A 57,671-nucleotide genomic window follows, 5' to 3' on the forward strand; every position below is an offset into this window, starting at 1 on the left:
GCCGGTCGGGTCGATCTGCGTGGCGTGGGCGATCAGGGCCCGGTCGCGGATGCCGAAGTACTCCCCGCACGGCACCCGGGTGGTCACCCGGTGGGAGATGTCCTTGGCCGGGTCCCACGTCTCGAGCATCTCGGCGTAGGGCGAGTCGAGGCCGGCGGCCAGCATCGCCTCGTGGATCGCCTTGGTGCGGGGCAGCGTGAAGCTCATGTTGTAGTACAGCTTGCTGACCTGCCACGGCTCCCCGAGGTCGGGGTAGCGGTCGGGGTCGGCGGCGGCCTCGAAGGCGTGCACCGAGATCTCGTGGGTCTTGATGTGGTCGGGGTGCGGGTAGCCGCCGCGCTCGTCGTAGGTGGTCATCACCTGCGGGCGGAACCGGCGGATCAGCGCGACCAGCGGCGCCGCGGCCTCCTCGGTGGGCACCAGCGCGAAGCAACCCCCGGGCAGCGGCGGCAGCGGGTCGCCCTCCGGCAGACCCGAGTCGACGAAGCCCAGCCACTCCTGGCCGACACCGAGGATCTCCCGGGCCGCGGCCATCTCCTGCGCGCGGATCTCCGGCAGCCGCTCGAGGACGTCGGGGCGGTCCATCGCGGGGTTGAGCACCGACCCGCGCTCGCCCCCGGTGCAGGTGGCCACCAGGACGTCGACGCCCTCGTGCACGTACTTGGCCATGGTGGCCGCACCCTTGCTGGACTCGTCGTCGGGGTGGGCGTGCACCGCGAGCAGGCGCAGCTGGTCGGCGTGGGTCACGCGGTCCATGGTCCCACCCGCGCGGGGGGCGCGGCGCCGCCCCCGGGTCCCGCTGCAGGTGCGCTGGGCCACAGCGGGGTGTTAGCTTGTCCGTTCGACCGCAGCCGCTCCCCGTCAGGGGGGCGGCTCTTGAGTTGTAGGAGCCGTGATCGTGTCCACGACCGACGAGCAGGACCAGGGCGTCTGGCTGACCCAGGAGGCCCACGACCGGTTGAAGGCCGAGCTCGACGAGCTGGTCGCCGGGCGGCCCGCCATGGCCGCGGAGATCAACGCCCGCCGCGAGGAGGGCGACCTCAAGGAGAACGGCGGCTACCACGCGGCCAAGGACGAGCAGGGCAAGCAGGAGGGCCGCATCCGCCAGCTCACCGACCTGCTGCGCAAGGCCCGGGTCGGCGAGCCGCCCAAGACCGCCACCGACGCCGCCCTCGGCACCGTCATCACGATCGCCTTCGACGGCGACGAGGACGACACCGAGAAGTTCCTGCTGGGCTCGCGCGAGATCGCCGGCACCACCGAGCTGTCGGTGTACTCCCCCGAGTCCGCGCTGGGCTCGGCCATCATGGGCGCCAAGCCCGGCAGCTCGGTCACCTACACCGCACCCAACGGCAAGGACATCACCGTCAAGGTGCTGGCCGTCGAGCCCTTCGTGCCCTGAAGCAGACGCTGAGCGAGCACGACACCGGCGGGCCCGGGGGCTTCGGCTCCCGGGCCCGTTCGCGTGCCCGGGAGAACACGACCTTCGCCTGCGTGCACTGCGCGCGCACCGTGCCCGCCAACACCGACGGGCACTACCGCAACCACTGCCCGTACTGCCTCTGGTCGCTGCACGTGGACGTCAAGCCCGGCGACCGCGCCTCGACCTGCCGGCAGGCCATGGAGCCGATCGGCCTGGTCGAGAAGTCGGGGAAGGGCTGGCAGGTGGTGCACCGCTGCACCGCCTGCGGCCACCGCCAGCCCAACCGCCTCGTCCGCGACGGCGAGTCCCCCGACGACCTGGACCTGGTGCTGTCGCTGCCCTGGCTCTAGGTCAGCCCAGACCGCGACGGGCCAGCAGCGGGGCCGGGTCGGGGTCGTGGCCGACGACGTCGCGGAAGGCGCCGATGGGGTCGACCGAGCCGCCGCGGGAGAGCAGCTTGTCGCGGAAGGCGTCGCCGTTGGCCCGGGTGAGCCCGCCGTTGGCCTTGAACCACTCCACCGTGTCGGCGTCGAGCACCTCGGACCAGATGTAGGAGTAGTAGCCCGCGGCGTACCCGCCGGAGAAGACGTGCTGGAAGTACGTCGTCCGGTACCGCGGCGGGACCAGCTCGGAGGCCACCCCGGCCGCCTCCAGCGCCGCCGCCTCGAACGCCTGCGGGTCCTCGACCACGGTGTCGGGGCCGATCCGGTGCCAGGCCTGGTCCAGCAGCGTCGCGGCCAGGTACTCCAGGGTGCCGTGCCCCTCGCCCCACAGCGCCGCGGCCTCGATGGCGGCCACCACCTCACGGGCCAGCGGCTCACCGCTGTCGGTGTGCCGGGCGTAGTGGTCGAGCACCTCGGGCCACAGCGCCCACATCTCGTTGACCTGGCTGGGGAACTCCACGAAGTCGCGCGGCACGCTGGTGCCGGAGAAGCGCGGGTAGGTCACCGACGAGGACAGCCCGTGCAGGGTGTGGCCGAACTCGTGGAAGAGCGTGGTGACCTCGTCCAGGGTCAGCAGGGTGGGCTGCCCGGCCGCCGCCCGGGTCACGTTCATGACGTTGAAGACCACCGGCGTGGTGCCCAGCAGCCGCGACTGGGAGACGAAGGAGCTCATCCACGCCCCGCCGCGCTTGCCGTCGCGGGCGAAGAAGTCGCCGAGGTAGAGGCCGACCGGGGCACCGGCGGCGTCGGACACCTCCCACACCCGGACGTCGGGGTGGTAGCCGGGCAGGTCCGGCCGCGGGGTGAAGGTGTAGCCGTAGAGCAGCCGGGCGGCGTGGAAGACGCCGTCGACCAGCACCCGGTCCAGCTCGAAGAAGGGCCGCAGCGCGGTGGTGTCGACGGCGTACCGGTCCCGCCGGACCTGCTCGCTGTAGTAGGCCCAGTCCCAGGCGGCCAGCTCGACCCCGTCGGCCGCGGCCAGCTCGGCGAGCACCTCGCCCTCCGCGCGGGCGTTGCGCACGGCGGGGGCGACCAGGGTGCCCAGCAGCTCGTCCACCGCCGCCGACGTGCGGGCGGTCTGGTCCGCGGCGACCAGGTCGGCGTGGGTGTCGAAGCCGAGCAGCCGGGCGCGGACGGCCCGCACGTGGGCGATCTCCGCGGCGACCGGGCCGTTGTCGTGCTCGCCGGCCGACGCGCGCGTCACCGACGCCTCGTGCAGCCGGCGCCGCAGCTCGCGGTCGTGCAGCTTGGCCAGGGCCGGCTGGCCGGAGGGCAGCACCAGGGTGAGCAGGTAGCCCTCGCGGCCGCGCTCGGTGGCCGCGACGCCGGCGGCCTCGACCTCGGCGGCGGAGAGGCCGGCCAGCTGCGCACGGTCGGTGACCAGGACCGCCGCGGCCTCGGTGGCGACCACCAGGTTCTGCCCGAACGTGGTCGACAACCGGGACAGCTGCTGGTTGAGCTCCTTGAGCTGGTCACGGCCGGCCTCGTCCAGGCGGGCACCGGAGAGCACGAAGTCCAGGTGGTAGCGCTCGACCAGCCGCACCGCCTCGGGGTCCAGGCCGTGGCCACCGGCCTGCACCTGGTCGTGCACCGCGTCGATGCGGGCGAACAGCTGCGGGTCCAGGCGCAGCGCGTCGGCGTGGGCCGCGGACAGCGGGGCTACCTCACGCTCGATCTCGCGCAGCCGGTCGGAGGAGTTCGACGAGGACAGTGCGTAGAACACCGCCTGGGCCCGGCGCAGCAGCGCCCCCGAACGCTCCAGGGCCACGACCGTGTTGTCGAAGGTCGCGGGCTCCGCGCTGCCGGCGATCGCCGCCACCTCGGCCCGCTGCTGCGCCATGCCGACCAGCAGCGCCTCGCGGCAGTGCTCCAGGGTGAGGTCGGTGAACGGCGGGAGCCGGTGCGGCAGCGCGGAGACCTCGGCCAGCGGGTTGTCGGCGGACAGGGCGGTGGGGGCGGGCTCGGCCGCGGGCGTGCTCATCGCCGTCCAGTCTCCGCCTGCCGCCCCGGGCCCCGCCCGGCGGGCGGGGCCCGGTCGCTCAGCGGGTGGCGGTGCGCAGGTAGGCCCGCACGGCCAGCGGCACGAAGACCGCGAGGATGACCGCGGCCCAGATGAGGGTGTAGAGCGCGGGGTGCTGCAGGGACCACGCGTCGGGCACCGGGGCGCTGGCCGGCTGGTTGCCGAAAAGCTCACGGGCAGCCTGCACGACCGACGACACCGGGTTCCACTCGGCGAAGGTGCGCAGCACCGACGGGAAGGTCTCCAGCGGCACGAACGTGTTGGCCACGAACGTCAACGGGAAGATCACGATGAAGCTGGCGTTGTTGACCACCTCTGGCGTGCGCACCAGCAGCCCCACCAGCGCCATCATCCAGCTGACGGCGAAGGCGAAGACCAGCAGGACGAGGAACCCGGCGGCCGCCTCGAGCGGGGAGCTGGTGATGCGCCAGCCCACGACCAGCCCGGTCAGCGCCATCACGAGGATGGAGATGGCGTTGAGGCCGAGGTCGGCCACCGTGCGGCCGATGAGCACCGCCGACCGCGACATCGGCAGCGACCGGAACCTGTCGACCAGCCCCTTCTGCAGGTCCTCGGCGATGCTCGCGCCCGTGGTGGTGGACCCGAACACCACCGTCTGCGCGAAGATCCCCGGCAGCAGGAACTCCGCGTAGCTGACGCCGTCGGGCAGGCCCGCGATCGCCCCGCCGAACACGTAGCGGAACAGCAGCACGAACATGATCGGCGACAGGGTCGCGAACACGATGAGGTCGGGCACCCGCTTGACCTTGATCAGGTTGCGGCGGGTGATGACCACGCTGTCGGACAGCGTGTGGGACAGCGCGCTCATCGGGCCTGCTCCTCGGTGGCGGGGTCGGCGTCGTCGGCCGAGTGGCCGGTGAGGGTGAGGAAGACGTCGTCGAGGTCGGGGCGGCGCAGGCCGACGTCGAGCAGCTCGACACCGCTGCCCTCGAGCAGCCGCAGCGCCTCGGCCAGGGTGGCCGCGCCACCCTTGACCGGGAGGGTGAGCCGGCGGGTCTGCTCGTCGCGCTGCGGGTCGTCCACGGCCAGCGGCCGCAGCAGCTCGACCGCCCGGCCCAGGCCCTCCACCGAGCCGACGGTGAGCTCGAGCCGCTCGCCGCCGACCTGGGCCTTCAGCTCGTCGGCGGTGCCGCGGGCGATGACGCTGCCGCGGTCGATGACGACCATCCGGTCGGCCAGCCGGTCGGCCTCCTCCAGGTACTGCGTGGTCAGCAGGATGGTGGTGCCGTCGCTGACCAGGTCGGCGATGAACTCCCACATGCCCAGCCGGCTGCGGGGGTCCAGGCCGGTGGTGGGCTCGTCGAGGAAGAGCACCTGCGGGCGCGCGATCAGCGAGGCGGCGATGTCCAGCCGCCGGCGCATGCCACCGGAGTAGGTCTTGGCCGGCCGCCGGGCGGCGTCGGTGAGGTCGAACCGCTCGAGGAGCTGGCCGGCGCGGGCGCGGGACTCCTTCTTCCCGAGCCGGTACAGGCGCCCCACCATCTCGAGGTTCTCCTCGCCGGTGAGGTACTCGTCGACCGCGGCGTACTGCCCGGTCAGCCCGATGACCGAGCGCACCTGGTCGGCCTGGGTGACGACGTCGAGGCCGGTGATCTCGGCCCGGCCGCCGTCGGGCCGCAGCAGCGTGGACAGGATGCGGACCACCGTGGTCTTCCCCGCGCCGTTGGGGCCCAGCAGCCCGAGCACCGTGCCGCGGGCGACGGTGAGGTCCACACCGCGCAGAGCGGTGAAGTCACCGAACTTCTTGACCAGCCCCTCGACCACCACGGCGTCGCTCATGGCCGGCACCGTAGGGCCACCCACCGACAGAACTGCTGCACGTCCGCTCCCACCTGTCCGGTCCCCGCTCGTCGGGGTCGGGGTGAGGACCGCCGGCGGCCGCAGAACTCATCGCGGGGTCGGGGGCTCAGCGGAGCAGCTGCTCGCTGAGCTCCCAGAGCCGGCGGGCGTCGTCGGGGTCGAGCATCGCCGAGCTCGCGTCCGACGGGATGCTGTCGGCGGTCAGCGGCACGTCGCGGTCGTCCACGACGGCGACGTCGCAGTCCTTCAGGTAGACCCCGCCCACACCCTCGAGCAACGGGCTGACCGCACCGAACACCGGCGTGGCGGCCCCCTGCGGCACCGTCTTCTTGCCGGCGGCCGGGTCGACCACGGTGACCCCGTCGGCGTCGACGAGGCCCTGCGCGCGGTAGTCGGCCAGCCGGCCGGGCGGGAAGGGACCGGGGCCGATGACCACACCCGGGTGGGCGGCGAGGGCGCGGATCCCGCGGTCGGCGCAGCGCCGGTCGAGCTCGACGGTGAACAGCACGTTCGCCCGCTTGGACTGGGCGTAGGCCGCCAGCGGGTCGTACCCGGTCGAGAAGTCCAGGTCGTCCCAGCGGATGCCGCCCAGCCGGGCGGCGCCCGAGGTCACCGTCACCACCCGGGCACCGCCGGCCGCGGTCAGCGCGGGCAGCAGCGCCCGGGTGAGCTGGAAGTGACCCAGGTGGGTGGTGGCGAACTGGACCTCGTGGCCCCGCGCGTCCCGCTGCAGCTGCCCGGACGCGAGGACCGCGGCGCAGTTCACGAGGGCGTGCAGCGGACGGCCCGAGGCGGTCCGCCGCTCGGCGAACCCGTCGACCGACACGGGGTCGACGAGGTCCAGCTGCTCCACGGCCACGCGCGGCAGGCCCCCCACCACCGCCGTCGCCCGCGCGGGGTCGCGCGCCGCCACCACCACGTCCGCGCCGGCGGCGGCCAGACCACGGGTGATCTCGCGCCCGAGCCGGCTGTGCCCGCCGGTGACCACCACCTGCCGGCCGGCGAGGTCCACGCCGCGCAGCACGTCCTCGACGGTGGAGGCAGCGGTGAACGGGGTCCCGATGGGCGCCTGCCGACTCGTCACGGGACCAGTGTCCGCCCGCCGTCGTCAGCTCGCGGTGACCGCGTACCCGACCCGCACCAGCGCCGCCTGCACCTCCTGGGCGTGGTCGGGACCCCGGGTCTCCAGCACCACGGCGATCTCCACCTCGCCCAGGTCCAGCTGCGCCGTCGTCCGCTCGTGCTCGACGGACAGCACGTTGGCCGACACCGCGGCCAGCTCCCGCAGCAACCCGGCCAGCGACCCCGGCCGGTCGGGCACCCGGACCCGCAGCGACAGGTAGCGGCCGGCGGCGGACATGCCGTGCTGGACCACCTTGAGCATCAGCACCGGGTCGATGTTGCCGCCGGACACCACGGCCACCACCGGGGCGGGGAAGGCCCCGGGGTCGGCGAGCACGGCGGCGACCGCGGCGACCCCGGCCGGCTCGACGACGAGCTTGGCGCGCTCCAGGCAGAACAGCAGCGCCCGGGACAGCTCGTCCTCGGAGACGGTGCGGACCTCGTCGACCAGCCCGGCCACGTGCGCCAGCGTCAGGTCACCGGGTGCCGCGACGGCGATGCCGTCGGCCATGGTCGCCATCATCGCCAGCGGCACCGGGACGCCGGCGGCCAGCGAGGCGGGGAACGCCGCCGCCATCTCCGCCTGCACGGCGACCACGCGGACGTCGGGCCGGCGCGCCTTGACCGCCGCGGCGATGCCGGCGACCAGCCCCCCGCCGCCGGTGCACACCACGACGGTGGCCACATCGGGGCACTGGTCGAGCACCTCGAGGCCGACCGTGCCCTGCCCGGCGATCACGTCCGGGTGGTCGAAGGGGTGGATGAAGACCGACCCGGTGCGGTCGGCGAACTCCCGGGCGGCCACCAGCGGCTCGGTGAGGGAGTCGCCGAGCTGGTGCACCGTCGCGCCGTAGCCGCGGGTGGCGGCGAGCTTGGGCAGCGGCGCGGTCTCGGGCATGAAGACGGTGGCCGCCGCGCCCAGCTCGCGGGCGGCCAGCGCGACGCCCTGCGCGTGGTTGCCCGCGCTGGCGGCCACGACCCCGCCGGCCCGCTCCCCGTCGGTCAGCCGGGCGATCCGGGTGTAGGCGCCGCGGATCTTGAACGACCCGGTGCGCTGCAGGTTCTCGCACTTGAGCCACACCGGGCCGCCCACCCGCTCGGCCAGCGCGCGGGAGTGCTCCAGCGGCGTGCGCCGCACGACCCCGGACAGCAGGGCGGCGGCGGCCTCGACCTCGGCGCCGGTGACGAGGGGGACGGCGGGTTCGCTCACCCCCCGATCCTGGCAGCCCGTCCCGTCGTCACCGTGCCCCCGGTCACGACGGCGGCCCCGGATGTCGCACCGCCGTCGTACCGTGAGTGGGGTGACGGAGACCCCCGCACCCACGACCCTCGGCGAGCTGCGCGACAGCGGCGCCACCCACGTCGGCGTCAAGGCCGAACTACGCAAGAACCTGCTGGCCCGCCTCGCGGCCGGCGAGACCACCCTGCCCGGCATCGTCGGCTTCGACGACACCGTGCTCCCCGAGGTGGAGCGGGCGCTGATCGCCGGCCACGACCTGGTCCTGCTCGGCGAGCGCGGCCAGGGCAAGACCCGCCTGATCCGCACCCTGGTCGGCCTGCTCGACGAGTGGACGCCGGTGCTGGTCGGCAGCGAGCTCAACGAGCACCCGCTGGCCCCGGTCAGCGTCTGGGCCCACCGGCAGATCGCCGAGCACGGCGACGCCACGCCGGTCGGCTGGCTGCACCGCAGCGACCGGTTCGGCGAGAAGCTGGCCACCCCCGACACCAGCGTCGGCGACCTGATCGGCGACGTCGACCCCATCAAGGTGGCCGAGGGCCGCACGCTGGGCGACCCCGAGACCGTGCACTACGGCCTGGTCCCCCGCACCAACCGCGGCATCTTCAGCATCAACGAGCTGCCCGACCTGGCCGAGCGCATCCAGGTCGCGCTGCTGAACGTGCTCGAGGAGCGCGACATCCAGATCCGCGGCTACCGGGTGCGGCTGCCGCTGGACCTGCTGCTGGTGGCCAGCGCCAACCCCGAGGACTACACCAACCGCGGCCGGATCATCACCCCGCTCAAGGACCGCTTCGGCACCGAGGTCCGCACGCACTACCCGATCGAGCTGGCCGACGAGATCCGGCTGCTGCACCAGGAGGCGCAGACCAGCTGGCTGGGCGGGGACGCCCTGGACACCCCGCTCGTCCCGGCCCACCTGGTCGAGATCATGGCCCGGTTCACCCGGCTGGTCCGCGAGTCCAGCCAGGTCGACCAGCGGTCGGGCGTCAGCGCCCGCTTCGCGATCGCCGGGCTGGAGACCATCGCCGCCTCCGCCGTCCGCCGGGCCGCCGTCGCCGGCGAGGAGCGCCCGGTCGCCCGGGTGGTCGACCTCCCGGCCGTCGTCCCCGCCAGCCGCGGCAAGGTGGAGTTCGCCGACGCCGGTTCCGACCCCGAGGACGAGCGCGAGCTCGAGGTGCTCGAGCACCTGCTGCGGCAGGCCACCGCGCAGACCTTCCGGGCCCGCTGCGGCGGGCTGGACCTGACCGGCCTGCAGGAGCACTTCGCCGGTGGTGAGGTCGTGGAGTCCGGCGACCTGGTCAGCGCGCCCGAGCTGATGGGCCAGGTCGGCACCGTCCCCAACCTGGCCCAGCTGCTGGGCCGGCTGGGTGTTCCGGAGGGCGAGGAGTCCGCCGAGCAGGCCGCGGCCGCCGTCGAGTTCGCCCTCGAGGGCCTGTGGCTGACCCGGCGGTTGGCCAAGGACACCGACGGCAACCGCACGGTCTACGGGAGCTGACCGTGCCCCGGGGACGACGCGGGTACCGCTACGGGCGCTGGCGGGGTGGGGCCGACCCGCTCGCGCCGCCCTACGACCTGGGCGACGCCGTCGACGCGATCGGTGACCAGGTGCTGGCCGGCAGCAGCGTCCGCGAGGCGCTGCGCGACCTGCTGCGCCGCGGCCTCGACGGCCGGCGCGGTCTGGACGACCTGCGCCGGTCGGTGCGCGACCGGCTGCGCGAGGCCCGCCGGGCCGGCGCGATGGACGGCACCCTGCAGGAGGTGCGCGAGCTGCTCGACAAGGCCCTCGAGGCCGAGCGGCGCGAGCTGTTCCCCGACCCCGACGACGCCGCCCGCCTCGCCGAGGCCGAGCTGGACGCACTGCCGCAGGACACCGCGGGTGCGGTGCGGGCACTGAAGGACAAGCAGTGGCGCTCGCCCGAGGCGGCCGAGGCCTACCGGCAGATCCAGGACCTGCTGCAGAAGGAGGTGCTGGACAGCCAGTTCCAGCACATGAAGCAGGCCCTGCAGCAGATGAACGCCGACGGCGAGGACGGCAACCAGGCGGTCAAGGACATGGTCGCCGACCTGTCCGCGCTGCTGGACGCGCACAACCGCGGCGAGGACACCGACCAGCAGTTCGCCGACTTCATGGACGAGCACGGGCAGTTCTTCCCGGACGACCCGCAGACCGTGGACGAGCTGGTCGACTCCCTCGCCCGCCGGGCCGCCGCCCAGGAACGCATGATGGCCGGGCTGTCGCCCGAGCAACGGGCCGAGCTCGGGCAGCTGATGGGACAGGCCATGCAGGACATGGGCCTGGCCAGCGAGATGGCGCACCTGAACGACGCACTGCGGCAGGCGCGTCCCGACCTGCCGTGGGGCCGGCCGGGCCCGGTGCCCGACGGCGCCGAGGGCCTCGGGCTGGGCGACGCGACGACCGCGGTGGCCGAGCTGGCCGACCTCGAGGCGCTGTCCAACCAGCTCTCCCAGGGCTACGCCGGGGCCAGCCTGGCCGACGTCGACGAGGAGCTGGTCGAGCGCGCGCTGGGCCGGTCCGGGCTCGACGACCTGGCCGCGCTGCGGCAGATGGAGCGCGAGCTCGAGCGGCAGGGCCACCTGACCCGCACCGAGGGCAAGCTCGAGCTCTCCCCCAAGGCGGTGCGCCGGCTGGGCGCCACCGCACTGCGCCGGGTGTTCGCCCAGCTCGACGCCACCGGTCGCGGCGAGCACGACGTCGCCGACGCCGGCGCGACGGGCGAGCTGACCGGGGCCAGCCGCGAGTGGCGGTTCGGCGACGAGCAGCCGCTGGACGTCGTCCGCACGGTGCGCAACGCCGTGCTGCGCACGGCCGGCGACCCGGGCACGGACGGCGACCGACGGGTGCGGATCGCGGTCGAGGACTTCGAGGTGGTGGAGACCGAGCGCCGCACGGGCGCCGCGGTCGCGCTGCTGGTCGACCTGTCGTACTCGATGGCGCTGCGCGGCACGTGGGGAGCGGCGAAGTCGACGGCGATGGCGCTGCACTCGCTGGTGACCACCCGGTTCCCGCAGGACGCCATCGAGATCATCGGCTTCGCCTCGACCGCGCAGGTGCTGCGGCCGGAGACCCTCGCCGAGCTCAGCGTCGACACCCTGCAGGGCACCAACCTGCAGCACGGCCTGATGCTGGCCCGGCGGTTCCTGGCCCGGCACCACGACGCCGAGCCGGTCGTGCTGGTGGTCACCGACGGCGAGCCGACCGCGCACCTGGAGGACGACGGCTCGCCGTACTTCTGCTGGCCGCCGATGCCGCAGACCATCGCCAAGACCGTCGCCGAGGTCGAGCGGGTGGCCCGGTCGGGGGCGACGATGAACGTCTTCGCGCTGGACCCCGAACCCGCACTGGTGCGGTTCGTGCACGACATCACCGCCCGTGCGGGCGGCCGGGTGTTCCTGCCCGACGGCGACCGCCTCGGCGAGTACGTGGTGGCCGACTACCTCCGGGCCCGCAGGGGGCGCCGGGCGCGCTGAGGGAGACTGCCCGGGTGAGCACGGTCAGGATCGAGCGAGTCGAGCCGGAGGCGACCTACGAGCTGCGATCCCGGGTGCTCCGCCAGGGCCGCGCCGTGCAGATCACCGGGGACCACGCGCCCTCGACCGTGCACCTGGCCGCGGTCACCGACGAGGGCCGGGTGGTCGGCGTCGTCCGGTTCCACCCGCAGGTCTGCCCGTGGCGGGACACCGAGTACGCCTGGCAGCTGCGCGGGATGGCGACCGACCCCGAGGTCCGCGGCCTCGGGGCCGGCCGCGCCCTGGTGGCCGAGGGCCTGGTGCAGATCTCCCGCGCGGGCGCCGACCTGGTGTGGTGCGACGCCCGCGAGGCGGCGGTGGGGTTCTACGAGCGGATCGGGTTCACCGTGGTCAGCCCGCCCTACGACATGCCGCCGGTGGGCATCCACCTGGGCATGGTGCTGGACCTGCCGATCAGGTGACCGGGTGCTCCCCCGAGGAGCTGATGCCCGGGATCTCCCCTGCCCGGAAGGCGTCCACGAACAGCCGGTGGTCGGTGCGCACCCGGGCGGCGTAGGTGTGCGCGAAGTCGACCATGTCGCTGATCAGCTCCTCGCGGCGGTCGCCGACCATCGCGGTGACCGCCTCCTCGACCTGGACGTCGACGGCCTCGTGCTCGGCGTCGGCGTCCCCGATGCAGTGGATCTTCGCCGTCGCCCGGCCGAGCTGGCCGACCACCTCGGTGATCTCCTCGGGCTCGATCAGCTCCTCCCAGTCCAGGTCGTTCTCGTAGGGCGAGAGCTCCGACACCAGGAAGCCCACGCCCCGGATGACGGTGTGGCCGAGGAACGGCGAGGCGTGGGCCTGCATGGCCCGCTGCGCGGAGACCGTGCGCTCGCCCTCGTGCCGGAACAGCGCCCGCACCTCGGGGTCGGTGACGACCCGCGAGGGCGCCGCCGTCCCGGCCTGCTTGAGCGACAGGACGACGTCGTTCTCCAGCGCCTGGTCGTACCCCTCCAGCAGCACCGTGTAGGCGGGGAGCCCGGCGCTGCCGATGCCGAACCCACCGGTGCCGACGACGTCCTTCACGTCGTAGGCGACCTCGCGGCGGCGGATGCCCTTCGGCACGGACTCCCGGTAGGCCTCGACCGCGGCCAGCACCTCGGCGTGCTCGGCGTCGTCCAGCCGCCGGTGACGGGGCACGTCGGCGAAGCGGCGCTCGTGCTCCTCGACGACGGTCAACCGCTCCAGCAGCGACACCCGGGTCTGCTCGGCGGTGGCCATCACCAGCTCCCGCACCGCACCGCTGGTCGAGTTCCGGTCCAGGGCGAAGGTGCGGTCGGCGTCGGTGCGGGTGAACTGCTCGACCTGGTCGAGGTAGGCCTCCAGGTAGACCCGCAGCACCGACGCGATGACGTCGTCGGACAGCGCCTTGCGCCAGGCCAGCAGCGCGAAGCTCGCGCAGAACCGGCGCAGGTCCCAGGACAGGTGCCCGAGGTAGGACTCGTCGAAGTCGTTGACGTCGAACACGATCCGGCCGGTGGCGTCCATGTAGGTGCCGAAGTTGGCGGCGTGCAGGTCACCGTGGATCCACGTCCGCGACGTCCGCTCGTCGGCCCAGCGGTCCTCGGCGTCCACCAGGTCGGCGTAGAACAGGCAGGCCGAGCCGCGGTAGAACGCGAACGGGTCGGCGGCCATCTTCCGGAACTTCACCCGGAAGGCATCGGCGTCGGCGGTCATCAGGTCGGAGAAGGCGTCGACCAGGACCTCGACGATGCGGGTCCGGCGGGCGTCCTCGTCCTCGGGCCCGGACGGGGCGGGGTGCTCGGTCACGGGGGTCACCGTAGGGGGGTTAGCCTCGCCGAGCAGGGCGTACGAGAACAGCAGGACGACGACACGACGAGGCGGTGGACGGTGACCCGGGCGAGCAGGGCACGACGACTCGCCACGGCTGCCGCCTACGGCGGGGGCGGTCTCGGCGTCGTCGGCGCCGGGCTGGCCACGCTGCTGCGCGAGGAGGCCCGCCGGGCCCGCAAGCGCGTGGCGTCCCGCACCGCCAAGGCCGACCCGCCCACCGGCGAGGGCCGCTACGGGCACTACCGCGGCAAGCCCGTCGTGCTGGCCGTGCTCGGCGACTCCAGCGCGGTCGGTCTCGGCGTCGACCGCGCGGAGCAGACCCCCGGGGTGCTGGTCGCCTCGGCGCTTGCCGAGCTCGCCGAGCGGCCGGTGCGGCTGGTCAAGGTGGCCGTCTCCGGCGCGCGTTCGGAGCACCTGGCCGAGCAGGTGGAGCGGGTGCTCCCGGCCGCGCCCGACGTCGCCATGGTCATGATCGGCGCGAACGACGTCACGGCCCGCGCCAAGCCCGCGCTCGCCGTCCGCGACCTGGCCGCGGCCGTGCGCCGGCTGCGCGAGGCCGGCTGCGAGGTCGTCGTCGGCACCTGCCCGGACCTGGGCACCATCCGTCCGGTCGCCCAGCCCCTGCGCACCCTCGGCCGGCGCTGGAGCCGCCAGCTGGCCGCGGCGCAGACCATCGCCGTGGTCGCCGAGGGCGGCCGCACCGTCTCCCTCGGCTCGCTGCTGGGGCCGCAGTTCGCCAGCGACCGGTCGATGTTCTCCAACGACGAGTTCCACCCCTCCGCCGCCGGTTACGCCGCGGCGGCGGCCTGCCTGGTGCCGTCGGTGGCCGACGCGCTGGGCGTGTGGCCGGCGACCGCGGACCGCGGGATCCGCGGTCTGCGCCGCGACAGCGTCCGCCCCATCGCCCGTGCGGCAGCCAGCGCGGCGGGCCGGCCCGGCACCGAGGTCCAGCCCGCCTCGGTCGACGGGGCGGACTCCGGGCCGCGCGGGCCGTGGGCCCTGCTGCGCCGGCGCCGCCCCGGGGACCTGCCCGAGGTGGCCGAGGGCGCGGCCACCCCGCCTACCGACCGGTAACCCCGGGGTACGTTCGGGGGCGGTCCCGACGCCACCACGCGGGTGGCGCCCTCACCGTGGAGGTCCCCGTGCCCGAAGCCGTCATCGTCGCCGCTGCCCGTTCCCCCATCGGCCGCGCCTTCAAGGGGTCGCTGAAGGACCTGCGGCCCGACGACCTGACCGCGACCATCGTCCGCGCCGCCCTGGACCAGGTGCCCTCGCTGGACCCGCGCGACATTTCCGACCTGATGCTGGGCTGCGGCCTGCCCGGTGGTGAGCAGGGCTTCAACATGGGCCGGGTCGTCTCGGTGCTCCTGGGCATGGACCACCTGCCCGGCACCACCATCACCCGCTACTGCTCGTCGTCGCTGCAGACCACCCGGATGGCCCTGCACGCCATCAAGGCCGGCGAGGGCGACGTGTTCATCTCCGCCGGTGTCGAGATGGTGTCCCGGTTCGCCAAGGGCAACTCCGACGGCCTGCCCGACACCGAGAACCCGGTGTTCGCCGACCGCAAGGCCGAGGTCGCGAAGGTCGCCGAGAGCGGCGCCGACTCCTGGACCGACCCGCGGGAGGACGGCGGCATCCCCGACGTCTACATCGCGATGGGCCAGACCGCGGAGAACCTGGCGCTGCTCAAGGACGTGAGCCGCCAGGAGATGGACGAGTTCGCCGTCCGGTCGCAGAACCTGGCCGAGAAGGCCATCGCCGACGGCTTCTGGGAGCGGGAGATCACCCCGGTCACCACCCCGGACGGCACGGTCGTGAGCCAGGACGACGGCCCGCGCGCCGGGACCACCCTGGAGGGCATCTCCGGGCTCAAGCCGGTCTTCCGGCCCGACGGCCGGGTCACCGCGGGCAACGCCTGCCCGCTCAACGACGGCGCCGCGGCGCTGGTCGTCATGAGCGACACCAAGGCCGCCGAGCTGGGCATCACCCCGCTGGCCCGGATCGTCTCCACCGGCGTCACCGGCCTGTCGCCGGAGATCATGGGCTACGGCCCGGTCGAGGCCTCGAAGCAGGCGTTGGCCCGCGCGGGGATGACCATCGACGACATGGACCTCGTGGAGATCAACGAGGCCTTCGCCGCGCAGGTCATCCCGAGCTACCGCGACCTGGGCATCGACATCGACAAGCTCAACGTGCACGGCGGGGCGATCGCCGTCGGCCACCCGTTCGGCATGACCGGTGCCCGGATCACCGGCACGCTGCTCAACGGCCTGCGTTCCACCGACGGCACCTTCGGTCTGGAGACCATGTGCGTGGGTGGCGGCATGGGCATGGCGATGGTGCTCGAGCGCCTGAGCTGACCTCCCCGCCGAACGGACCGAGGCCCGGCCCCCTGACGGGGACCGGGCCTCGGTGCGTGGTGCAGGTGCTGCGCTTACTCGCGGAAGTAGCTGAGCAGACGCAGGATCTCCAGGTACAGCCAGATGACGGTGACCAGCAGGCCGAAGGCGATGTACCAGGCGACCTTGGGGGCCACGCCGCGGCGGATGGCCTCGTCGGCCATGTCGAAGTCCAGCAGCAGCGAGAACGCCGCGACGCCGATGACGACCAGGCTGAAGATGATCGCGATCGGGCCACCGGAGCGCAGGCCCAGGCCGTCGCCGCCGCCGATGAGGGCCGCGACCAGGTTGACCAGCATCAGGGCCAGCACACCGAACATCGCGCCGACGATCCAGCGGGTCAGCTTCGGGGTGACGCGGATGGCGCCGGTCTTGTAGACCACCAGCATGCCGAAGAAGACACCGAAGGTGCCGATCACGGCCTGCATGACGATGCCGGGGTAGACGGAGTTGAACGCCTCGCTGATGGCGCCGACGCCGACACCCATGAGGGCGGCGTAGGCCAGCGTGGCGGCCGGGTTGGCGATCTGCTTGAACGAGATCACCAGGCCGACCACGAACGCGATCAGGACGGCCGGCAGGGCCAGCCCCATCGCGGCCTGGCCGGGGACGGCCCAGACGGCGGCGGCGGCCAGTACGGTGACCAGGAACGAGATCCCGGTCTTGCTGACGACGTCGTCCATCGTCATGTACTGCTGGCCGGTGGCCGCGTACGGGTTCTGCTGGTACGGCGACTGCTGGGGGGCCTGCTGGCCCCACTGCTGCGGGGCGCCGTACTGCTGCGGGCCCGGCTGGGCGTAGCCCTGGTTGCCGTACTGGGCACCCGGGCCGTTGGGGGCGCCGGGGAAGCCCCGGCTGAAGGCCGGGTTACTGCTGGGCATCGTCATCTCCTCGAGGTGACTCGGTCGGGTGCGTGGGCGGGCACGGAGCCTTCCCACTCACCTGTCCCAACGCCGGTGGTCGCGGATGAGTTCCTAGGAATTCCCTGGGCGTGACCCGACCGTGACAGGGACCGCCACGGGGCCCCGCGGACCGTGGTCCGCGGGGCCCCGTGCCGGGTGCCGCTGCAGGTCAGGCCGAGGTCGCCCCGTGCCCGTGCCCGTGCCCCGGGCCGCCGTGGCCGGGGCCGCCGTGACCCGGGCCGCCATGACCCGGGCCGCCGTGGCCGGGGCCGCCGTGACCCGGACCGCCGGGACCACCCGGGCCCTGGCCGGGACCGCCGCCGGCCTGCGCGGTGACCAGCACCGCGTAAGCGACCGCGTCGGAGTTCTGGTCCAGGGCGACGGTGCTGACGTTGGTGAGGTCGTCGCAGGCCTGGTGGTAGCAGGCGTCGTAGGGCTGGCCGGCCGTGCCGCCGTAGCGCGCCGCCTGGTCGGCGGTCTTGGTGCCCTCGGCGCCGGAGAACAGACCCCCGGAGGGGATGCCCGCGTCGGCGAAGGCCTGGTAGTCGCTGCGGCCGTCGAACTCGGTGTCCTCGTAGGCGATCCCGCGGGAGTCGTAGAACTCCCGGAAGGTGGCCTCGATCGCCGCCGACTCCGGCGTCACGTAGCCCTCGGGCGCGGGGAAGGTCGAGCCGTCGCTGTCGTAGACGAAGTTCGCGAAGTTCGGCGAGCCCAGCATGTCGAAGTTCAGGTAGGCACCGATGCCGCCGAGCTCGGCCTCGGTCAGGGAGTCGACGTAGGCCTGCGAGCCGAGCAGGCCCAGCTCCTCCGCGCCCCAGAACGCGAACCGGACCGGGTGCGCCAGCCGGGTGCTCGCCAGGTTCTGCGCGACCTCCAGGATCGTCGCCGAGCCCGAGCCGTTGTCGTTGATGCCCGGACCCTCCGGCACGGAGTCCAGGTGCCCGCCGACGACCACCACGCCGTCGTCGGACCGGCCGGGGAGCTCGGCGGTGACGTTCTGCGAGGTCCGGGTCTCGGTGATGACCTCGACGGCGAGGGTGGCGGTGGCGCCGTCGACGGCGAGGGCGGCGCCCACCTCCGGCGTGGCGAAGACGACCGGCACGGTGCTCGGCCCGCCCAGCGTCGGGTTCAGCAGGCCGGGGGCGTTGTTGGCGATCACCACGCCGGAGGCACCCGCGGCCACCGCGTTGGCCGCCTTGGCGCCGAAGGTGCACGTGCCGCGCTTGACCACCGCGATGCTGCCGGCCGAGAACCCGGCGAAGTCGGCGGCCTCGCAGCCGCTGGTCGTCGACGCGTAGTCGACGGCCACCACCGCGGCGGTGGTGGTGCCCGACGCCGTCCCGTCGACCGGCACGTAGTCGGTGTCCGGCGCGTAGGTCGCCGCGGTCGGGGTCAGCTGCGTCAGCTCGGACCCGTAGCTCACCTCGTCGTAGGTGAAGTCGCTGACCTCGACCTGGTAGCCCGAGGCCTCCAGGGTGTCGCGCACGTAGTCGACCGACGCCGCGTAGCCCGGCGTGGTCGATGCGCGGTTGCCCCCGTTGGCCTCGGCGATGCCCTGGAGGGCCTCGAGGTGCTCCACGACCCCCTCGACCGTGACGCAGCGCAGCAGCTTCTCCACGTCGGCGTTCACCCGCCGCTCGCACCCGGCCGGGGCCCCGCCCGGTCCGCCCGGCCCGCCCGGTGCGGCCGCCGCCGGGGTCGCAGCCAGCAGGCCCGCCCCGCCCAGCAGGACCGCCGTCCCGGCCGCCGTCCACCGTCCCCGGCGTGACCGCCGGGGGTGCTCGAGTGCGTCCACGTGCTCGCCCTTCCGCCGCGGCCCACCGAACCTGTGGGCCTCCTGTGCACGACCGTGGTCGACGACGGGGAGGAGAACAAGCCTTGTGTTCTCGGCGCACAACGGTTAGTGAGCGGAAGGAACGTGGTGCCCTCGGTGGGTCTCGAACCCACACTGGGACCCTTTTAAGGGGCCTGCCTCTGCCGATTGGGCTACGAGGGCCGACCTCATCCTGCCGCCAGCGCGACCGCCCGCTGCAGCACGGCGTCCAGCATCGGTTCGGTGAGCCGTCCGGTGAAGGTGTTCTGCTGGCTGACGTGGTAGCTGCCCAGCAGGGTCAGCGGCCCGCCCGGCCCGTGCAGCGTCACCTCCACGCCGTGCCCGAACCGGGGCCGCGGGCGCGGCAGCGGGTACCCGGCGGCGGCGAGCACCGGCAGCAGCGCCGACCAGCCGAACCCGCCCAGCACGACCGCCACCCGCAGCGCCGGCAGCAGCGCGAGCTCCCGGGCCAGCCACGGCGAGCAGGTGTCCCGCTCGGCCGGGGTGGGCGCGTTGTCCGGCGGGGCGCAGCGCACCGCGGACACCACCCGGCACCCGGTGAGCTCCAGGCCGTCGTCGGCGGCCACCGAGGTCGGCTGGTTGGCCAGCCCCGCCCGCCACAGCGCCGCGAAGATCCAGTCACCGGACCGGTCACCGGTGAAGATGCGGCCGGTCCGGTTCCCGCCGTGCGCGGCCGGCGCCAGCCCGACGACGGCGATCCGGGCGTCCGCCGGGCCCAGCCCGGGGATCGGCCGGCCCCAGTAGACCTGGTCGCGGAAGGCGGCCCGCTTGGTGACGGCGACCTCCTCGCGCCAGCGCACCAGCCGGGGGCACGCCCGGCAGCCGCAGACCCGCTCGTCGACCGCGGCGAGGTCGGGCGCCGACCGCGCCGACCGGAGGACGCCGGCAGGGGTGCGGGTGACGGGGTAGCCGTCGGCGTCGCGTGCCACCCACCCAGCAGAGCACAGGCGGCCGGGTGATGATCCCCCGGTGGCGAAGAAGCAGAAGGTGAAGACCCCGGCGCTGTACAAGCTGCTGGGCCCGGCGATGGCCATCCCGACCGGCATCGTGGTCAAGAAGGTCGCCGACCAGGCCTGGATCGCCGTCAAGGGGACCCCGCCCCCCAAGAACCCGGACGTCCCCGGGGTCAGCTGGGGCGACGCGATCGCCTGGGCCGCGGTCTCCGGCGTGCTCGTCGCGGTCGGCCGGCTGCTCGCCGCCCAGGGTGCGGCGAAGACCTACACCGCGCTGACCGGCAAGTTCCCCACGAACGCGAACGCCGACAGCGCGGCCTGACTCACCGCAGCGAGAGCGCGATCCCGTCCAGGATGTCGTGCTCGCTGACGACCACCTCGTCGATGGCCAGGGCGTCCATCACCACCCGCAGCACCAGCGACCCCCCGCCGATGACGTCGACCCGACCGGGGTGCATGACCGGGAGCGCGGCGCGGCGCGCCCGCGTGGCGGTCAGCAGACCGGCGGTGACCGACCGGACGGCGCCGACCGGGATGCGGGAGCCGTGGATGGCCGCGGCGTCGTAGGCGGGCAGGTCCATCGCCAGGGCGGCGACGGTGGTGACCGAGCCGGCGAGCCCGACCAGGGTGGCGGCCTCGTGCACCGGCACCTCGGCGACCACCTCGGCGAGCGCGGCGCGGATGTCGGACTCCGCGCGCTGGATCTCGTCGGCGGTCGGCGGGTCGCCGTGCAGGTGGCGCTCGGTCAGCCGGACGCAGCCGATGTCCACCGACCGGGCCGCGCGCACGCCGTCGGCGTCCCCGAGCACGAACTCGGTCGACCCACCGCCGATGTCGACGACCAGGTAGGGGGCCGCGGGCACGGGGATGCCGTGCGCGGCGGCGGCCGCGGCGAGCGAGCCGGTGGCCCCGGCGAAGGACAGCGCGGCCTCCTCCAGGCCGGGCACGACGTCGGGGAGCTGACCCAGCACCGCCTGGACCATGCCCTCGAAGTCGGCCCGGTTCGAGGCATCGCGGCTGGCGCTGGTGGCCACCATCCGGGTCCGCTCGACCCCGAGCTCGCGGGCCTGCGCGGCGTACTCGCCGAGCACGACCCGGGCCCGCTCGACCGCCTCGGGGGCCAGCCGGCCGGTGGCGTCCACGCCCTGCCCGAGGCGCACGACCTCCATCCGGCGCAGCACCTCGACCGGTCCGCCGGTCTCGCCGACGTCGGCGACGAGCAGGCGCAGCGAGTTGGTGCCGCAGTCGATGGCCGCCACCCGGGTCACGGGGTGCCCTCCTGCTCGGTCGGCAGGGCGCAGGGGCCGCGGTCCCACCACTCCCCCATGCCGTCGAGCGCGCGGTCCCCGACGGGGTTCACGCCGCGGCCGGCGGCCAGCGAGTGCGCGGCCAGTGCGTGCAGGCACTTGACGCGGTCGGGCATCCCCCCGGCACTGGCGCGGGTGGGCAGCACGTCGACGGCGTCGCGGGTGGCCAGGAACGCCTCGTGCGCGCGGGTGTAGGCGGCGGCGAGCTCGGGGTCGGTGCCCAGGTCGGCCTGCCACTCCTTCATCGCTCCGGCGGACTCCAGCCGGCTGGCCGCGGCCGAGGCGCGCGGGCAGGTCAGGTAGTACAGCGTCGGGAACGGGGTGCCGTCCTCCAGCCGCGGTGCGGTCTGCACGACGTCGGGCTGGCCGCACGGGCACCGGTGGGCGACACCCACCAGGGCGCGCGGGGGTCGGCCGAGCTGGCGGGCCACGACCTCGCGGTCGTGCTCGCTGACGGGTTCGCTCACCCGGCGGATTGTTCCAGCCGCGGTGCGCGGCTCAGCCGTCGGCGGTGTCGACGGACTCCAGCAGGCCCTCGTACCAGGGCGGCTGGTCGGTGTCCTGGGCGGCGTCGGGGGTCTGCGCCGGCTGCTCACCCTCGGTGACGGTGCCGTCGGCGACCACCACCACCCGGTCGCCGGGCAGCACGAAGTTCAGCCGCTCGCGGGCCTGCTGCACCACGTAGGCCGGGTCGGACTGCCGGTCGAGCTGGGCCTGCAGCTGCTGCTCGCGCAGGGAGAGCGCCTGGTTCTCCGCGGCCAGCTCGGCCAGGGCCTGCCGGCCGGCGACGAAGCTGCGCACCGGCCCGGCCAGGGTGAGCAGCAGCACCAGCACGAGGACACCGAGCAGCACCGCCCGCCCGGTGACCAGCGGGGTGCGCCCGGCCGTGGTGGCGCTGCGGGCCGGACGGCGGGTGCGCCGCCGGCCCTGCCGGGCGTCGGCGGCACCGCGGCCGCCCGCGGCGGCCGGGCGCGGGGCGCTGCGGCGCCGGCCCGGGGCGCGCCCGCCCCCGCCGGGGGACGTGCCCCGGCGGGGACGGGCGTCGGCCACGGGTCGCGCCCCGCTCAGGGAGCGGGGGTCAGCCGCGGGAAGGCCGCCGCACCGGCGTAGCGGGCGGCGTCGTCCAGCTCCTCCTCGATGCGCAGCAGCTGGTTGTACTTCGCGACGCGCTCGGAGCGGGCCGGCGCCCCGGTCTTGATCTGCCCGCAGTCGGTGGCGACGGCGAGGTCGGCGATCGTGGTGTCCTCGGTCTCCCCCGACCGGTGGCTCATCATGCAGCGGTAGCCCGAGCGGTGGGCGAGGTTGACCGCGTCCAGGGTCTCGGTCAGCGTGCCGATCTGGTTGACCTTGACCAGCAGCGCGTTGGCCGCGCCCTGGGCGATGCCGTCGGCCAGGCGGGCGGGGTTGGTGACGAAGAGGTCGTCGCCGACCAGCTGCACCTTGTCGCCGATCGCCGCGGTCAGGTCGACCCAGCCCTCCCAGTCCTCCTCGGACAGCGCGTCCTCGATGGAGACGATCGGGTAGGCCTCGAGCAGGCCGGCGTAGTACTCGGTCAGGTCGCCGGCGGTCAGGCTCTTGCCCTCGAAGGTGTACCCGCCGTCGCCGTGCAGCTCGGTGGCCGCCACGTCGAGGGCGAAGGCGATGTCGGTGCCGACGGAGTAGCCGGCCTTCTCCACGGCCTCGGCGATGAGGTCCAGGGCGTCGCGGTTGCTCGGCAGGTCGGGGGCGAAGCCGCCTTCGTCGCCCAGGCCGGTCGACAGGCCGCGCTTCTTCAGCACCGACTTCAGCGCGTGGTAGACCTCCGCGCCGGTGGCCAGGGCCTCGGCGAAGGTGGCCGCCCCGATCGGGGCGATCATGAACTCCTGGACGTCGACGTTGGAGTCGGCGTGGGCGCCGCCGTTGACGATGTTCATCATCGGCACGGGCAGGACGTGCGCCGAGGGCCCGCCCACGTAGCGGAACAGCGGCAGGCCGCTGGACTCGGCCGCGGCCTTGGCGACGGCCAGGCTGACGCCGAGGATGGCGTTGGCGCCCAGCCGGGACTTGTCGGGGGTGCCGTCGAGGTCGATGAGGGCCTGGTCGACCAGCCGCTGCTCGGTCGCCTCGAAGCCGACGAGCTCGGGGCCGATGACGTCCAGGACGCCGTCGACGGCCTTGGTGACGCCCTTGCCGAGGTAGCGGTCACCGCCGTCGCGGAGCTCCACCGCCTCGAAGGCGCCGGTGGAGGCGCCGCTGGGCACCGCCGCCCGGGTGATCGTGCCGTCGTCGAGGGCGACCTCGACCTCGACGGTGGGGTTTCCGCGCGAGTCGAGGATCTCCCGCGCGCCTACTGCCTCGATGCTGGCCACGGGGCGCAGCCTAGCGATCGGCCCCGCGTCGTCCCAGTGCGGGACCATGGCCGGGATGACCACCCCGCCCCCGTCCCGCCCGCACACCCGCGCCCGCACCCAGCTGCTGGCCGGGCTCGTCCCCGTGCTCCTGGTGGGGGTGGCGCTGCTGGTCGTCCTCGCCGTCCGGCTGGGTGCCGCGCAGGAGCCGCTGGCCCGGGCCACCGCCACCGCGACGGCGACCGTGCAGTCGGTGCAGGACCGGCAGGTCGTGGTCACCTGGGACGACGCCGACGGCCGGGCGCAGCGGGGCACGCTGCAGCTGCGCGAGGCGGTCGACGTCCCGGCCGGCACCGAGGTGCCCGTGCAGTACGACCCCGCCGACCCCGGCGCCGTATACGCCGACGGGGACGCCGCCCACACCGCGGTGCGCGACGTCGTGTTCGGCCTGGTGGTGGTCGCCCTGGCCGTGGTGGTGGTCGCCGCGCTGACGCTGCGCCGGCTGCTCGGCCGGCCGCGGCTGGCCCGGCTGCCGGTCACCGCGGCGACGGCCACCCACGTCGTCGTGCGGCAGGGCCTGCTGGTGCGCAGCTGGCTGGAGCTGACCACCGGGCGCGGGGTGCGCTGGGTGCCGGTGCACTGGGCGCCCGAGCTGGACCGGATGCGGGCCGACGCCCCGGTGCAGGTGCACGGCGACCCGGCGACGGCGTCCCGGGTGCTGCCGGTGGTCGACGGCCAGCAGGTGTGGCCGTCGGGCCGGGTCCGCCGGTCGGCACCGCGCGGCGACGTCCGGCAGGCCCCGGTCGACCCGGACGCCCCGGACCAGCCGCTGGGCCGGCAGCTGCGCGGGGACGCCGTCGCGGTGGTGCTCGCCCCGGTGCTCGGCCTGCTGTGGGCCTACGTCGACGGCAGCGGCCCGGCCGGCTTCGTCGTGGCGTCGGTGCTGCTGGCCGGGGTGCTGTTCTGGCTGCCGCAGGTGCTGGGCTCCTCCCCTGCGCCGGCCAGCACCCGCGGTCAGGGCTGAGGGGCGGCGTCCAGCTCGTCGGCGTAGCGGCGGACGGCGGTGCGCAGCGCGTCCTCGACGTCCCAGCCCCGCTCCGCCGCGGCCGCGACCACGCCCAGCAGCTGCTCGCCCAGGGCGGCCTGGTCGGCCGCGGCGAGCTCCGCGGGCGCCGGGGTGGGCAGCCCGGCCCGGCGGGCGCGGGACACCAGCGCGGCGCCCCACGCGGCGGCCGACTGCGAGGTCGAGACGCCCTCGGTCGGGGACCGGCGCTGCTTCTCCTTCTTCTTGATCTCCTCCCAGCCGGCCTCGACGCCGGCGACATCCTTGGGGCCGGCGTCGCCGAACACGTGCGGGTGCCGGCGCACCAGCTTGTCCACCAGCTCCCCGGCCACGTCGTCGACGTCGAACCCGGTGGGCGACTCGGCGGCCACCCGGGCGTGGAAGACCACCTGCAGCAGCACGTCGCCGAGCTCCTCCCGCATGGCCACCGGGTCCTCGTCGGTGATGGCGTCGTAGGCCTCGTGCGCCTCCTCCAGCAGGTAGCGGCGGAGGGAGGCGTGGGTCTGCTCGGCGTCCCAGGGGCAGCCGCCGGGTGAGCGCAGCCGGTCCATCACCGCCACCACGTCCAGCAGCCGGGCGCCGGGCGGTTCGGGGGCGGCGGTGCGCACCGGGGCGTCGCCGGCCTCCTCGGCGGTCAGCAGCACGACGTCGTCCGGCCCGGCGGCAGCGGCGTCGGGGACGTCGGTGACCGCCACCCCGGCCTCCCGCAGCGCCGCCGCGGTGGCCGCCGCGCCGGGCAGGGCGAGGACGGCGGGCGCGGCGGTGACGGCCCGCCAGGCGGCGGGGCCGAGCAGGGCGGGGAGACGGGGGCTGACGGCGAGGAGGGTGGCCACCTGCGTCAGTCTCCCGCCGAGCCCCCGGACAGGATCCGCACGACCCCGCCGTCGCCCTCGACGACCTGGCCGTCCTGCAGCGATCCGTACCTCGGGTTGACCACGACGTCGAGCCCGGCGCGCAGCTCGTCGACCAGCGGCTGGGCGGCGTCGGAGGCGTCCTGCCGGGCCTGGTCGGCGAGGCCGGCCTCCAGGTCCTCGAACGGCGGGAAGCTGACCTGGCCCACCACGACGCCGCCGGTCTCGGCGACCGGGAGGGTGAACACGCCCTCGGGCAGGGTCTCCTGCACCGGCTGCGCCAGCACCGACGGCAGCTGGTCCAGCGTGCGCTGCTGCGGGGCGGCCAGGGTGTAGGTGCCGGCGTACTGCGTGGCCAGCGCGCCGTAGCTGGACGGGTCGGCGCGCAGCTGGGCGGCCACGGCGTCGGCGGTGGCCTGGTCGGGCACGGTGATGTAGCCGAGCTCGAACTGCTGGCCGGCCTGCCGGGCGTCCTCGTAGGCCGACTGCAGCCCGGCGTCGGACAGGTCGGCCAGCCCCTGGGCCTGCGCCACCTGCTCGCGGACCAGCAGCTCCCGGATGATCTCCCGGGCGTCGTCCCGGGTCAGGCCCTGCTGCTGGGCGAGCTGGGTGAACAGGGTGCCCTCGTCCTCACCGGCCAGCAGGTCGCCGATGCGGTCGCTGACCTGGGCCTCGGTGACGTCGACGTCGTAGCGCTGCTCGACCGCGTCGTAGACCCGCTCCCCGATCATGAGGCTGAGCACCTGCCGGGTGAAGTCGCCGGCGTCGCGCCCGGCGGCGTAGGCGGCGACGTCGGGGTCGGCCAGCCGCTCGTCGACCGCGGACCGCAGCTGCCCCGTGGTGACCTGCCCGTCGCCGACGTAGGCCGCGACGTCGGGCGACGTCCGGCACCCGGCCAGGCCTCCCACGGCGAGCCCGAGCACCAGCAGGGACACGATCGGACGTCGGCGCACGGGGTGCACCATCTCACGCCCGACGTGACCTGCGACTCACCCCGGCGCCGGCACCCGGCCCCCGCGCAGCAGCGCCACGGCCGCACCGAGCGCCACCGCGCAGCCGACGACGGCCGCCACCGCCCACCCGGGCCGCACCTGCTCGTCGAGCAACCAGTGCCCGATCGCGGCCGGGACGACGGTGCTCACCACGTACATGACCGCCAGCACGGGGACGGCGGGGGCCCCGGCGAGGCCGCGGGTCAGGTGCAGCTGCCCCAGCAGCAGCCCGCCGACCGTGACCACCCCGGCCAGCCAGACGGTCCCGGGGAACGCCCAGAACGCCCACCACCGGTCGGGGAGCTCGGAGACCAGCACGCGCGCGCCGACCGCACCGACCGAGAAGCCGACCCCGGCGAGGGCACCGGAGACCCAGGTACCGGCCGGCAGCAGCACGCCGACCACGGCGAGGACCAGGCCCGCGGCCAGCCAGCCGAGCACGGGCCCCTCGACGACGGCGGGCCCGGGGACGGTGGCCGCCGACAGCAGGGCCAGGCCCAGCACCGTGCCGAGGACGGCGACCGCCTCCCCGCGGCGCAGCCGGCGCACACCGGTGACCTGCTGCAGCACGGCGGTCACCGCCAGCGCGGCCACGATCGCGGACTGCACGACCAGCAGCGGCAGGTCGTGCCGGGCGACCAGGGCCAGCAGGAAGGCGCCGGCCTGCAGCCCCGTGCCCGTCCACCAGGTGCGGGAGCGCAGCGGCGACCCGCCGGCCCGCGCGCCGGTGCTGAGCCGGTCACCGGCCACGCCGTAGCAGAGGACGGCGCCGGCCAGCGCCGCGACGGCGAGGATCACGCGGCGACCGGCTGCTCCAGCACCGACGTCAGCAGTGCGTGCAGCTTCTCCAGCAGCGCGACGTCCCGCAGCGGGGTGCGCCGGTCGGGGCCGACCGGCACCTTGATCGAGACGGTGTCGACCTGCGACTTGTAGGTCGCCCCCTCGGCCAGCCGGGCGAGCTTCATCTGCTGGGACTCCCGCAGCTGCACCGGCGAGATGCGCACGTTGCGCCCCGCCATCGACACCTCGGTGACGCCGAGCTTGCGCACCGCGGCGCGGAACCGGGCGACGGCCAGCAGGTTGAGCACCGGTGCGGGCGCGGGGCCGTAGCGGTCGGTGAGCTCGTCGAGCACGGCCTGCGCCTGGGTGTCGTCCTGCACGGAGGCGACCTTGCGGTAGGCCTCCATCCGCAGCCGCTCGCCGGGCACGTAGTCGTGCGGCAGGTGCGCGTCGACGGGCAGGTCCACCCGCACGTCGACCGGCTCGGCCGGGGCCTCCTCGCCGCTGACCTGGGCGCGGTAGTCGGTGACCGCCTCGCCGACCAGCCGGACGTAGAGGTCGAAGCCGACGCCGGCGATGTGCCCGGACTGCTCGCCGCCGAGCAGGTTGCCCGAGCCGCGGATCTCCAGGTCCTTCATCGCCACGGCCATGCCGGCACCGAGGTCGGTGTTGTTCGCGATCGTGGTCAGCCGGTCGACCGAGGTCTCGGTCAGCGGGCGGGTGGGGTCGTAGGTGAAGTAGGCGTAGGCCCGCTCCCGGCCACGACCCACGCGGCCGCGGATCTGGTGCAGCTGGGACAGGCCGAAGGTGTCGGCGCGGTCGACGATGAGGGTGTTGGCGTTGGGGATGTCCAGCCCGGACTCCACGATGGTCGTGGCGACCAGGACGTCGTACTCCTTCTCCCAGAACCCGACCATGATCCGCTCGAGCTCGTGCTCCTTCATCTGGCCGTGGCCCACCGCGACCCGGGCCTCGGGCACCAGCCGGCGGATGGTGGCCGCGGCCTTGTCGATGGACTGCACCCGGTTGTGGATGACGAAGACCTGCCCGTCGCGCAGCAGCTCCCGGCGGATCGCCGCGGCCATCTGCTTGTCCTCCCAGGCGCCGACGTAGGTCAGCACCGGGTGGCGCTCCTCGGGCGGGGTGAGGATCGTCGACATCTCCCGGATGCCGGTCAGGCTCATCTCCAGGGTGCGCGGGATCGGCGTGGCGGACATCGACAGCACGTCGACCGCCGTCCGCATGGTCTTCAGGTACTCCTTGTGCTCGACGCCGAAGCGCTGCTCCTCGTCGACGATGACCAGGCCCAGGTCCTTGAACCGGGTGGTCGGCTGGAGCAGCCGGTGCGTGCCCACGAGCACGTCGACCTCGCCGTCGGCCAGCTTGCGCAGCGTCTCGTCGCTCTCGGCCTTGGACTGGAACCGCGACAGCGCCGCGACGGTGACCGGGAACTGGGCGAAGCGCTCGGAGAAGGTCTTGAAGTGCTGGTTGGCCAGCAGCGTCGTCGGCACCAGGACCGCGACCTGCTTGCCGTCCTGCACCGCCTTGAACGCCGCGCGGACGGCGATCTCGGTCTTGCCGTAGCCGACGTCGCCGCAGATGATCCGGTCCATCGGGACCGACTGGGCCATGTCGGCCTTGACCTCGTCGATGGCGGCGAGCTGGTCGGGGGTCTCCTGGAACGGGAAGGCGTCCTCGAGCTCGCGCTGCCAGACGGTGTCCGGGCCGAACGCGTGGCCCTGGGTGGCCATCCGGGCGGAGTAGAGCCGGATCAACTCGGCGGCGATCTGCTTGACCGCCTTGCGGGCCTGGCCCTTGGTCTTGGCCCAGTCCGCACCGCCCAGCTTGGACAGCGCGGGTGCCTCGCCGCCGACGTAGCGGGTCAGCTGGTCCAGCGCGTCGGTGGGCACGAAGAGCCGGTCCGGCGGCTGGTTCCGCTTGCCCGGCGCGTACTCCACGATCAGGTAGTCGCGCTGGCCGCCGTGCACGGTGCGGCTGACCATCTCGACGTAGCGGCCGATGCCGTGCTGCTCGTGCACCACCAGGTCGCCGGGCTGCAGCTGCACCAGGTCGACGGCGTTGCGCCGGCGGGCCGGCATCTTCTGCGCGTCGCGCATGCTGGTGCCGCGCTGCCCGGTCAGGTCGTGCTCGGTGACCAGGGCCAGCTTCACCCCGGGCAGGGTGAACCCGGACTCCAGGTTGCCCTGGGTGACGTAGGTCAGGCCCTCGTCCTGCGGGACGGCGACGTCGGGCACCAGCCGGACGCCGAGGTCGGCCTCGGTCAGCTGGTCGGCGGCACGCTGCGCGGGGCCCGGCCCGGCGAAGGTCAGCACCACCCGCCAGCCCTCGCGCGACCACTCCCGCAGCCGGGCGGTGGCGGCGTCGGCGTCGCCGTGGAACCGGTCGACGCCGGTCGCCTCGAGCGTGATGTGCTCGTCGTCGTCCTCGGCGGCCAGGGTGAAGGCACCGGTGGTCCACCAGGGCAGGCCGCGGCCGCGGGAGTCGTCGGCGACGTCCTCGAGGTCGCGGAAGCTGGACGCGCCCAGGTCGACCGGCGCCTGGCCGGCCTCGGCGGCGGTCTGCCAGGACGCGGCGAGGAACTCCTCGGCGGTGCGCACCAGGTCCGCGGCCCGGCTGCGCACCCGCTCGGGGTCGCAGACCAGCACGTGCGTGCCGCGGGGCACCAGGTCGGTGAGCAGCTCCATGTGCGCGGACCCGATCAGCGCCGGGATGAGCGCCTCCATGCCCTCGACCGCGATGCCCTCGGCGAGGGAGTCGGCGACCTCGGCCAGCTCGGGGTGCTCCACGGCCAGCGCCCGGGCCCGCTCGCGGACCTCGGGGGTGAGCAGCAGCTCGCGGCACGGCGGGGCCCACAGCCGCTCGGGCCGCTCGTCGAGCGAGCGCTGGTCGGCGGCCGAGAAGTAGCGCAGCTCGTCGACCTCGTCGCCCCAGAACTCCACCCGCACCGGGTGCGGCTCGGTGGGCGGGAAGACGTCGAGCAGACCACCGCGGACGGCGAACTCACCGCGCTTCTCCACCAGCTCCACGCGGGTGTAGGCGGCGTCGACCAGGCGCTGGGCGACGGCGTCCAGCTCGGCCTCGTCGCCGGGGCGCAGCTCGACCGGGACGAGGTCGCCCAGCCCGGGGGCCAGCGGCTGCAGCAGGCTGCGGACCGGGGCCACGAGCACGTCGATGCTCCCGGTGGCGGCCTCCGGGTGGGTCAGGTCGCGCAGCACGGCCAGCCGCCGGCCGACGGTGTCCGCGCGCGGGCTGAGCCGCTCGTGCGGCAGCGTCTCCCAGGCGGGGAACACCTCGACGCGGCGGTCGGGGACGAAGCAGCGCAGCAGGTCGGCGGTGGCGTCGGCGTCCCGCTCCCCCGCGGTGACCACCAGCACCGGGACCGACGCCCCCGGCGAGGGGGCGGCCAGCGCCGCGGCGACCAGCGGCTGCACCGGCGGCGGGGCGGTCACGGCCAGGTCGGCCGAACCGGCCCGGCCCACCACCCGGGCCATGCCGGGGTCGGTCAGGACGACGTCGAGCACGCCGCGCAGGCTCACGAGGGGGTACTCCATCGGGTCCGGCCGCACCGCTCACGCAGCCTGCGCAGGTCGCACGGGCGCGCGGGGGGCCGGTGCCCAGGTTAGTCCGCACCCGGCGGGGTGCGCCCGGGATCAGCCGGCCGCACCCCGGAAGACCAGGAAGGGCTCGCCGGGGGCGGGCTGCACCCGCACCGTGACGTCGCCGCGGGCGCCGTCGTCGACGCTGAACACGTACACGCCGGTCGCCGTCCCGCCCGCGGCCAGCCGGCCCTGCAGGGGGGCCACCGAGGGGTCGTCGACCGGTGACGCGGGGGCGAGGTCGGGCCCGGTGAGGAGCTCGACGTAGCTGCCGTCCAGCGACAGCTCGGGTCCGCCGCCGGTCAGCTCGACCGTGACCCGCAGGGCCGGGCCCGACACGTTGCCGACCCCGCTGCCGGTGGCCTGCACCGCCTCGACCGCGACCAGCCGACCCGACACCACGCCCGGCACCGTCGCCCCGGCGTCCAGGGGCACCGGGGACAGCTCGGCCGGCCGCTGGTCCGCCGCCCCGGCAGCGGTGGTCGTGGCAGCGGTGGTCGTGGCCGGGGTGGTCGGTCCCGCCGACGACGCGGCCGGTGCGCTGCTGGGCAGCACCGGACCCTGGGTGGCCGCGGTGGACGCCGCCGACGACCGCGTCGCACCCGCCGACGTGCCCGACCCGGCCGCGGCGGTGCCCGGCCGGTCCTCCCGCCCGGTCAGCACGACGGCGAGCACCACCGCGACCAGCAGCGCGGCCCCGCCGAGGGCCAGGAGGAGGCGTTGGCTCACCCGGCGGCCGGGCGGGTGCCCACCGGTCCGGCCCACAGGTCGTCGACGAGCACCTGGGTGCCGGCCGTGGCCGACCCGGACAGGTAGGCGGCCACCCCGACGGCCCCGGCCCGCTGGAGCTCGGCCTGGGTGTCGGTCGCGGTCAGCTGGGGGGCGGCCGGCGCCGTACCGCCCCGCGGCCACGCGGTCACCTGCAAGGACGTCGTCCCCGTGCCGCTGGCGTCCAGCCGGACGACCACCCCGCTCGTCGCGCCGGTCAGCGTCGTCCGGCCGAGCACGGTCTCGACCCCGGCGACCTGGCGGACCAGGGCGACCTCGACCGCGCCGGTCGTGGTGAACCGTGCACTGACCCGGTAGGCGGTGTTCCCCGACTGCCGGGCGGCCAGGTACCCGTAGGTGCCGCCGCCGGTCGCGGCGGAGGACGTCGCGAAGGACGCCTGCACGGTCACGTCGGTCGCCTGCACGGCCGCCAGCGAGGCCGATGCCGAGCGCCCGGCGGCGGGCAGCGCGAGCACGCCCCGGCTGCCGTCCACCGACGTCGTGGCGGTGGAGCCGACGGTCCAGGCACCACCGGTGTCGGCGGAGCCCCAGCCGGCGGTCGAGGTGCGGGTGAAGGAGTCCTGCGCCAGCGCCGTCGTGGTCGGGGGCGGGGGCACGGTGGTGCCACCGGTGGTGGTGATGGTGACCGGGGCGGACGTGACCGTGTTGCCGAAGGGGTCGGTCGCGCTGACCCGGTAGGTGTGCTGTCCGTCGGCCAGACCGGTGTCGGTCCAGGACGTGGTCGGCCGGTTCCACCAGGTCGAGGCGACGGACACCTGGTACGCCGGGGTGCTGCTGCCGTCGCGGTGCACCCGGTAGACCAGCGTGCCGTTGTCCTGGTCGCTCGTCGCCTGCCAGCTCACCCGGGCCGCACCGCCGAGGGGCTGGCTGGCCGTCGGGGTGGGCTGGGCGGCCGGGCCCACCCGGTTGGGTGCCGCCGAGGGGACGGCGAACCGGACCAGGCCCTGCTGGGCGGTGCCGTTGACCCGGGGGAACTCCCCGCCGTAGACCACGTACTGCGCGTTGCCGGTCACGTTCCAGCCGGCCTGGTACTGGCCGGTGACGGTGCCGCTGGCGAAGGTCGGGAACCAGGTCTGCAGCGCCGGGGCGGGCTGGCCGGTGAAGTTCCGGTTGCGCAGCGTCGCGGTGCCCACGGTGCCCACCGGCGCCTGCGAGAAGGCGAGGCCGAACTGGTTCACCCGGGGGTTCTGCTCCGGGTAGCCGCCGATGTTCCCGCAGTCGTGGGCGTGGGTGGCCACGTAGAGCGCCCCGCCCTGCGCGAAGGTGGAGTAGGTGTCGCCGTGGCAGTCGTCGACCCACACCACGCCGCCGCCGTCGGCCCGCGCGGCGAAGGCGCCCTCCAGGTTGCCCGGGCCGTAGTAGTCGTAGCCGCTGCCCCAGACCGTCGTCCCGTCGGTGGACAGGCTCCAGACCGCGGAGTTCACGCCCTGGTTGGTGATCAGCCGGTTCACCGCGAACGACCGGGTGGCGCCGGTGACCGGGTCGAGCGCGCCGACGCCGGTGGCCTTCGTGCCGTTCAGGCTGTCGAACCGGCCGGCGGCGACGACCTGGCTGCCCCCGCCGGTGACCACCAGGGCCAGGACGGCGTTGCTGGTGACCGTGCTGCCGTCGCGGTTGCCGGCCGTGGACCCCACCCCGGGCTGCGGCGCCCACGGCAGCAGCGCGCCGGTGGCGGCGTCGAGGGCGGCGAGCCGGTTGCGGCCGACGCTGCCGACGCTGGAGACCGAGCCCCCCGCGTAGACCGTGCTGGCCGTCGCGGCGAGCGCCCGGACCTGGCCGTAGACCGCCGGGGCGAAACCGGTGACGAGGGCACCGGTGGCGGTGTCGTAGGCGGCGACCCGCAGCCGGCTCTGGCCGTTGGCCACGGTGAAGTCACCGCCGACGTAGAGGCGGCTGCCGTCCGGCGAGGCGGTGACGACGAGCGCCTGGGCGTTGAGGTCGGGTGCGAAGGAGGTGATCAGCTGGCCGGTGCGGATGTCGTAGGCCAGCAGGTTGTTGCGGACCGTCTCCTGGGTGCCGGCCGCCGCCCCCGCGGGCCGGGCCCGGGTGAACTTGCCGGCCACGTAGACGGTGGTGCCGACCACGACCTGCGACCAGGCGACGCCGTTGATCTGCACGGTCGGGAGCGGGTCGGCCGACACGGTGACCGGGGTGGCGGCGGTGGCTCCCCCGGCGGGTGCGCTGTCGGCCGAGGCGGGTGGGGCGGCCAGACCCAACAGGAGCAGGGCGAGCACCAGCGGTGCCACGGACCGGCGGACGGTCGACCACGTCATCGGGCTGCTCCTCGCGTCGAGGGCCCCCCTCGGCCCTCGACGGCGGAGGCTAGGCCTGCGCGGCAGCCGTGGGGAGGCCTCCGGTGACGCGGGCCACCGTCCGCGTCACGGACGGTCGTGTCGTGACCGAGAGGCGCTCCACCGCGACGGGCGGTCAGTAGGCCCCGGACCCCGCCACCACCGCCCGGGCGGTGCGGAACAGGATCGACAGGTCCCGGCCGACCGACCAGTTGTCCACGTAGCGGACGTCGAGCTCCACGGTCTCGGCCCAGCTGAGGTCCGACCGGCCGCTGACCTGCCACAGCCCGGTGACCCCGGGCCGCACCAGGAGCCGGCGCTGCATGTCCGGCCCGTAGGTGGCCACCTCGACGGGCAGCGCAGGACGGGGCCCGACCAGCGACATCTCGCCCCGCAGCACGTTCACCAGCTGCGGCAGCTCGTCCAGCGACCAGCGGCGCAGCAGCTGACCGGTCCGGGTCACCCGCGGGTCGGTGCGCATCTTGAACAGCACCCCGTTGCCCTCGTCGACGGTCGCCAGCTCCTCGACGCGGGTGTCGGCCCCGACGGTCATGCTGCGGAACTTGAGCACGTCGAAGACCCGGCCGTGCCGGCCCACCCGCGCCTGCCGGTAGAGCACCGGGCCGCCGTCCTCCCGCTTGACCGCGACGGCGAGGGCCAGCAGCAGGGGCGAGAGCAGCGCGAGGCCGACGAACGCCGCGCCGCGGTCCAGGGCGGACTTGGCCAGCCGGCGCAGCCCCCGGTACGAGGGCTCCATGATCTGCACGACCGGGAAGCTGATGGTGGGCCGGACCTCGAGGCGGTCGACCGCCACCTCGACCAGACCCGGCGCCAGCAGCACCTCGATGTTGGTGCCCTCCAGCCGCCAGGCCAGCTGGCGCAGGTAGGAGGCACCGCCCTCGCTGGCCGCGGCCACCATCACGGCGTCGGCGCGGGCCTGGTCGAGCACGGCCGGCACGTGGTCCAGACCGCCGAGCACGGGGACGTCGATGCGGGCCAGCCCGCCGGCGGCCCCGGGGTCGGGCACGCAGGCGCCGACGACGGTCCACCCGGAGGTGGCGTCGCGGCGCAGCCGGTCGGCGATGTCGACCAGCGCACCCTCGCGGCCCACCAGGACCACGCGCTTGCCCATCAGCCCACGCCGCCGCCGTCCGTGCATCCGGGCCCGGGCGACCCGACGGCCCAGGACGGTGAGCCCGGCGCCGACGACCACGGCGAGCACGACGTCCGTCGTCCCCCAGGACCACGGGCCGGTGAGCGACTCGGCCACCGCGAGCGCGGCGACCAGCCCGGTGGCGGCGACCAGCACCCGCCGGTACTCCTGCGTGCCGGCGCCGAAGTACGCCTCGCGGTAGGCACCGGCGAGCTGCAGCGCCACCGACCACCCCAGGGCCGAGACCAGCAGGGGCACCGGGCCCGGCTGCAGGTCGGCGGCCAGCAGGACGGCGACGACGAGGGCGAGGCCGTCCAGCAGCACCAGGCCGCCGAGGTAGGCCGACAGCCACTCCGGGGTCCGGCGGCGGCGCGCCGACAGCGGGTCGTACATCGGGAGGTCGGACAGCGTGCCGCGGGTGACGTCCCCCGCGCGCCGGCGGGGCAGCTCCCGGGCGCCGGCGGTGGGCACGCCCGACGGCGTGGCCGGCACCGCGGGTCGCCCGCGGACCGGGCGGACGGAGTCGACGCCGAGGGCCCCGTCGGCGAGCAGTCCCTGCGCGGCGGCCTCGGCGGCCTCGGCGGCGGCCTCGGCCAGCTCGGCGGCGTGCGCCTCGCGGGCGCGCCGCACCACGTCGTCGACGGGCCGGGCCGGCTGCGCGCTGCCGTCGGGCTGCTCGGGCCCCTGCAGCTCAGGTGCGGACACGGTGCGTCCCGGGGCGGGGTCGGCAGCGGTTCACCTGTCGACCGTCGGCCGTTGCGCCGCCGGGGTCAACGCGGGACGGGCCCGCCTCACCCGGGAGGGGGACGCCTCAGGACCGCGGGTGGACGACGTTCTGCGCGGCCTCGAGGCCCTTCTCCAGCAGCAGCTCGGCGGCGTCGGCGGCCTCGCCCACGAGCAGGTCGAGGGTCTTGCGCTCGGTGGCCGAGAAGTCCTTGAGCACGAAGTCGGCGGGGTCCTGGCGGCCCGGCGGCCGACCGATGCCGACGCGGACGCGGAGGTAGTCGCGGGTGCCGGTGGACCGGGAGATGGAGCGCAGACCGTTGTGCCCGCCCTCGCCACCGCCCCGCTTGAGCCGGACCACGTCGAAGTCCAGGTCGAGCTCGTCGTGCACGACGACCAGGCAGGTGGGGTCGATGGAGTGGTAGTCCAGCAGGCCCTTCACCGGGCCGCCGGACTCGTTCATGTAGGTGCTCGGCTGGGCGAGGACCACCCGGCGCCCGGCCAGCCGGCCGTCGCCCGACGCCGACCGGGCCCGCGGGCCCTTGCCCGGGGAGAGCTTGACGCCGGCGCGGGCGGCCAGCTCGGCCAGCACCATCGCGCCGACGTTGTGCCGGTTGCCGGCGTAGCCGGGGCCGGGGTTGCCCAGCCCGACGACCAGGAAGGGCCCGGCGGGGGGCTCCGGGGACGCCGCAGGGGCGCCGGCGGTGCCGGCGCCCCTGCGGGTCGTGCTCTCGGTCAACGGACCGCTCAGTCGTCCGACGAGTTCTCGGCGGCGTCCATCGACTCGCCGCTGCCCTGGTCGGAGGGCTCGGGCACGACGTCGCCGTCCTCGTCGGACTCGTCGCGCTCGATGCCCGCAGCGGCCTCGGCCTCGGCCAGCTCGGCCTCGAGCGCCTCGGCGGTCGGGGCCGCGAGGAAGCCGATGACCTGGGCCTCGGGGTCGGTGAGCAGGCTGGCGCCCTCGGGCAGCTGCAGGTCGGCGGCGCTGATGCCCTCGCCGGCCGCGCGGCCCTCGACGTCGACCTCGATCGTCTCGGGGATCGAGGTGGCGGGCACCTCGATGGAGACGGTGTTGAGCTCGAAGTTGGTGATGGTCTCGGGGGCCACGTCGCCGGTGACGGTGACGGGGACGTCGACGGTGACCTTCTCGCCGCGGCGGACGATGAGCAGGTCGACGTGCTCGTGGACCCGGGTCAGCGGGTCGCGCTGCACGGCCTTGGTCAGCGCGAGCTGCTCCTTGCCGTCCAGGACGACGGTCAGCAGCACGTTGGTGCCGCCGTTGCGCAGCGCCGCGGCGAACTCGCGGGCCGGCAGGGACAGGTGGACGACGTCCTGGCCGTGCCCGTAGAGGACGGCGGGGATCCGGCCGGCGCGCCGGGTGCGGCGGGCGCTGCCCTTGCCGAACTCGGTGCGGGTCTCGGCCTCGAGACGGAAATCAGCCACGGTGGTGTGCTCCTCGCAGATCAGCTGGTGGGTGCCGGCGCACGACGGGCGGCACACCTGCTGGAGGCACACGCACGTCGATCACGGAGCGGACGCTCCCTCGCCGGGCAACAGCCGCACACCCTACCCCAGCGTCAGGAGGCGCCGTCGAAGAGGCTGGTCACCGAACCGTCCTCGAAGACCTCCTTGATCGCCCGGGCGAGCAGCGGGGCGATGGAGAGCACGGTGAGCTTGTCGAACTGCCGCTCCGGGGGGACCGGCAGGGTGTTGGTGATCAGCACCTCGGCGGCCCGGCTGTTCTTCAGCCGGTCGACCGCCGGCCCGGACAGCACGCCGTGCGTGGCGGCGATGACGACGTCGGCGGCGCCCTCGTTGAAGAGGGTCTCGGCGGCCTTGGTGATCGTGCCGCCGGTGTCGATCATGTCGTCGACCAGGATGCAGACCCGGCCCTTGACCTCGCCGACCACGCGGTTGGCGACGACCTCGTTGGGCCGGGTGACGTCGCGGGTCTTGTGGATGAAGGCCAGCGGGGTGCCGCCGAGCTTGTCCGACCAGCGCTCGGAGACCCGGACCCGGCCCGAGTCCGGCGAGACGACGGTCAGGTCGCGGTCACCCCACTTGCGCTTGACCTCCTCGATGAGCAGGTCCATCGCGAACAGGTGGTCGACCGGCCCGTCGAAGAAGCCCTGCACCTGCGCGGTGTGCAGGTCCACCGACATGAGCCGGTCGGCACCCGCGGTCTTGAACAGGTCGGCCACCAGCCGGGCGGAGATGGGCTCGCGGCCGCGGTGCTTCTTGTCCTGGCGGGCGTAGGGGAAGAACGGGGCGACGACGGTGATCCGCTTGGCCGAGGCGCGCTTGGCGGCGTCGACCATGAGCAGCGACTCCATCAGCCAGGTGTTCACCGGCGAGGTGTGGCTCTGCACGATGAAGGCGTCCGAGCCGCGGACGGACTCCTCGAACCGTACGTAGAGCTCGCCGTTGGCGAACTCGTAGCTCGAGGTGGGCGTGGGTGCGACACCGAGGTGACCGCCGATCTCGTCGGCGAGCTCCGGGAAGGCCCGGCCGCTGAACAGCATCAGGCTCTTGGTCGGCGTCTGCGTGATCGCGCTCATGACTCGGTCCCCTGGGCGTCGTCGGAGGTCCTGCGGGTGGCCGCCTCGGCTGCCGCGGCCGCCGCCGTCCCCGGCCGACGTCGGCCCACCCACCCTGCCACATTCCGCTGGGTGGCCCGGGCCACACCCATGGCCCCCGGGGGGACGTCGGAGGTGATCACCGACCCGGCCGCGGTGTAGGCGCCGTCCCCGACGGTGACCGGCGCGACGAACATGTTGTCGGCGCCGGTGCGGGCGTGCGAGCCGATCGTGGTGCGGTGCTTGGCGACGCCGTCGTAGTTGACGAAGACCGTGGCCGCCCCGATGTTGGTGCCCTCGCCGATGGTGGCGTCGCCGACGTAGGACAGGTGCGGGATCTTCGACCCCTCCCCGACCTCGGCGTTCTTGGTCTCCACGAAGGTGCCGACCTTGGCCCCGCGCGCCAGCCGGGTGCCCGGCCGCAGGTAGGCGAAGGGGCCGACGGACACCTCGGGGCCGACGACGGCGAGCTCGGCGTGCGTGCGCACCACTCGCGCGCCCTCCCCCACCTCGGTGTCGGTCAGCGTGCTGTCCGGCCCGACCTCGGCGCCGGCGGCCACCACGGTGGCGCCCAGCAGCTGCACGCCCGGGTGCAGCACGGCATCCTGGCCGACCTCCACGGTGACGTCGACCCAGGTGGTCGCCGGGTCGACGACGGTCACGCCGGACCGCATGAGGTCGTCGAGCACCCGGTCGTTGAGCGTGCGCCGCCGGGCGGCGAGCTCGCGACGGTCGTTGCAGCCCAGGGTGTCCTCGGCGTCGGCGGCCCGGTGCCCGCCGACCTGCGCGCCGTCGCCGACCAGCAGCCCGAGGACGTCGGTCAGGTACTGCTCGCCCTGGTCGTTGGCCGCGCCGACCCGGGCCAGCGCCGCCCGCACCGCGGCGGCGTCGCCGAGGTAGACCCCGGCGTTGACCTCGGTGATGGTCCGCTGCTCGGGGGTCGCGTCGCGCTCCTCGACGATGGCGGTGACCCGGCCCCCGCCGTCGCGGACGATGCGGCCCAGCCCGGTGGGGTCGGGCACGGCCGCGGTGAGCACCGTGAGCACGTCGCCGGCACCGAGGTGCGCGTCGACCAGCGCCTGGACGGTGCTGGCCCGCAGCAGCGGGGCGTCGCCGTTGACGATGAGCACCGGGCCGGCCAGGTCGGTGAGGGTGTCCAGGGCCAGCGCCGCGGCGTGGCCCGAGCCGTTCTGCTGCTCCTGCACCACCGTGCGGGCGTGCGGGGCGATGCCGGCCAGGTGCGCCTCGACCTGGTCGCGGCCGGAGCCGACGACCACCACGGTGGCCGCCGCACCCAGCGGCTGCGCCGCGGCCAGCACGTGGCCGAGCATGCTGCGCCCGCCCAGGGGGTGCAGCACCTTCGGCGTGCGGGACCGCATGCGCGTCCCCTGTCCGGCCGCCAGCACGACGACGGCGCTGACGGGCTGAGCGGGCTGTGCCAACGGATCTCCCCTGGACGACTCGGCGGACCAGCTGGGGGACTCGGACTCGAACCGAGACTGCACGGCTCCAAAGGCCGGCGGGCTGCCGATTACCCCATCCCCCACGACCCCGGGCACGCCCGGGGACCGCCCGAGCCTAGGGCGCGGTGGGGTGCGGGGCGACCACGACCCGGGACCGCCCGGGGGGTCAGCCGGCCAGCCGGGCGCCCGGCACGGGGCCGTGGACGGCGTGCACCGCCCGGAACGCCCCGCCGGCCGCGAGCGCCGCGGCCGCCGCCTGCGCGGCGTCGGCGTCGGGCAGCAGCCCGGCCACCGTCGGCCCGGACCCGCTGACCAGCACGCCCAGGCAGCCGGCGGCGGTCATCTCCCCCAGGGCCCGCCGCAGCTCCGGCCGCAGGTGCACCGCCGGGGCCTGCAGGTCGTTGGCCAGCACCCCCGCCAGCTCGGCCGCGTCCCCGCCGCGCAGCGCGGTGAGCACGTCGTCGGCCGGCCCGGCGACCGACGCCGGCGGCAGGTCCCCGGTGTCGCGGAGCCGGTCGAGCTCGCGGTAGACCGTCGGCGTCGCCAGGCCGTCACCGGCGATGCCCAGCACCCAGTCGGTGCGGTGCCGCGACAGCACCGGCGACAGCTGCTCCCCGCGGCCGGTGCCCAGCGCCGTCCCGCCGACCAGGCTGAACGGGACGTCGCTGCCCAGCCGCGCGGCCAGGCCGGCCAGGTCACCGCGGGTGCAGTGCGTGCCCCACAGCGCGTCGAGGGCCACCAGGGCGGCGGCGGCGTCGGCGGACCCGCCGGCGAGCCCGGCGGCGGCCGGGATCGACTTGTCGACGTGCAGTGCGGCGTCGGCGGGGACGCCCGCGTGCCGGGCCAGCAGCTCGGCGGCCTGCCAGACCAGGTTGCGGGAGTCGGTCGGCACCGACCCGTCGGCGCCCTCGCCGGTGACGGTGACCGACAGGCCGTCGTCGGGCCAGACCGTGACGGAGTCCAGCAGCGACACCGCGAGGTAGACGGTGGTCAGCTCGTGGAAGCCGTCGGCGCGCAGCGGGCCGACCCCGAGGTGGACGTTGACCTTCGCGGGGGCGTGCGCGGTGACCGACCCGTCCCCGTGGATCCGCCCGGGGCCTCCGGCGGTCGAGTGCGGCATGGCCTCAGCCTGCCGCGACCGGGTCGGTGGCGGCGAGACGGGCGAAGTCGGCGACGCCGAGCCGCTCGCCGCGCCAGGTCGGGTCGATGCCGGCCGCCCGCAGCCGGGTCTCCGCAGCGGCCGGGCTGCCGGCCCAGCCGGCGAGGGCGGCGCGCAGCCCCTTGCGGCGGGTGGCGAAGGCGGCGTCGACGGCGGCGAAGGTCGCGGTCCGGTCGCCGGGTGGCGGCTCGCGGCGGGTGAGGCGGACCAGACCGGAGTCGACGTTGGGCACGGGCCAGAAGACCGGCCGGCCCACGGCGCCGGCACGGCGCACGTCGGCGTACCAGGCGGCCTTGACGCTCGGGACGCCGTACGCGTCGCTGCCGGGGGCCGCGGCCAGGCGCTCGGCGACCTCGAGCTGGACGAGGACCAGTGCGGTGCGCAGCGTCGGGAAGGTCTCCAGGAAGTGCAGCAGCACCGGGACGGAGATGTTGTACGGCAGGTTGGCGACCAGCGCGGTCGGCGGCGGGCCGGGCAGCTCGGTCACCCGCATCGCGTCGGCGGTGACGACGGTGAGCCCCTGCGCCAGCTGCGGCACCCGCTCGGCCACCGTGCGCGGGAGCTGGTCGGCCAGCCGGGGGTCGACCTCGACGGCGACGACCCGCTCGGCGGCCGGCAGCAGGCCCAGCGTGAGGGAGCCCAGGCCCGGGCCGATCTCGCAGACCACGTCGTCCGGGCTCAGCTCCGCGGTGCGCACGATCCGGCGGATGGTGTTCGCGTCGTGCAGGAAGTTCTGCCCGAGCTGCTTGGTGGGGCGCAGGTCGAGCTGCTGGGCCAGCCGGCGGATCTCCGCGGGGCCCAGCAGCCCGTCGCCTGCGTCGGCGGCGGTGCTCAGCGGGTCAGCTGAGCAGGCGCGAGCCGCACGACGGCCACGGCGAGGTGCCGCGGGCGGCGTAGGTCCGCTCGCCGACGGCGATCTGCTGCTCACGGGTGGCCAGGTCGGGGCGGGAGGCGAACTCCGCGCCGCCGTAGGCGTTCCACGTCGAGACGTTGTACTGCAGACCGCCGTAGTAGCCGTTGCCGGTGTTGATCGCCCAGTTGCCGCCGGCCTCGCAGCGGGCCAGGGCGTCCCAGTTCAGGCCGCTGGTCGACGCCGGGGCCGACGCACCGGTGTTGCCGCCGCCGGACGAGGACGAGGAGGACGACGCGGCCGGCGCGGGCCGGGGCGCAGTGCCGACGGCGACCTGCTCGTCGACGGGGGCCTGGTCGACGGTGACGCCGGTCTGCACGCGGGAGGTCTCCACGCCGTCGGTGGTGGTGACGGTGAAGGTGACCGTCTGCGAGCCCTCGACGCCCTCGGTGGTGACGTCGCGGGTGCCCTCGGTGCGGTTGGGGTCCTGGGTCTCGACCGTCTGGTAGTCGATCGGCTGCTGCTCGGTGACCTCGGTGACCTGCACCCGCCAGACCTGCAGCACCATGCGGTCCATCAGGGGGGTGGTCGGGTACAGGCTCATCCGGTCGGTGGGCGAGAGGGTGAGGCCCTGCTCGGCGAGCAGGTCGCCGGCGGTGCCGGCGGTGGTGACGACGTCGCGGGTGGCGCCGTCGGCGACCAGGGTCACCGTCTTCGGGGTGGTCACCTGCAGCGCCATGCCGTCCAGCGGCACGCGCTGGCTGCGGGAGGCCGACAGCACCAGGCCGTCGCCGCGGTAGCCGAGCTGGTCCAGCGCCTCGTCGACCGACAGCGCGGTCGTGGTCACCGTGGTGGTCACGCCGTCGACGGTCAGCTCCAGCGGGCGGGCCCGGTTGAGCACGACGGTGTCGCCGTCGTCGACCTGGCTGTCGGCCCCGGGCAGCAGCACGTCGTCCGGTGCGACGGCGACGTCCTCGTCGGCCAGCACCTCGCCGGCGGTGTCGGCGTAGGTGGAGACCTCGCGCGACTCGCCGTCGATGGTGAGGGTCACCGACTTCTGGGCCAGGACGTAGGCGGCGGAGCCGCCCACGAGGCCCACGAGGACGAGGGCGAAGAGGGAGAGCTTGAGCGTTCGGTGCACGGCACATCCACGGGTCACGGGGGCCCGGGCAGGAGGATCAGACCCCTGCCCCGACGGGTCGGTCACGACACGATAACGAACGAGGTGCTCGCAGCTGGGCTGCTGACGCCATCGAAACAGGTCGACGAGTCGACAGCGAGTAGCCACGCCGACACCACACGTCACGCATTCCCCGCTGACCTGCAGAGACCGTCGCGCTCCGCGATGTGACCAGCGTCACGGTGTGAACTGGCTCAGCCCGCCAACGCGGGGGCCGAGTGCCGGACCGGGCGCAGCCAGCTGACCAGGAACCAGGCCACCGCCAGCCCCGCCGTCACGGCCGAGAACCCCCCGGCGACGAGGGCGACCGGCAGCAGGTCCACCCCGTCGGTCACCCGGTCGCCCAGGTCGACCCCGGCGACCAGCAGCAGCGCGCCCAGCGGCAGCAGCGCCACCGTGCTGGCGGCGGCGACCACGAGGTGCGCGGTCCAGGTGCGCAGGGCCTCGTCGACGGGGACGTCGGACCCCTCCGCGGCGAGCGGGCGCACCACCAGCCGGAGCAGTGCCGCCTCGGCCAGCACCCACGCCAGGGCCGGTGCCGCCAGCGCGGCCACGGCGACCCCGTCGCGCAGGGACCCGGCGTGCCACAGCGCACCGGCGGCCACCAGCTCGCCCACCACCGCCCCGCGCATCGTCCACAGCAGCACCGGCGAGATCTGCTCGCCCCGGCGCGGCCGCCGGCCACCCGCCGCCCACCGCGGTCGCGGCCGGGTCGCCTCGGCCAGCAGGACGCCGATGAGCAGGCCGGTCACCAGCGCCGGCAGCCACAGGAACACGGAGGCCTCGGCGAAGAACGCCACGCTCACGCCGACGAGCACCAGGCCGAGCAGGAAGCCCAGCTGCCGCACCCGCCGGCCGTGCCGCGCCTGGCGGGCGAGCACCGCGGCCCCCGCCTCGGACGGCGGCACCAGCTCCACCGAGCCCCCGGCCACCAGCCGGCGGTCGGCCGCCCGCGACCACGCCCGGGCCAGCAGGCCCGAGGGCACCATCACGGCGATGAACAGCACGACGGCGATGAGGCGACCCACGGTGTTCATTGTGGTCCTTCCGACCACACCGCGGCCACGTGCGGTTCCTGCGCCGGTCGGCGCCCCGCGGGCGGCGGCTCAGTCCTGCCAGGGGCCGAAGACGCGCTCGGCGGTCGCGGTCAGGGTGTCGCACAGCTGCGCGAGGTCGGTGCCGGTCACCTCGGCCAGCGCCCGGACCGTGTGCGGCACGAGCCTGGACGCGTTGGGCCGACCGCGGTGCGGGACGGGGGTCAGGAAGGGGCTGTCGGTCTCGACCAGCAGCTGGTCGACCGGGGCGATCGCCGCGGCCTCGCGCAGGTAGCCGGCGTTCCCGAAGGTCAGCGTGCCGGCGAAGGACAGCACCGCCCCCCGGTCCAGGCACTGCCTTGCGAACGCGGCGTCGCCGGAGAAGCAGTGGAACACCGTGTGCTCGGGCAGGCCCTCGTCGTCGAGCACCCGCAGGATCTCCGCGTGCGCGTCCCGGTCGTGGATGACCAGCGCGATGCCGTGCCGCTTGGCGATCCCGATGTGCGCCCGGAAGGACTCCTCCTGGGCGTCCCAGCCCTCGGGGCCGGTGCGGAACCGGTCCAGGCCGGTCTCCCCCACCGCGCGGACCCGCGGCTGCGCCGCCAGCCGGTCGATCTCGGCCAACGCCTCGGGGGTGGCCGCGCCGGAGCCGGCCTCGTTGGGGTGCAGCGCGACCGCGGCCAGCACCGACGGGTGCCGCGCCGCCAGCTCGGCCGACCACCGCGAGCTGACGACGTCGACGCCCACCTGCACCAGCCGCGGGACGCCGACGGCGGCCGCCGCGGCGATCTCGGCATCCACCTCGGCGTCGGTGGGCGTGCGGCCCTCCCCGCCGACGGCGATGTCGAAGTGGGTGTGGCTGTCCAGCGCCGGGGCGGGCAACGGCTCCGGCGACGGCGGCGGCGGCTCGCCCCGCTTGTTCGCCCGCGAGGACGCCGACCGGCTCACGGCTGACCCTCGGTGAACCGGGTCAGCTCCTCCTCCACGATCGACTCGTCGAGCTTGGTGAAGACCGGCTTGGGGGCCTGCAGCGGCGTCCCGGGTGTGATCGGGACCGACGCCCAGACCGCCTGCCCGGTCCCGTAGTCGCCGGTGATCACGGGGTAGGGCCGGCCGTCGTCGAGGTCGGTGACCTCCTCGATGCGCGGTGCGACCGACCAGGTGCCCTCCCCGCCGAGCAGCTCGTGCACCTGCTGCGCGGCGTGCGGCAGGAACGGCGACAGCAGGCCGTTGCAGTCCTTGATCGCCTGCAGCGCGGTGAACAGCACCGAGTCCCGGCGTGCCGGGTCCTCCTTGAGCTTCCACGGCGCCTGGTCCGACAGGTACTTGTTCGCCTCGCCGACCACCCGCATGGCCTCGTTGACCGCGGCCTTCTGCCGGTTGCGGCCCAGCAGCTCCCCGACCGTGCCGAACGCCCCGGACGTCGTCGCCAGCAGGTCGCGGTCGGCGTCGGTGAGGTCCCCGGGCTGCGGCACCGCACCCACGTTCTTGGCCGCCATCGAGATCGACCGGTTGACCAGGTTGCCCCAGCCGGCCACGAGCTCGTCGTTGTTGCGGCGGCGGAACTCCGACCAGGTGAAGTCGGTGTCCTGGTTCTCCGGCCCGGCCACGGCGATGAAGTAGCGCAGCGCGTCGGCGTCGTAGCGCTCCAGGAAGTCGCGCACGTAGATGACCACCCGGCGCGAGGAGGAGAACTTCTTGCCCTCCATGGTCAGGAACTCGCTGGAGACGACCTCGGTGGGCAGGTTGAGCGCGCCGTAGGAGCCGGGGGTGCCGCCCTTGTCGCCCGCGCCGTTGTAGCCCAGCAGCTGCGCGGGCCAGATCTCGGCGTGGAAGACGATGTTGTCCTTGCCCATGAAGTAGTAGGCGTCGGCGTCCGGGCTCTGCCACCACTGCCGCCACGCCTCCGGGTCACCCGACCGGCGGGCCCACTCGATGGACGCCGACAGGTAGCCCACCACCGCGTCGAACCAGACGTAGATGCGCTTGTCGTCCCGGTCCTGCCAGTCGGGCAGCGGGATGCGGATGCCCCAGTCGATGTCGCGGGTGTAGCTGCGCGGCTTGAGGTCCTCGAGCAGGTTGACGCTGAAGTTCAGGACGTTGGGCCGCCAGCTCCGCCGCGTGCCCAGCCAGTCCCCCAGCGCCTTGGCGAAGGCGGGCAGGTCGAGGAACCAGTGCTCGCTCTCCACGAACTTCGGCGTCTCGCCGTTGATCTTGGAGACCGGGTTGACCAGGTCGACCGGGTCGAGCTGGTTGCCGCAGTTGTCGCACTGGTCGCCGCGGGCGCCGTCGTAGCCGCAGATCGGGCAGGTGCCCTCGATGTAGCGGTCGGGCAGCGTGCGCCCGGTGGAGGGGCTGATGGCGCCGAGGGTGGTCTGCGGGAACACGTAGCCGTTCTTGAGCAGGCCCAGGAAGATCTCCTGGCTCACCGCGGCGTGGTTGGCCGTCGTCGTCCGGGTGAACAGGTCGTAGCTCAGACCCAGGCCGGTCAGGTCACCCACGATGATGCGGTTGTTCCGGTCGGCGATCTCCTGCGGGGAGACGCCCTCGGCGTCGGCGGCCACGGTGATCGGGGTGCCGTGCTCGTCGGTGCCGCTGACCATGAGCACCTTGTTGCCGGCCATCCGCTGGTACCGGCTGAAGACGTCGGAGGGCACCCCGAAGCCCGAGACGTGGCCGATGTGCCGGGGGCCGTTGGCGTAGGGCCAGGCGACCGCGGTCAGGATGTGCCGATCACTCACGGCACGAGACTAGTGAGCGCTGTCGACCGCGTTCGTGGGTGCGGTGCCGGTCGGGGCCGGGTGGCCGGTCACCGCGACCGCGGTCAGCACGGCGGCGATGACGAGCAGCGTGGCGGCCCGGGCCCGGCGGTGGGTCACCGGCGGGCGCGGGGCGCGGACCGGGCGCCGGGTGGTCGCCGTCCAGGCACCGGCCGACGGCGTCGTGCCCAGCAGCAGCTTGCCCAGGGGGACGACGGCCGCGGTGACCGCCACGGCGGACAGCGCGACGACGTGGCCGGCGAGCTCCACCCGGTGCACCCCGCCGCTGGCCCCGCCCACGGCGAGCACGGCCAGCACGACGAGCTCCCCGACGGAGACGGCCACGAGCAGCCGGTGGCCGGCGCCGTCGACCAGGGTGGCCCCGCCGGCGGCCACCAGCACGACCCAGGCGGCCAGCCCCAGCAGGGTGCCGGCCACCAGCGCACCGGGCGGGCGCAGCCCGTCCCCCCACAGCGCGTCCAGCGAGGTCAGGCCGAGCGCGAGCAGGGCCAGTGCCTCGGCCACGCACAGCGCACCGGTGCCCAGCACGGCGGCCGGCGGGCGCACCCGCGCGGCGGTCGGGGTGCGCGGCACCCGGGGCAGCGCGACGACGGTGCTGGACACTGGGACTCCCTGGACGGCGACGGTCGGTCACCGATTGAGGTCGTCCCGCCGCGCGGGTGCCCGGAGACGACGACGGGGCCGGCTCACCCGTCCGGGTGAACCGGCCCCGTCGGCCGGGGTGTGTCAGCTGGTGCGGCGCCGGCCCGCCGTGCCGTCGCCGGTCTCCACGCTGTGGTCGTGGTCGCCGCCCTTGGCCAGCCGGCTGTGCTTGCGGCCGTAGGCGAAGTACACGATGACCCCCAGCAGCATCCAGATCGCGAACCGGATCCAGGTGTCGGTCGGCAGGTTGAGCATCAGGTAGAAGCTCGCCAGGGCGGCCACGACCGGCAGCACGGGCATCAGCGGCACCCGGAACGCCCGCGGCAGCTCGGGCCGGGTGCGCCGCAGCACGATGACGCCGACGCTGACCAGCACGAAGGCGAACAGCGTGCCGATGTTGACCAGCTCGGCCAGGGTGCCCAGCGGGATCAGCCCGGCCATCACCGCGACCACCACGCCGGTGATGAGGGTGATCCGGTACGGGGTGCCGTAGGTGGGGTGCACCTTGGCCAGCCCCGGGGGCAGCAGGTGGTCCCGGCTCATCGCGAACAGCACGCGCGACTGGCCCAGCAGCAGGATCATCACCACGCTGGTCAGACCGGCGAGCGCGCCCACCGAGATGATCCCGGAGAAGAACGGCAGGCCCACGCTGGAGAACGCCCCGGCCAGCGGTGCGGACGCGTTGAGCTCGGTGTAGTTCTGCATGCCGACGACCACGAGGCTGACCAGCACGTAGAGGATCGTGCAGACCGCCAGCGAGCCGAAGATGCCGCGCGGCAGGTCCTTGGCCGGGTCCTTGGTCTCCTCGGCCGCCGTGGCGACGATGTCGAACCCGATGAAGGCGAAGAACACGATCGCCGCGCCCGCGATGACGCCCTCGACCCCGAAGCTGGCCGGGGCGAAGCCGGTGAGCAGCTGGATGAACGGCTGGGTCAGGCCCGAGCCGCCGTCCTCGGCGGGCTGGGTCGGCGGGATGAACGGGCTGAAGTTCGCGGCCTTGACGTAGAAGACGCCGACCACGATGACCAGCAGGACGATGACGACCTTGATCGCCACGATGATCGAGGTGATCCGCGAGGACAGCTTGATGCCGAGGATGAGGACGCCGGTCATCACCAGGGCGATGAACATCGCCGGGATGTTGAAGCGGGCCGTCTCCCCGGCGATCACCTCGGGGAGGCCGATGCCGATGTCGCTCAGCAGCTGGTTGAGGTAGCCCGACCAGCCCACGCTCACAGTGGCCGCGCCCAGGGCCAGCTCCAGCACGAGGTCCCAGCCGATGATCCAGGCGATGAGCTCGCCGAAGGTCGCGTAGGAGAACGTGTAGGCCGACCCGGCCACCGGGACGGTGGAGGCGAACTCGGCGTAGCAGAGGGCGGCCAGCCCGCAGACGATGCCGGCGATGACGAAGGAGATGGCCACCGCCGGGCCGGCGGTGGTCTGCGCGACCTCGCCGGTGAGCACGAAGATGCCGGTCCCGATGATGACCCCGACGCCGAAGACGGTGAGGTCCAGGCCCGACAGGTTCTTCTTGAGCTGGTGCTCCGGCTCCTCGGTGTCGGCGATGGAGTCCTCGACGCTCTTGACGCGCCGGCCGTTCGCGACGGTCATCTGCGTACCCCCTGCCCGAAGGTTGTTGATCACACCTGGTGTGCGGAGCGTGCCACCATCGGCAGCTGTCCGCATGCTTGCGGTCGCGCTCGACCGCAGCGGAGGAGACACATGACCAGCACCGGACCCGACGCCCCCGCGCGCACGGGCGCGCCCGCCCCGCAGCCGCGCACCCGCCGGACCCCGGGGCCGGCCGGTTCCCCGCTGCACCCGGCCCCCCAGCGGCCCGAGGGTGCGCCCGTGGTCGGCTGCGGCGTGTACGTCGACGGCCACCGCGTCCCGGGCGTCGGACCCGACGACGCGCTGCGCACCGCCCGCGAGCGCGGCGGCTTCGTCTGGCTGGGGCTGCACGAGCCCACCGAGGAGGAGATCGAGGCCGTCGCCACCGAGTACGGCCTGCACCCCCTCGCCGTCGAGGACGCCGTCTACGCCCACCAGCGGCCCAAGCTCGACCGCTACGAGGACGGGGTGTTCGTCGTCCTCAAGACCGCGGCCTACGTCGAGCACGCCGAGCTGACCGCGACCAGCGACGTCGTCGACACCGGCGAGGTGATGGTCTTCCTCGGCGACCACTTCGTGATCACCGTGCGGCACGGCTCCCACGGCGGGCTCGCCGAGCTGCGGCACCGCCTGGAGCAGCAGCCCGACCTGCTCTGCCTGGGCCCGTCGGCGGTGCTCTACGCCGTGGCCGACCTGGTGGTCGACCACTACGTGGAGGTCGCGCAGGCGATGGAGGAGGACGTCGACGAGCTCGAGGCCTCGGTGTTCTCCGCCGAGCGCACCGACGACTCGCAGCGGCTCTACCAGCTCAAGCGCGAGCTGATGCAGCTGCGCCGCGCGGTCACCCCGCTGGACCTGCCGATGCAGGCGCTCACCGACCGGCAGGCCGAGATCGTGCCCAAGGAGATGCGCTCCTACTTCCGCGACGTGCAGGACCACGTCTTCCGGGTGCGCGACCAGATCGCCGCCCTCGACGAGCTGCTCGGGTCGATCCTGCAGGCGTCGCTGGCCCGCACGTCGCTGTCGGACAACGAGGACATGCGCAAGATCTCCGCGTGGGCGGGCATCATCGCCGTCCCCACCGCGATCGCGGGCATCTACGGGATGAACTTCCAGTACATGCCGGAGCTGAGCTGGCACTACGGCTACCCGCTGGTGCTGCTGGTGATGGCGGTGGCCTGCGGCCTGCTCTGGCGCGCCTTCAAGCGCAGCGGCTGGCTGTAACCGGCCCCCCGCCGCGCGCGCCACACCTGTCCGCCCACCTGGGGTATCGGAAGCTCTACCCCGTCCCACGGCCGGATCGGCCTGGGTGGAGCTTCCGATACCCGCGGCCTGTGGACACCGACCGCTGTCCACAGATGTGCGCGGGACCCCCCACCAGCGCGCGCCGCACCCCACGCTGCGCGCGTGACCGACGAGGACTGGCCCGCCCGCATCGATCGCCTCCTGCGGCAGCAGCACGGCCTGGCCACCCGCCAGGAACTCCTGCGCGTGGCACCGGTGGGGGTCATCGACGGCTACGTCGCGAGTGGCCGTCTGCGCCGCGTGTTCCCGCACGTCTACACGGCGCGGGGGAACCCGGCCGTCGGTGACCGCCGGTTGCGGGCAGCTCTCGTGTGCGCCGGCGGCCTGGCCCTGCTGAGCCACACGACGGCGCTGGCCGTCCACGGGGTCCGCGAGCACGCCGGGCCGGTGCACGTAACCATCGACGAGACCCGACGGCGGGCCGGCACCCGTGACCTCGTCGTCCACCGGCGGCTCGACCTCGCAGCCGCCGACCACGCTGCCGTGCGCGGCCTACCGGTGACCACCCTCGCGGACAGCCTGGTCGACGCCTGGCCGCTGCTCCCCCGCACCGGACGACGCCCGACCCTCATCGACGCGGTCCGTGACCACCGCCTGGACGCCGAGACGCTGCACCGGGCGACGACGCGGCGCCCGAACATCGGCGGGCACCGCGACCTGGTCCTCGCCGTCGACCTGGTCGCGGACGGGGTGCGCAGCGAGCTCGAGGCGCTCGGTGTCCTCCGCGTGTTCCGGCACCGGTCGCTCCCGAGGAGCAGGGGCCAGGTGCCCGTGCGGTGCCCGGACGGCATCACGCGCCACCTCGACCGGGCGTGGGAGGAGGCCATGCTCGCGGTGGAGCTGGACGGGGCGGCCTTCCACTCCTCCGCCCAGCAGCGGGCCGACGACCTCGCCCGCGATGCGCTCCTGGCGTCCATGGGCTGGTTGGTCCTCCGCTTCACCTACGCCGAGGTGCTGCGCGACCCCGACGGTGTGCGAGCGAAGGTGCTGGCCGTGTACCGGATGCGCATGGCGCAGCTGCGGTCCGCCTGAGACATCGGAAGCTCTACCCACCCGCCGGGCCCACCGCGCTGGGGTAGAGCTTCCGATACCTGGTGCACGGGGGCGTCCGCGGCGGCGCGCCGGGGCGGTCAGGGGGTCTTGGCGGCGACGACGGCGTCGAAGACGACGCGCTTGGGCAGGCCGGTGCGGGCGACGACGGCCCGGATGGCGTCCTTGCGGGTCTCCCCCGCCGCCTCCTCGCGGGCCACCTCGGCGGCGATCTCCTCCTGCGTCAGGTCGGCCGGCCCGGCGGGGGCGCCGGCGACCACGAGGGTGATCTCGCCGCGCACGCCGTCCGCGGCCCAGGCGGCCAGCGACCCCAGCGTGCCGCGGACCACCTCCTCGTGCGTCTTGGTCAGCTCCCGGCAGACGACGGCGTCCCGGTCGTCGCCGAGGACGGCGGCGGCGTCGGCGAGGGCGTCGGCGAGCCGGTGCGGGGACTCGAAGAACACCATCGTGCGCGGCTCGGCGGCCAGGGCGGCGAATGCGGTGCGGCGGCCCTTGCGGGGCACGAACCCCTCGAAGCAGAACCGGTCGCAGGGCAGGCCCGACACGGCCAGCGCGGTGGTGACCGCCGAGGGCCCGGGCACCGACGTCACCTCGACACCGGCCTCGACGGCGGCGCGGACGAGGGTGTAGCCGGGGTCGGAGACCGAGGGCATGCCGGCGTCGGTGAGCAGCAGCACGGTCTGCCCGGCCTGCATCGCGGCCACCAGCCCGGGCAGCCGGGACACCTCCACCGTCTCGTGGAAGGTCACCACCCGGCCGGTGAAGGTGACCTCGAGGTCCTGGGCGAGCCGGTGCAGCCGACGGGTGTCCTCGCAGGCGAGCACGTCGGCGGACGCCATCGCCGCCCGCAGCCGGGGCCCGACGTCGCCGGGCTGCCCGAGGGGCGCGCCACCGAGCACCAGCCGTCCCGTCACGGCACGAGACTGCCAGACCTTCCGCATACCCTTCCGACGTGGCGGTGCTGGCTCCGGAGCGGACGGACGACGAGGCCACGCCCGCGGTGCACCCCCGCCGCCGGCCCCGGCGCCCCGCCCGGCAGGTCACCCCGCCCCTGCCCACCGACCGGGTGCTGTCGTGGGTGCTCACCGCGGTGCTCGGCGCGGCCACGTTCCTCAGCCGGCTGTGGGACCTCAGCTACCCCGGCGACCTGCTCTTCGACGAGGCCTACTACCCGCCCGAGGCGAACGAGGTCCTCGAGTGGGGCTACGAGTACAACCGCGGCTACACCTTCATCGTCCACCCGCCGCTGGGCAAGCTGCTCATCGCCGGCGGGATCAAGCTGTTCGGCTACGACAGCTTCGGGTGGCGCTTCCCGAGCCTGGTGGCGGGCACGGTCGCGGTCGTCGTCCTGGTCCGGCTGGCCCGGCGGCTGACCGGGTCGACGCTGCTGGGCCTGGTGGCCGGCCTGCTCATGGCGCTGGACGGCTTCGCGTTCACCATCGGGCGGATCGGTCTGCTCGACGTGTTCCTGCAGGCCTTCGTGGTCAGCGCGGTGGCCTGCCTGGTCGTCGACCGCGACCGGGTGCGCGCCCGGGTCCGGGCAGCCGGTGCCCTCACCGGCGGGTTCGCGCTCGGGCCGCGCGGGTGGCGGATCGCCGCGGGCATCCTGTTCGGCTGCGCGGCCGGGGTGAAGTGGTCCGGGGTCTACTTCCTGGCCTTCTTCGCCGTGCTGTCGCTGTTCTGGGACCGGGCCGCCTGGCGCGAGGCCGGGGTGGCCTCCCCCACCCGGACGACGCTGCGCCGCGGCCTGCCGGGGGCGGTGTGGGCGCTGGCGGTCCTGCCCGTGCTGACCTACCTGGCCACCTTCACCGGCTGGTTCCTCGGCGAGAACCCGCAGGGCCGGCACTGGGCCGACCAGAACCCCGACACCGCGTTCCCGTGGGTGCCCGGCGCCCTGCGGTCGCTGTGGCACATGCACGGCGAGTGGCTGGCTTTCCACAACGGGCTGTCCACCCCGCACCCGTGGGAGTCCGGCCCCTGGTCGTGGCTGGTCGACGGCCGGCCGATCCTGCTGTGGAACCCGCAGGGCCTCACCGACGCCGACGGCGGCCAGGTCATCCGCTACATCCTGATGGTCGGCACGCCCACGCTCTGGCTGGTGTTCGCCCCGGCCATGCTGTGGCTGCTCTGGCGCATCGCGGCCCGGCGCGACCCGGCGGCGATCACCGTGGCCGTGGCCATCGCGGCCGGCTGGCTGACCTGGTTCGTGAACCTCGACCGGACGATGTTCATCTTCTACATGGCGCCGGTGCTGCCCTTCTTCGTGCTGGCGGTGACCCTCGCCCTGCAGGACGTGCTGGGCCGACCCACCGCCGACGGCCCGGTCACCCCGTTCCGCCGCCAGCTCGGCCTGGGTGCGGTGAGCCTGTACCTGGCGGTGGTGGCGCTGACGTTCGCGTTCTTCTACCCGGTGCTCACGGGGCAGCCGCTGTCCTACGCCGAGTGGGTGCAGCGGATGTGGTTCCCCTCCTGGTTCTGAGGCGGGCGCCACGTTGTGGGATAGATAGTTGAGTAGTACAACGGACTGGTGGACGAACACCGGACCGAGCTGGCTGCGCGCCTGGACGACGTCGTCGTCGGCCTGCGCCAGCTGACCAGCACCCGCGCGGAGCTGAGCCTGACCGCCGCGGCCACCTTGTCGACGCTGCAGCGCTCGGGCCCCGCGCGGCTCACCGAGCTGGCCGCGGCCGAGGGCGTCAGCCAGCCCTCGATGACCGCGCTCATCGCCCGGATGGCCGGGCAGGGCCTCGTGCAGCGGTCGGCCGACCCCAGCGACGGCCGGGCCGTCGTCCTCAGCCTGACCGACGCCGGCGCGGACCTGCTGGCCCGCCGCCGGTCCGAGCGGGCCGCCCGGCTGGCCGGTCCCCTCGGCGACCTCGACGAGGACGAGGTCGACCGGATCGCCGCCGCCCTGCCCGCGCTGGCCCGGCTGGCCGGCGTCCTGCAGCACTGACCCGAACCCTGCACGACCCCGACACGGAGGTGACCTGGTGAGCGCACACGGCGCGACCAGTGAGAAGACCAGCATGTTCGCCCAGCCGAAGGCCGTCTACGCGGTGGCCTTCGCCTGCGTCGTCAGCTTCATGGGCATCGGTCTGGTCGACCCGATCCTGCCCGCGCTGTCCAGCCAGCTCGACGCCTCGCCCAGCCAGGTGACGCTGCTGTTCACCAGCTACCTGGTGGTCACCGCGGTCGCGATGCTCGGCACCAACTGGGTGTCCAGCCGGATCGGGGCGAAGAAGACCCTGATCACCGGGCTGGCCATCATCGTGGTGTTCGCCGCCCTCGCCGGCCTGTCGGACTCCGTCGGCGGCATCGTCGGCTTCCGCGCCGGCTGGGGCCTGGGCAACGCCCTGTTCATCGCGACCTCGCTGGCGGTCATCGTGGCCAGCGCCTCGGGCGGGTTCGCCGGCGCGATCGTGCTCTACGAGGCCGCCCTGGGCCTGGGCATCGCGGCCGGCCCGCTGGTCGGCGGCCTGCTGGGCTCGGTCAGCTGGCGGGGCCCGTTCTTCGGCGTCTCCGCGCTGATGGCCATCGCCCTGGTCGCCACCGTCGTGCTGCTGGACCCGACCCCCACGCCGGCCCGCCCCACGCCGCTGTCCGCCCCGCTCAAGGCCCTGCGCCACCGCGGTCTGCTGACCATGGCGATCACCGCCCTGCTCTACAACTGGGGCTTCTTCACCATGCTGGGCTACGCGCCCTTCCCGATGGAGCTCTCGGCGATCCAGCTCGGCTTCGTGTTCTTCGGCTGGGGCCTGCTGGTGGCGCTGTTCTCCGTCGCCGGCGCCCCGCGCCTGCAGGCCCGCTTCGGCACCGCCCGCAGCCTCTACGGCGCACTGACCTTCTTCGCCGTCCTGCTGCTGCTCATCGCGCTGTTCACCGACACCCGCTGGGTGCTCATCGCCAGCGTGGTGGCCGCCGGCATCCCGATCGGCATCAACAACACCCTGACCACGCAGGCGGTCATGCTGGTGAGCCCGGTCGAGCGGCCGGTCGCCTCCGCCGCCTACGGCTTCGTCCGCTTCCTCGGCGGCGGGCTCGCCCCGTTCGTGGCCGGCAAGCTGGTGGACGCCTTCGACATCCACGTGCCGTTCTTCGTCGGCGCCGCCACGGTGCTCGCCGCGGTCGCGGTGCTGTCCACCGGGCACCGGATGCTGGCCCGGGCCGACGCCGGCCTGGACGAGGACGGCCACCCGGTCGGTGCGGCCGACGAGGTCGCCGGCGAGGTGGCCGACGAGTTCGGCGGCGCCCCCGCCGCGATCGACGGCGAGGTCGAGGCGGAGCTGACGCACCGCCGCTGACCCCGCCGACGACGCCCGGGTCCCGGCACGGACCCGGGGCGTCGTCGTGCCCGGGGTCCTACCGTGCGGGCATGGACGCAGCGCAGCGACGCATCAGCACCGACGTGGACGGCGACGTCTGGCGGGTGGTCCTGGACCGCCCGGACGCCGGCAACGCCATCGACCTGGCCCTCGCCGACGCCCTGGTCGACGCCCTCGAGCAGCGGCCGGCGCGGACCCGCACGGTGCTGCTGCTGGGCAACGGGCCGCGGTTCTGCGTGGGCGGCGACGTGGCGGGCATGGCCGCGGCGCCGGACCGGGCGGCCTTCATCGGCGCCCTCGCGAACCGCTGGCACGACGCCGTCCGGGCCGTCATCACCTGCCCCGTCCCGGTGGTCGCCGGGGTGCAGGGCGCGGTGGCGGGCGCCGGCATCGGGCTGGTCGGCGCCTGCGACCTGGTGGTCTGCGCCCGGTCGACGAAGATCCGGCCCGCCTACGGCGCCATCGGCCTGTCCCCGGACGGCGGGACCTCCTGGGCGCTGGCCCGCACCCTCGGCGCGCCGCGGGCGCTGGACCTCATGCTGACCAACGGCACGCTCAGCGCCGCCGACGCGCACGCCGCGGGCCTGGTGGCCCGGCTGGCCGACGACGACCGGCTCACCGACGAGGCCACCGCCCTGGCGCACCTCGTGGCGGCCGGACCGGTGCGGGCCATGGTGCGCACCCGCGGCCTGGTGCGCCGCGCGGCCACCACCACGCTGGACGCCCAGCTGGACGAGGAGGCCCGGCTGATCGTGGCGTCCGCGGCCGACGCGGAGTCCGCCGAGGGCATCGCCGCGTTCGCCGGCAAGCGGGCCGCCGACTTCGGCGGGACCCGGTAGAACGCAGCAGGCCGGGCCCGAGGGCCCGGCCTGCTGCGTGCGGGGTGGAGCTGAGGGGATTCGAACCCCTGGCCTTCTCATTGCGAACGAGACGCGCTACCAACTGCGCCACAGCCCCTTGCGCACGACAGCCTACCGCGTGGTGCGGCGGCTGCCGCGCAGGGTCAGCCGGTGGCCGCCCGGGGGGCGTAGACGTCGATGTCGGCGAAGCCGATGTCCTCGTCGTCCAGCCCGACGACCGCGCTGTGCTGCCAGCCGGCCGTCGCCGGGGCGCCGGTCGAGGCCGCGACGACCCGGCCCGGGCGCAGCGGGTGCACCGGCGCCAGCGGCAGGCTCGGCACCGGCGCGGAGGCCGCGGCGACGACCCGGCGGGGGGCCGGGACGGCGGGCCGCTGCGCCGCCGGGCGCTGGGCCGGCCGGGGAGCCGGACGCGCGGTGCGGGCGGCGCGGGCCTGGCGGCGGGCGGCGGTCCGCCGCTCCCGCTGGGCGGCGGCCCGGGTCACCATCAGGTAGCCGACGACGGCGAGGTCGAGCAGCACCTGGGGGGCCCACAGCCACGAGCGGTAGGTCAGCGCGCCGACCAGCGCCAGCACCGCCAGCGCGGCCAGGCCGGCCAGCGTGCGGCGGCGGACGGCGTGGACGTCGACGACCAGCTCACCGGTGCGGTAGAGCTGCTCCCGGTCGATCGCCACCCGTTCGGTGTCGGCGTGCACGACGGGGTCGACGACCCGTCGCCGGCGCAGCGTGCGCCCCGTGTCGACGGCGCCCGCCCGGGCCGGTGCCGCGTCGCCCCGGGTGACCACCATGGGCACCAGCACGACGAACCACAGCACGACCAGAGCGGCCAGCAGAACACCCGATCCCATCGCGAACCACCCCGCATCCGTCCTTGGCACCCGCGTGCGCGACGCCGATCCCTGGCGTCACACGAGTCACACGGGTCACTCGAGTCAGCACGTTAGGGCGCGCCGTCCCCACTTCGGGGGAGGCGCACCGGGACACGTCCGTGTCGTGTCGCGACGGGACGGCGTGTCGCGCGCCCGGCGTGTCGGACCGGGTCAGGACCGTCGGGTCCGGAGCAGGTGCGCGACGACCCCGCCGGGGTGGTCACCGGCGAGCAGCGCGTAGCCCCTGTGGTCGCGCCAGTCGCCGTCGATGTCGAGGTACGAGCGGAACAACCCCTCCTCCCGGAAACCCAGCCGCTCCACCAATCGGCAGCTTCGACCGTTCTCGGGACGTACGTCGGCCTGGACCCGGTGCAGACCCGCCGGGCCGAAGGCGTGGTCGCACGCCAGGGCGACCGCGAGGGAGGCGATGCCCTGCCCGGAGGCGGCCCGGTCGATCCAGTAGCCGACGTGGGTGGAGCGCAGCGCGCCGCGCACCACGTTGTCCAGCGTCACCTGGCCGACCAGCCGGTCGCGGTGCCGCACGGCGAAGGGCAGCGACAGGCCGAGCTGGGCCCGGCGGTTCGCCGCCCGGCGC

Annotated in this window: 51 protein-coding genes and 3 tRNA genes (2 of these 54 cut by a window edge); 15 read left to right on the forward strand and 39 right to left on the reverse strand. The window is 74.7% G+C overall.

Going from position 1 to position 57,671, the window contains the following annotated elements:
- Positions 1-756 carry the 5' portion of a mycothiol conjugate amidase Mca gene (mca, locus tag BLT39_RS00900; protein ID WP_165640087.1) on the reverse strand. 153 nt of this gene lie to the left of the window's left edge, so the window shows 756 of its 909 coding nt (coding positions 1-756); the start codon lies at positions 754-756; the stop codon falls past the left edge of the window.
- Positions 757-898: 142 nt separating this feature from the next.
- Here mca and greA point away from each other — a divergent pair, with 142 nt between their 5' ends.
- Positions 899-1,402: a transcription elongation factor GreA gene (greA, locus tag BLT39_RS00905; protein ID WP_242658061.1), complete on the forward strand. Its 504-nt coding sequence runs from the start codon at positions 899-901 to the stop codon at positions 1,400-1,402.
- Between the two features lie 8 nt (positions 1,403-1,410).
- The gene (locus BLT39_RS00910; RefSeq protein ID WP_091059099.1) at positions 1,411-1,773 is read left to right on the forward strand and encodes an RNHCP domain-containing protein; all 363 of its coding nucleotides are present in this window, start codon (positions 1,411-1,413) and stop codon (positions 1,771-1,773) included.
- Position 1,774: 1 nt separating this feature from the next.
- On the opposite strand, the gene BLT39_RS00915 is transcribed toward BLT39_RS00910, so the two are convergent.
- The 5 genes from BLT39_RS00915 to ilvA form a co-directional block, all read right to left on the reverse strand.
- Positions 1,775-3,847, reverse strand: coding sequence for a M3 family metallopeptidase (locus BLT39_RS00915; protein ID WP_091057182.1), 2,073 nt, complete (start codon positions 3,845-3,847; stop codon positions 1,775-1,777).
- Positions 3,848-3,905: 58 nt separating this feature from the next.
- Positions 3,906-4,715, reverse strand: coding sequence for an ABC transporter permease (locus BLT39_RS00920; protein ID WP_091057187.1), 810 nt, complete (start codon positions 4,713-4,715; stop codon positions 3,906-3,908).
- A complete protein-coding gene (locus tag BLT39_RS00925; protein WP_091059102.1) occupies positions 4,712-5,686 on the reverse strand; it encodes an ATP-binding cassette domain-containing protein in 975 nt (324 codons plus the stop codon). The genes BLT39_RS00920 and BLT39_RS00925 overlap by 4 nt, the downstream gene beginning before the upstream one ends.
- 127 nt (positions 5,687-5,813) lie before the next feature.
- Positions 5,814-6,791, reverse strand: coding sequence for an SDR family NAD(P)-dependent oxidoreductase (locus BLT39_RS00930; protein ID WP_091057190.1), 978 nt, complete (start codon positions 6,789-6,791; stop codon positions 5,814-5,816).
- Positions 6,792-6,815: 24 nt separating this feature from the next.
- A complete protein-coding gene (gene ilvA, locus BLT39_RS00935; RefSeq protein WP_091057194.1) occupies positions 6,816-8,039 on the reverse strand; it encodes a threonine ammonia-lyase in 1,224 nt (407 codons plus the stop codon).
- A gap of 91 nt (positions 8,040-8,130) precedes the next feature.
- Between ilvA and BLT39_RS00940 the strand changes: the two genes are divergently transcribed.
- The 3 genes from BLT39_RS00940 to BLT39_RS00950 are packed head-to-tail and all read left to right on the forward strand — an operon-like array spanning position 8,131 to position 12,019.
- Positions 8,131-9,564 carry a sigma 54-interacting transcriptional regulator gene (locus tag BLT39_RS00940; protein ID WP_242658063.1) on the forward strand — a complete coding sequence of 478 codons (1,434 nt, stop codon included), beginning with the start codon at positions 8,131-8,133 and terminating at the stop codon, positions 9,562-9,564.
- A 2-nt stretch (positions 9,565-9,566) separates the two neighbouring features.
- Positions 9,567-11,558 carry a VWA domain-containing protein gene (locus BLT39_RS00945; protein WP_091057200.1) on the forward strand — a complete coding sequence of 664 codons (1,992 nt, stop codon included), beginning with the start codon at positions 9,567-9,569 and terminating at the stop codon, positions 11,556-11,558.
- A 14-nt stretch (positions 11,559-11,572) separates the two neighbouring features.
- On the forward strand, positions 11,573-12,019 hold the full coding sequence (locus BLT39_RS00950; protein WP_091057203.1) for a GNAT family N-acetyltransferase: 447 nt from the start codon (positions 11,573-11,575) through the stop codon (positions 12,017-12,019).
- On the opposite strand, the gene BLT39_RS00955 is transcribed toward BLT39_RS00950, so the two are convergent.
- Positions 12,012-13,370, reverse strand: a complete 1,359-nt coding sequence (locus BLT39_RS00955) for a DUF2252 domain-containing protein (protein ID WP_242658064.1) — start codon at positions 13,368-13,370, stop codon at positions 12,012-12,014. The genes BLT39_RS00950 and BLT39_RS00955 overlap by 8 nt on opposite strands.
- Positions 13,371-13,451: 81 nt before the next feature.
- On the opposite strand from BLT39_RS00955, the gene BLT39_RS00960 reads away from it, so the two are divergent.
- Both BLT39_RS00960 and BLT39_RS00965 read left to right on the forward strand, forming a co-directional pair.
- Positions 13,452-14,468 (forward strand): SGNH/GDSL hydrolase family protein, encoded by a 1,017-nt coding sequence (locus tag BLT39_RS00960; protein ID WP_091057207.1) that lies wholly within the window; start codon positions 13,452-13,454, stop codon positions 14,466-14,468.
- A 68-nt stretch (positions 14,469-14,536) separates the two neighbouring features.
- Entirely contained in the window at positions 14,537-15,757 is a 1,221-nt protein-coding gene (locus BLT39_RS00965) for an acetyl-CoA C-acetyltransferase (RefSeq protein ID WP_091057211.1), read from the forward strand.
- Positions 15,758-15,831: 74 nt separating this feature from the next.
- Here BLT39_RS00965 and BLT39_RS00970 read toward each other — a convergent pair whose 3' ends face one another.
- The 4 genes from BLT39_RS00970 to BLT39_RS00985 all read right to left on the reverse strand — a co-directional run bounded on the left by BLT39_RS00970 (position 15,832) and on the right by BLT39_RS00985 (position 19,461).
- Positions 15,832-16,677 carry a Bax inhibitor-1/YccA family protein gene (locus tag BLT39_RS00970; protein ID WP_091057215.1) on the reverse strand — a complete coding sequence of 282 codons (846 nt, stop codon included), beginning with the start codon at positions 16,675-16,677 and terminating at the stop codon, positions 15,832-15,834.
- A 190-nt stretch (positions 16,678-16,867) separates the two neighbouring features.
- Complete coding sequence (locus tag BLT39_RS22650; protein ID WP_109502081.1) at positions 16,868-18,493, reverse strand: M20/M25/M40 family metallo-hydrolase; 1,626 nt, start codon at positions 18,491-18,493, stop codon at positions 16,868-16,870.
- 124 nt (positions 18,494-18,617) lie between these two features.
- Positions 18,618-18,694, reverse strand: a tRNA-Leu gene (locus BLT39_RS00980).
- Positions 18,695-18,699: 5 nt separating this feature from the next.
- The gene (locus BLT39_RS00985) at positions 18,700-19,461 is read right to left on the reverse strand and encodes a uracil-DNA glycosylase (RefSeq protein ID WP_091057224.1); all 762 of its coding nucleotides are present in this window, start codon (positions 19,459-19,461) and stop codon (positions 18,700-18,702) included.
- A gap of 40 nt (positions 19,462-19,501) precedes the next feature.
- Between BLT39_RS00985 and BLT39_RS00990 the strand changes: the two genes are divergently transcribed.
- The gene (locus BLT39_RS00990; RefSeq protein WP_091057226.1) at positions 19,502-19,807 is read left to right on the forward strand and encodes a DUF4235 domain-containing protein; all 306 of its coding nucleotides are present in this window, start codon (positions 19,502-19,504) and stop codon (positions 19,805-19,807) included.
- Position 19,808: 1 nt separating this feature from the next.
- Here BLT39_RS00990 and BLT39_RS00995 read toward each other — a convergent pair whose 3' ends face one another.
- From BLT39_RS00995 to eno, 4 genes are read right to left on the reverse strand one after another with little or no spacing between them, the layout of a single operon-like run.
- The gene (locus tag BLT39_RS00995) at positions 19,809-20,753 is read right to left on the reverse strand and encodes a Ppx/GppA phosphatase family protein (protein ID WP_091057229.1); all 945 of its coding nucleotides are present in this window, start codon (positions 20,751-20,753) and stop codon (positions 19,809-19,811) included.
- Positions 20,750-21,259 carry a DUF501 domain-containing protein gene (locus BLT39_RS01000; RefSeq protein WP_091057232.1) on the reverse strand — a complete coding sequence of 170 codons (510 nt, stop codon included), beginning with the start codon at positions 21,257-21,259 and terminating at the stop codon, positions 20,750-20,752. Before BLT39_RS01000 ends, BLT39_RS00995 begins: the two co-directional genes overlap by 4 nt.
- 31 nt (positions 21,260-21,290) lie before the next feature.
- The gene (locus BLT39_RS01005) at positions 21,291-21,842 is read right to left on the reverse strand and encodes an FtsB family cell division protein (RefSeq protein ID WP_091057235.1); all 552 of its coding nucleotides are present in this window, start codon (positions 21,840-21,842) and stop codon (positions 21,291-21,293) included.
- 14 nt (positions 21,843-21,856) lie between these two features.
- The gene (gene eno / locus BLT39_RS01010) at positions 21,857-23,140 is read right to left on the reverse strand and encodes a phosphopyruvate hydratase (protein ID WP_091059110.1); all 1,284 of its coding nucleotides are present in this window, start codon (positions 23,138-23,140) and stop codon (positions 21,857-21,859) included.
- Between the two features lie 55 nt (positions 23,141-23,195).
- On the opposite strand from eno, the gene BLT39_RS01015 reads away from it, so the two are divergent.
- Positions 23,196-24,143: a DUF3592 domain-containing protein gene (locus BLT39_RS01015; protein WP_131801372.1), complete on the forward strand. Its 948-nt coding sequence runs from the start codon at positions 23,196-23,198 to the stop codon at positions 24,141-24,143.
- Here BLT39_RS01015 and BLT39_RS01020 read toward each other — a convergent pair.
- The 20 genes from BLT39_RS01020 to BLT39_RS01115 all read right to left on the reverse strand — a co-directional run bounded on the left by BLT39_RS01020 (position 24,134) and on the right by BLT39_RS01115 (position 48,673).
- Positions 24,134-25,015 (reverse strand): nucleoside triphosphate pyrophosphohydrolase, encoded by an 882-nt coding sequence (locus BLT39_RS01020; RefSeq protein ID WP_207507495.1) that lies wholly within the window; start codon positions 25,013-25,015, stop codon positions 24,134-24,136. The genes BLT39_RS01015 and BLT39_RS01020 overlap by 10 nt on opposite strands.
- A 5-nt stretch (positions 25,016-25,020) precedes the next feature.
- Positions 25,021-25,986, reverse strand: a complete 966-nt coding sequence (locus BLT39_RS01025; RefSeq protein WP_165640088.1) for a SurA N-terminal domain-containing protein — start codon at positions 25,984-25,986, stop codon at positions 25,021-25,023.
- Positions 25,987-26,022: 36 nt separating this feature from the next.
- A complete protein-coding gene (locus BLT39_RS01030) occupies positions 26,023-26,823 on the reverse strand; it encodes a hypothetical protein (protein WP_091057250.1) in 801 nt (266 codons plus the stop codon).
- Entirely contained in the window at positions 26,820-30,377 is a 3,558-nt protein-coding gene (mfd, locus tag BLT39_RS01035; RefSeq protein WP_091057254.1) for a transcription-repair coupling factor, read from the reverse strand. The genes BLT39_RS01030 and mfd overlap by 4 nt, the downstream gene beginning before the upstream one ends.
- A gap of 99 nt (positions 30,378-30,476) precedes the next feature.
- Positions 30,477-31,151 (reverse strand): hypothetical protein, encoded by a 675-nt coding sequence (locus BLT39_RS01040; protein WP_131801373.1) that lies wholly within the window; start codon positions 31,149-31,151, stop codon positions 30,477-30,479.
- Positions 31,148-33,484, reverse strand: coding sequence for a hypothetical protein (locus BLT39_RS01045; protein WP_091057262.1), 2,337 nt, complete (start codon positions 33,482-33,484; stop codon positions 31,148-31,150). Before BLT39_RS01045 ends, BLT39_RS01040 begins: the two co-directional genes overlap by 4 nt.
- A 154-nt stretch (positions 33,485-33,638) precedes the next feature.
- The gene (locus BLT39_RS01050) at positions 33,639-35,360 is read right to left on the reverse strand and encodes a sugar transferase (RefSeq protein WP_091057266.1); all 1,722 of its coding nucleotides are present in this window, start codon (positions 35,358-35,360) and stop codon (positions 33,639-33,641) included.
- A gap of 106 nt (positions 35,361-35,466) precedes the next feature.
- Positions 35,467-36,117, reverse strand: coding sequence for an aminoacyl-tRNA hydrolase (gene pth / locus BLT39_RS01055; protein WP_165640089.1), 651 nt, complete (start codon positions 36,115-36,117; stop codon positions 35,467-35,469).
- Between the two features lie 8 nt (positions 36,118-36,125).
- Positions 36,126-36,821 (reverse strand): 50S ribosomal protein L25/general stress protein Ctc, encoded by a 696-nt coding sequence (locus BLT39_RS01060; protein ID WP_091059116.1) that lies wholly within the window; start codon positions 36,819-36,821, stop codon positions 36,126-36,128.
- A 134-nt stretch (positions 36,822-36,955) separates the two neighbouring features.
- Complete coding sequence (locus BLT39_RS01065; RefSeq protein WP_091057269.1) at positions 36,956-37,936, reverse strand: ribose-phosphate diphosphokinase; 981 nt, start codon at positions 37,934-37,936, stop codon at positions 36,956-36,958.
- Complete coding sequence (gene glmU / locus BLT39_RS01070) at positions 37,933-39,459, reverse strand: bifunctional UDP-N-acetylglucosamine diphosphorylase/glucosamine-1-phosphate N-acetyltransferase GlmU (RefSeq protein WP_423221472.1); 1,527 nt, start codon at positions 39,457-39,459, stop codon at positions 37,933-37,935. The genes BLT39_RS01065 and glmU overlap by 4 nt, the downstream gene beginning before the upstream one ends.
- Positions 39,428-39,500 (reverse strand) — tRNA-Gln (locus BLT39_RS01075). Before BLT39_RS01075 ends, glmU begins: the two co-directional genes overlap by 32 nt.
- Positions 39,501-39,583: 83 nt before the next feature.
- Entirely contained in the window at positions 39,584-40,537 is a 954-nt protein-coding gene (locus tag BLT39_RS01080) for a 4-(cytidine 5'-diphospho)-2-C-methyl-D-erythritol kinase (RefSeq protein ID WP_091057276.1), read from the reverse strand.
- A gap of 4 nt (positions 40,538-40,541) precedes the next feature.
- Positions 40,542-41,504 carry a 16S rRNA (adenine(1518)-N(6)/adenine(1519)-N(6))-dimethyltransferase RsmA gene (gene rsmA / locus BLT39_RS01085; protein ID WP_242658065.1) on the reverse strand — a complete coding sequence of 321 codons (963 nt, stop codon included), beginning with the start codon at positions 41,502-41,504 and terminating at the stop codon, positions 40,542-40,544.
- Positions 41,416-42,567 (reverse strand): resuscitation-promoting factor, encoded by a 1,152-nt coding sequence (locus BLT39_RS23210; protein WP_091057279.1) that lies wholly within the window; start codon positions 42,565-42,567, stop codon positions 41,416-41,418. Before BLT39_RS23210 ends, rsmA begins: the two co-directional genes overlap by 89 nt.
- A gap of 233 nt (positions 42,568-42,800) precedes the next feature.
- Positions 42,801-43,643 (reverse strand): hypothetical protein, encoded by an 843-nt coding sequence (locus tag BLT39_RS01095; RefSeq protein ID WP_423221473.1) that lies wholly within the window; start codon positions 43,641-43,643, stop codon positions 42,801-42,803.
- A 69-nt stretch (positions 43,644-43,712) separates the two neighbouring features.
- Entirely contained in the window at positions 43,713-44,588 is an 876-nt protein-coding gene (locus BLT39_RS01100) for a TatD family hydrolase (RefSeq protein WP_091057284.1), read from the reverse strand.
- A complete protein-coding gene (gene metG / locus BLT39_RS01105) occupies positions 44,585-46,381 on the reverse strand; it encodes a methionine--tRNA ligase (protein ID WP_091057288.1) in 1,797 nt (598 codons plus the stop codon). The genes BLT39_RS01100 and metG overlap by 4 nt, the downstream gene beginning before the upstream one ends.
- A gap of 9 nt (positions 46,382-46,390) precedes the next feature.
- A complete protein-coding gene (locus BLT39_RS01110) occupies positions 46,391-47,023 on the reverse strand; it encodes a hypothetical protein (RefSeq protein WP_091057293.1) in 633 nt (210 codons plus the stop codon).
- Positions 47,024-47,146: 123 nt separating this feature from the next.
- Positions 47,147-48,673 carry an amino acid permease gene (locus BLT39_RS01115; RefSeq protein WP_091057297.1) on the reverse strand — a complete coding sequence of 509 codons (1,527 nt, stop codon included), beginning with the start codon at positions 48,671-48,673 and terminating at the stop codon, positions 47,147-47,149.
- A 111-nt stretch (positions 48,674-48,784) separates the two neighbouring features.
- Between BLT39_RS01115 and corA the strand changes: the two genes are divergently transcribed.
- Together corA and BLT39_RS01125 are read left to right on the forward strand one after the other, a co-directional pair.
- The gene (corA, locus tag BLT39_RS01120) at positions 48,785-49,897 is read left to right on the forward strand and encodes a magnesium/cobalt transporter CorA (RefSeq protein WP_091057300.1); all 1,113 of its coding nucleotides are present in this window, start codon (positions 48,785-48,787) and stop codon (positions 49,895-49,897) included.
- A 183-nt stretch (positions 49,898-50,080) separates the two neighbouring features.
- Positions 50,081-51,010 (forward strand): endonuclease domain-containing protein, encoded by a 930-nt coding sequence (locus BLT39_RS01125; protein ID WP_091057304.1) that lies wholly within the window; start codon positions 50,081-50,083, stop codon positions 51,008-51,010.
- A gap of 98 nt (positions 51,011-51,108) precedes the next feature.
- Here BLT39_RS01125 and rsmI read toward each other — a convergent pair whose 3' ends face one another.
- A complete protein-coding gene (gene rsmI / locus BLT39_RS01130; protein ID WP_091057307.1) occupies positions 51,109-51,942 on the reverse strand; it encodes a 16S rRNA (cytidine(1402)-2'-O)-methyltransferase in 834 nt (277 codons plus the stop codon).
- A 38-nt stretch (positions 51,943-51,980) separates the two neighbouring features.
- Here rsmI and BLT39_RS01135 point away from each other — a divergent pair, with 38 nt between their 5' ends.
- The 4 genes from BLT39_RS01135 to BLT39_RS01150 all read left to right on the forward strand — a co-directional run bounded on the left by BLT39_RS01135 (position 51,981) and on the right by BLT39_RS01150 (position 56,189).
- Positions 51,981-53,507 carry a dolichyl-phosphate-mannose--protein mannosyltransferase gene (locus BLT39_RS01135; RefSeq protein WP_091057310.1) on the forward strand — a complete coding sequence of 509 codons (1,527 nt, stop codon included), beginning with the start codon at positions 51,981-51,983 and terminating at the stop codon, positions 53,505-53,507.
- Positions 53,508-53,555: 48 nt separating this feature from the next.
- The gene (locus tag BLT39_RS01140) at positions 53,556-53,981 is read left to right on the forward strand and encodes a MarR family winged helix-turn-helix transcriptional regulator (RefSeq protein ID WP_242658066.1); all 426 of its coding nucleotides are present in this window, start codon (positions 53,556-53,558) and stop codon (positions 53,979-53,981) included.
- A 37-nt stretch (positions 53,982-54,018) separates the two neighbouring features.
- Positions 54,019-55,329 (forward strand): MFS transporter, encoded by a 1,311-nt coding sequence (locus tag BLT39_RS01145; protein WP_242658067.1) that lies wholly within the window; start codon positions 54,019-54,021, stop codon positions 55,327-55,329.
- Between the two features lie 71 nt (positions 55,330-55,400).
- Positions 55,401-56,189, forward strand: a complete 789-nt coding sequence (locus BLT39_RS01150) for an enoyl-CoA hydratase/isomerase family protein (protein WP_091057317.1) — start codon at positions 55,401-55,403, stop codon at positions 56,187-56,189.
- Between the two features lie 45 nt (positions 56,190-56,234).
- On the opposite strand, the gene BLT39_RS01155 is transcribed toward BLT39_RS01150, so the two are convergent.
- The 3 genes from BLT39_RS01155 to BLT39_RS01165 form a co-directional block, all read right to left on the reverse strand.
- A tRNA-Ala gene (locus BLT39_RS01155) sits at positions 56,235-56,307 on the reverse strand.
- Positions 56,308-56,353: 46 nt separating this feature from the next.
- Complete coding sequence (gene sepX, locus BLT39_RS01160; RefSeq protein WP_091057319.1) at positions 56,354-57,055, reverse strand: divisome protein SepX/GlpR; 702 nt, start codon at positions 57,053-57,055, stop codon at positions 56,354-56,356.
- Positions 57,056-57,247: 192 nt separating this feature from the next.
- Positions 57,248-57,671 carry the 3' portion of a GNAT family N-acetyltransferase gene (locus BLT39_RS01165; RefSeq protein WP_242658068.1) on the reverse strand. 143 nt of this gene lie beyond the right edge of the window, so only the last 424 of its 567 coding nucleotides appear in the window; the start codon falls outside the window, past its right edge — the gene reads right to left on this strand; it ends in the stop codon at positions 57,248-57,250.

This window comes from Klenkia brasiliensis, assembly GCF_900100695.1.
In the GTDB taxonomy this organism is placed as follows: Bacteria; Actinomycetota; Actinomycetes; order Mycobacteriales; family Geodermatophilaceae; genus Klenkia; species Klenkia brasiliensis.

What these genes read in the sequence shown, in the direction of transcription:
- BLT39_RS00915 (WP_091057182.1), bottom strand. Translation starts at nt 3,847, where the DNA reads ATGAGCACGCCCGCGGCCGAGCCCGCCCCCACCGCCCTGTCCGCCGAC.
- BLT39_RS00920 (WP_091057187.1), bottom strand. Translation starts at nt 4,715, where the DNA reads ATGAGCGCGCTGTCCCACACGCTGTCCGACAGCGTGGTCATCACCCGC.
- BLT39_RS00925 (WP_091059102.1), bottom strand. Translation starts at nt 5,686, where the DNA reads ATGAGCGACGCCGTGGTGGTCGAGGGGCTGGTCAAGAAGTTCGGTGAC.
- BLT39_RS00970 (WP_091057215.1), bottom strand. Translation starts at nt 16,677, where the DNA reads ATGCCCAGCAGTAACCCGGCCTTCAGCCGGGGCTTCCCCGGCGCCCCC.
- BLT39_RS01015 (WP_131801372.1), top strand. Translation starts at nt 23,196, where the DNA reads ATGACCACCCCGCCCCCGTCCCGCCCGCACACCCGCGCCCGCACCCAG.
- mfd (WP_091057254.1), bottom strand. Translation starts at nt 30,377, where the DNA reads ATGGAGTACCCCCTCGTGAGCCTGCGCGGCGTGCTCGACGTCGTCCTG.
- BLT39_RS01045 (WP_091057262.1), bottom strand. Translation starts at nt 33,484, where the DNA reads ATGACGTGGTCGACCGTCCGCCGGTCCGTGGCACCGCTGGTGCTCGCC.
- BLT39_RS01065 (WP_091057269.1), bottom strand. Translation starts at nt 37,936, where the DNA reads ATGAGCGCGATCACGCAGACGCCGACCAAGAGCCTGATGCTGTTCAGC.
- BLT39_RS01080 (WP_091057276.1), bottom strand. Translation starts at nt 40,537, where the DNA reads ATGCCGCACTCGACCGCCGGAGGCCCCGGGCGGATCCACGGGGACGGG.
- BLT39_RS01095 (WP_423221473.1), bottom strand. Translation starts at nt 43,643, where the DNA reads ATGAACACCGTGGGTCGCCTCATCGCCGTCGTGCTGTTCATCGCCGTG.
- BLT39_RS01115 (WP_091057297.1), bottom strand. Translation starts at nt 48,673, where the DNA reads ATGACCGTCGCGAACGGCCGGCGCGTCAAGAGCGTCGAGGACTCCATC.
- corA (WP_091057300.1), top strand. Translation starts at nt 48,785, where the DNA reads ATGACCAGCACCGGACCCGACGCCCCCGCGCGCACGGGCGCGCCCGCC.
- BLT39_RS01150 (WP_091057317.1), top strand. Translation starts at nt 55,401, where the DNA reads ATGGACGCAGCGCAGCGACGCATCAGCACCGACGTGGACGGCGACGTC.
- sepX (WP_091057319.1), bottom strand. Translation starts at nt 57,055, where the DNA reads ATGGGATCGGGTGTTCTGCTGGCCGCTCTGGTCGTGCTGTGGTTCGTC.